Source organism: Mesorhizobium sp. KR9-304 (genome assembly GCF_040049215.1).
In the GTDB taxonomy this organism is placed as follows: Bacteria; Pseudomonadota; Alphaproteobacteria; order Rhizobiales; family Rhizobiaceae; genus Mesorhizobium_K.
Window position 1 is genome coordinate 2,217,963 of record NZ_JBDZDN010000001.1, and the last position, 57,671, is coordinate 2,275,633.

Annotated in this window: 40 protein-coding genes and 1 pseudogene; 27 read left to right on the plus strand and 14 right to left on the minus strand. The window is 60.7% G+C overall.

The features are described 5' to 3' along the window. The 7 genes and pseudogenes from ABLE71_RS10695 to ABLE71_RS10725 form a co-directional block, all read left to right on the plus strand. Positions 1-2,470: calcium-binding protein (locus ABLE71_RS10695; protein WP_348783318.1), on the plus strand; the 2,470-nt coding region annotated here is incomplete at its 5' end. 82 nt (positions 2,471-2,552) lie between these two features. Beyond that, positions 2,553-2,897 (plus strand): hypothetical protein, encoded by a 345-nt coding sequence (locus tag ABLE71_RS10700; protein WP_348783319.1) that lies wholly within the window; start codon positions 2,553-2,555, stop codon positions 2,895-2,897. A gap of 67 nt (positions 2,898-2,964) precedes the next feature. After that, positions 2,965-3,339 (plus strand): hypothetical protein, encoded by a 375-nt coding sequence (locus ABLE71_RS10705; protein WP_348783320.1) that lies wholly within the window; start codon positions 2,965-2,967, stop codon positions 3,337-3,339. A gap of 50 nt (positions 3,340-3,389) precedes the next feature. Beyond that, positions 3,390-3,798 (plus strand): annotated as a pseudogene (locus ABLE71_RS10710) (recombinase family protein); the annotation flags it as partial. Between the two features lie 455 nt (positions 3,799-4,253). After that, positions 4,254-4,484 (plus strand): hypothetical protein, encoded by a 231-nt coding sequence (locus tag ABLE71_RS10715; RefSeq protein ID WP_348783321.1) that lies wholly within the window; start codon positions 4,254-4,256, stop codon positions 4,482-4,484. Positions 4,485-5,097: 613 nt separating this feature from the next. Next, positions 5,098-6,402 carry a DNA methyltransferase gene (locus tag ABLE71_RS10720; RefSeq protein WP_348783322.1) on the plus strand — a complete coding sequence of 435 codons (1,305 nt, stop codon included), beginning with the start codon at positions 5,098-5,100 and terminating at the stop codon, positions 6,400-6,402. Then, positions 6,402-7,166, plus strand: a complete 765-nt coding sequence (locus ABLE71_RS10725) for a DUF5681 domain-containing protein (protein ID WP_348783323.1) — start codon at positions 6,402-6,404, stop codon at positions 7,164-7,166. The genes ABLE71_RS10720 and ABLE71_RS10725 overlap by 1 nt, the downstream gene beginning before the upstream one ends. A gap of 625 nt (positions 7,167-7,791) precedes the next feature. Here the strand turns inward: ABLE71_RS10725 and ABLE71_RS10730 are convergent. Then, positions 7,792-8,256: a histidine kinase gene (locus tag ABLE71_RS10730; protein ID WP_348783324.1), complete on the minus strand. Its 465-nt coding sequence runs from the start codon at positions 8,254-8,256 to the stop codon at positions 7,792-7,794. A 186-nt stretch (positions 8,257-8,442) separates the two neighbouring features. Between ABLE71_RS10730 and ABLE71_RS10735 the strand changes: the two genes are divergently transcribed. Genes ABLE71_RS10735 through fabI form a run of 4 tightly spaced genes read left to right on the plus strand, consistent with a single transcriptional unit; the run spans position 8,443 to position 13,696 of the window. Continuing rightward, positions 8,443-10,707: a DUF3141 domain-containing protein gene (locus ABLE71_RS10735; RefSeq protein WP_348783325.1), complete on the plus strand. Its 2,265-nt coding sequence runs from the start codon at positions 8,443-8,445 to the stop codon at positions 10,705-10,707. 37 nt (positions 10,708-10,744) lie between these two features. After that, positions 10,745-11,731: a phosphate acetyltransferase gene (locus tag ABLE71_RS10740; protein WP_348783326.1), complete on the plus strand. Its 987-nt coding sequence runs from the start codon at positions 10,745-10,747 to the stop codon at positions 11,729-11,731. 1 nt (position 11,732) lies between these two features. Next, positions 11,733-12,914, plus strand: coding sequence for an acetate/propionate family kinase (locus tag ABLE71_RS10745; RefSeq protein ID WP_348783327.1), 1,182 nt, complete (start codon positions 11,733-11,735; stop codon positions 12,912-12,914). Next, positions 12,911-13,696: an enoyl-ACP reductase FabI gene (gene fabI, locus ABLE71_RS10750; RefSeq protein ID WP_348783328.1), complete on the plus strand. Its 786-nt coding sequence runs from the start codon at positions 12,911-12,913 to the stop codon at positions 13,694-13,696. The genes ABLE71_RS10745 and fabI overlap by 4 nt, the downstream gene beginning before the upstream one ends. Before the next feature lie 116 nt (positions 13,697-13,812). Here the strand turns inward: fabI and ABLE71_RS10755 are convergent, their stop codons facing one another. The 6 genes from ABLE71_RS10755 to ABLE71_RS10780 form a co-directional block, all read right to left on the minus strand. Beyond that, positions 13,813-14,253: a hypothetical protein gene (locus tag ABLE71_RS10755; RefSeq protein WP_348783329.1), complete on the minus strand. Its 441-nt coding sequence runs from the start codon at positions 14,251-14,253 to the stop codon at positions 13,813-13,815. Positions 14,254-14,292: 39 nt separating this feature from the next. Then, the gene (locus ABLE71_RS10760; RefSeq protein WP_348783330.1) at positions 14,293-15,312 is read right to left on the minus strand and encodes an alcohol dehydrogenase catalytic domain-containing protein; all 1,020 of its coding nucleotides are present in this window, start codon (positions 15,310-15,312) and stop codon (positions 14,293-14,295) included. Continuing rightward, positions 15,309-17,312: an acyl-CoA synthetase gene (locus ABLE71_RS10765; RefSeq protein WP_348783331.1), complete on the minus strand. Its 2,004-nt coding sequence runs from the start codon at positions 17,310-17,312 to the stop codon at positions 15,309-15,311. Before ABLE71_RS10765 ends, ABLE71_RS10760 begins: the two co-directional genes overlap by 4 nt. Positions 17,313-17,773: 461 nt before the next feature. After that, a complete protein-coding gene (locus ABLE71_RS10770) occupies positions 17,774-18,475 on the minus strand; it encodes a TetR/AcrR family transcriptional regulator (RefSeq protein WP_348783332.1) in 702 nt (233 codons plus the stop codon). A 99-nt stretch (positions 18,476-18,574) separates the two neighbouring features. Then, positions 18,575-19,741: an alpha/beta hydrolase gene (locus tag ABLE71_RS10775; RefSeq protein ID WP_348783333.1), complete on the minus strand. Its 1,167-nt coding sequence runs from the start codon at positions 19,739-19,741 to the stop codon at positions 18,575-18,577. A 194-nt stretch (positions 19,742-19,935) separates the two neighbouring features. Next, complete coding sequence (locus ABLE71_RS10780; protein WP_348783334.1) at positions 19,936-20,640, minus strand: TetR family transcriptional regulator; 705 nt, start codon at positions 20,638-20,640, stop codon at positions 19,936-19,938. 140 nt (positions 20,641-20,780) lie between these two features. Here ABLE71_RS10780 and ABLE71_RS10785 point away from each other — a divergent pair, with 140 nt between their 5' ends. Continuing rightward, positions 20,781-21,851: an efflux RND transporter periplasmic adaptor subunit gene (locus tag ABLE71_RS10785; RefSeq protein ID WP_348783335.1), complete on the plus strand. Its 1,071-nt coding sequence runs from the start codon at positions 20,781-20,783 to the stop codon at positions 21,849-21,851. Then, positions 21,848-24,940 carry an efflux RND transporter permease subunit gene (locus tag ABLE71_RS10790; protein ID WP_348783336.1) on the plus strand — a complete coding sequence of 1,031 codons (3,093 nt, stop codon included), beginning with the start codon at positions 21,848-21,850 and terminating at the stop codon, positions 24,938-24,940. The genes ABLE71_RS10785 and ABLE71_RS10790 overlap by 4 nt, the downstream gene beginning before the upstream one ends. 393 nt (positions 24,941-25,333) lie before the next feature. Here the strand turns inward: ABLE71_RS10790 and ABLE71_RS10795 are convergent, their stop codons facing one another. Together ABLE71_RS10795 and ABLE71_RS10800 are read right to left on the minus strand one after the other, a co-directional pair. After that, positions 25,334-25,843: a hypothetical protein gene (locus ABLE71_RS10795; protein WP_348783337.1), complete on the minus strand. Its 510-nt coding sequence runs from the start codon at positions 25,841-25,843 to the stop codon at positions 25,334-25,336. Continuing rightward, positions 25,812-26,402, minus strand: a complete 591-nt coding sequence (locus ABLE71_RS10800; RefSeq protein WP_348783338.1) for a DUF3644 domain-containing protein — start codon at positions 26,400-26,402, stop codon at positions 25,812-25,814. Before ABLE71_RS10800 ends, ABLE71_RS10795 begins: the two co-directional genes overlap by 32 nt. 588 nt (positions 26,403-26,990) lie before the next feature. On the opposite strand from ABLE71_RS10800, the gene ABLE71_RS10805 reads away from it, so the two are divergent. Next, entirely contained in the window at positions 26,991-27,629 is a 639-nt protein-coding gene (locus ABLE71_RS10805) for a glutathione S-transferase family protein (protein WP_348783339.1), read from the plus strand. A gap of 329 nt (positions 27,630-27,958) precedes the next feature. Here ABLE71_RS10805 and ABLE71_RS10810 read toward each other — a convergent pair whose 3' ends face one another. After that, a complete protein-coding gene (locus ABLE71_RS10810) occupies positions 27,959-30,472 on the minus strand; it encodes a CoA transferase (RefSeq protein ID WP_348783340.1) in 2,514 nt (837 codons plus the stop codon). A gap of 15 nt (positions 30,473-30,487) precedes the next feature. Continuing rightward, positions 30,488-32,191 carry a GMC family oxidoreductase gene (locus ABLE71_RS10815; protein WP_348783341.1) on the minus strand — a complete coding sequence of 568 codons (1,704 nt, stop codon included), beginning with the start codon at positions 32,189-32,191 and terminating at the stop codon, positions 30,488-30,490. 167 nt (positions 32,192-32,358) lie between these two features. Here ABLE71_RS10815 and ABLE71_RS10820 point away from each other — a divergent pair, with 167 nt between their 5' ends. The 13 genes from ABLE71_RS10820 to ABLE71_RS10880 all read left to right on the plus strand — a co-directional run bounded on the left by ABLE71_RS10820 (position 32,359) and on the right by ABLE71_RS10880 (position 41,693). Next, positions 32,359-33,273 carry a LysR family transcriptional regulator gene (locus tag ABLE71_RS10820; RefSeq protein WP_348783342.1) on the plus strand — a complete coding sequence of 305 codons (915 nt, stop codon included), beginning with the start codon at positions 32,359-32,361 and terminating at the stop codon, positions 33,271-33,273. A 143-nt stretch (positions 33,274-33,416) separates the two neighbouring features. After that, positions 33,417-33,983, plus strand: a complete 567-nt coding sequence (locus tag ABLE71_RS10825) for a DUF3489 domain-containing protein (protein WP_348783343.1) — start codon at positions 33,417-33,419, stop codon at positions 33,981-33,983. 13 nt (positions 33,984-33,996) lie between these two features. Further along, positions 33,997-34,473: a DUF2924 domain-containing protein gene (locus tag ABLE71_RS10830; protein ID WP_348783344.1), complete on the plus strand. Its 477-nt coding sequence runs from the start codon at positions 33,997-33,999 to the stop codon at positions 34,471-34,473. Then, the gene (locus ABLE71_RS10835) at positions 34,470-36,149 is read left to right on the plus strand and encodes a recombinase family protein (RefSeq protein WP_348783345.1); all 1,680 of its coding nucleotides are present in this window, start codon (positions 34,470-34,472) and stop codon (positions 36,147-36,149) included. Before ABLE71_RS10830 ends, ABLE71_RS10835 begins: the two co-directional genes overlap by 4 nt. An 809-nt stretch (positions 36,150-36,958) precedes the next feature. Beyond that, positions 36,959-37,435 carry a thermonuclease family protein gene (locus ABLE71_RS10840; protein ID WP_348783346.1) on the plus strand — a complete coding sequence of 159 codons (477 nt, stop codon included), beginning with the start codon at positions 36,959-36,961 and terminating at the stop codon, positions 37,433-37,435. Then, complete coding sequence (locus ABLE71_RS10845) at positions 37,428-37,697, plus strand: excalibur calcium-binding domain-containing protein (protein ID WP_348783347.1); 270 nt, start codon at positions 37,428-37,430, stop codon at positions 37,695-37,697. Before ABLE71_RS10840 ends, ABLE71_RS10845 begins: the two co-directional genes overlap by 8 nt. 36 nt (positions 37,698-37,733) lie before the next feature. Further along, on the plus strand, positions 37,734-38,078 hold the full coding sequence (locus ABLE71_RS10850; protein ID WP_348783348.1) for a hypothetical protein: 345 nt from the start codon (positions 37,734-37,736) through the stop codon (positions 38,076-38,078). A 151-nt stretch (positions 38,079-38,229) separates the two neighbouring features. Then, entirely contained in the window at positions 38,230-38,418 is a 189-nt protein-coding gene (locus ABLE71_RS10855) for a hypothetical protein (protein ID WP_348783349.1), read from the plus strand. A 67-nt stretch (positions 38,419-38,485) separates the two neighbouring features. After that, the gene (locus ABLE71_RS10860) at positions 38,486-38,941 is read left to right on the plus strand and encodes a MucR family transcriptional regulator (protein ID WP_348783350.1); all 456 of its coding nucleotides are present in this window, start codon (positions 38,486-38,488) and stop codon (positions 38,939-38,941) included. A 366-nt stretch (positions 38,942-39,307) separates the two neighbouring features. Beyond that, positions 39,308-39,898, plus strand: coding sequence for a ParB/Srx family N-terminal domain-containing protein (locus ABLE71_RS10865; protein WP_348783351.1), 591 nt, complete (start codon positions 39,308-39,310; stop codon positions 39,896-39,898). After that, positions 39,874-40,692, plus strand: a complete 819-nt coding sequence (locus ABLE71_RS10870) for a site-specific DNA-methyltransferase (RefSeq protein WP_348783352.1) — start codon at positions 39,874-39,876, stop codon at positions 40,690-40,692. The genes ABLE71_RS10865 and ABLE71_RS10870 overlap by 25 nt, the downstream gene beginning before the upstream one ends. Further along, positions 40,682-41,191, plus strand: a complete 510-nt coding sequence (locus ABLE71_RS10875; RefSeq protein ID WP_348783353.1) for a DUF5681 domain-containing protein — start codon at positions 40,682-40,684, stop codon at positions 41,189-41,191. Before ABLE71_RS10870 ends, ABLE71_RS10875 begins: the two co-directional genes overlap by 11 nt. A 229-nt stretch (positions 41,192-41,420) precedes the next feature. Next, complete coding sequence (locus ABLE71_RS10880; protein ID WP_348783354.1) at positions 41,421-41,693, plus strand: hypothetical protein; 273 nt, start codon at positions 41,421-41,423, stop codon at positions 41,691-41,693. A gap of 637 nt (positions 41,694-42,330) precedes the next feature. On the opposite strand, the gene ABLE71_RS10885 is transcribed toward ABLE71_RS10880, so the two are convergent. The 3 genes from ABLE71_RS10885 to ABLE71_RS10895 form a co-directional block, all read right to left on the minus strand. Continuing rightward, positions 42,331-43,200 carry a hypothetical protein gene (locus tag ABLE71_RS10885; RefSeq protein WP_348783355.1) on the minus strand — a complete coding sequence of 290 codons (870 nt, stop codon included), beginning with the start codon at positions 43,198-43,200 and terminating at the stop codon, positions 42,331-42,333. A gap of 278 nt (positions 43,201-43,478) precedes the next feature. Next, positions 43,479-49,937, minus strand: a complete 6,459-nt coding sequence (locus tag ABLE71_RS10890) for a hypothetical protein (RefSeq protein WP_348783356.1) — start codon at positions 49,935-49,937, stop codon at positions 43,479-43,481. Positions 49,938-49,939: 2 nt separating this feature from the next. Next, positions 49,940-57,454, minus strand: a complete 7,515-nt coding sequence (locus tag ABLE71_RS10895) for a hypothetical protein (RefSeq protein WP_348783357.1) — start codon at positions 57,452-57,454, stop codon at positions 49,940-49,942. Positions 57,455-57,671 lie beyond the last annotated feature (217 nt).

Sequence of the window (57,671 nt, forward strand, 5' to 3'; positions counted from 1 at the left end):
CGGCGAGTGGCATTTCGTGTCCGCCGCCAACATCGACCAGGATCTCGACACCGACTTCAGCTTCACCCTCAAGGTGACCGACTCGGAAGGCGATTTCGTCGAGGACAGCTTCACCGTCAACGTAGCGGATGCCCCTGTATGGGAACTCACAGCTGCCGGTTCCGGAGATCCGACCCGCAACACCGTTTTGGAAGGGGCGCTGGCATCCTATACTCTCGACCTGACGAGTGCGACGCCACTGCCCGGCGTCACCTATACTGTCCAGCTTTCCGTCAATTTCGCCTGGGTGGATCCGGCTGGCGACAAGGACAACGCGAGTGCCGCCGACATCACTGCCACGGGCACCCAGAACTCGGTGCTCCAGGCACTTGCGGACTCAATCAACGCCGCCGGAGTGTCTGGGATCACGGCATCCTTCACCCCAGGCAACACCTATGTGACTGTCAGCGCCTTGAATCCGGCAGCGAGCAGCGTGACGTTCAACCTGCCTGCATTGGACGACACGATCTTCGAAAACACCGAGGATCTCGGCGTGGTCATAACCTCGCCGTCGGCCAACTCGACGATCAACGCTGCGGCGAATGAGGTGACGACGAACATCGTCAATACGGATGCTCCTCCGAACGTGAGCCTGCTGGGGGTGCTCGTTATCAATGAAGTCGGGCTGAATGCATCAGTTGCGCAGTCGTTCAAGGTTGGCGGAACAGACTACGTGATACCAGCCGGACTTAGCTATATCGAGATCAAGAATCTGTCGACAAACGCATCCGACACCAGCGGTAGCAAGGTTCCGACGCTCAGGCTCGAGATCACCGATGGCACGGATACCGTCTATGTCAGCCTGAGCACGCTGAGCGCCATGGATGCCAACAACTATCTCGTGCTCTATGAAAACGGCACATGGGTCGAATACGAGGCGGATGGGGATCCCAAGCAGACCGGCACCTATACTTATTTCAATCCGGTGACACAGGCGGAGACTTCCGCGGCCGGCCTCAACTGGGATTCGGTGATACCCGCCGGAACCACCACTTCCGATCCGATCGGTGTCAGCCTGTACCAGAAGGTCGATACGAATCTATTTACGGTGGACGGGTTCCTCGCGAACGGCGTCAACATTGGATCCGACAACGGTACCCTCGGGGATCCGGACAACAAACTGACGCTTGGCAATGTCATCTGGAATGGAGCGAGCGGAAATCTCGCGCCGGCAAGCGCTACGACCCTGCTCGGCTCCGCGCTTACGCAGAACAGCCAATATAACGGAACGCTTGGCGATCAGTACCAGATGGCTCTCACTCTCGGCCTGTCCTCCCTGCTTCCGATTCAATTCATCGACGACAGCGCGGCGCAGGGCGTCCAGAATTCGGATTCGACGTCGTTGATCTATGCCCGCGAATTCAATCCAACCAACATCAATAGCATCGGCCAACCTGGCGACGACAACCGCGCCGACCAGCCGATTCAGACGGACTCCAACAAGGAATCGGACTGGACGGTCACCTACGGCAACACGCAGGGCAGGACCAACCAGGTCGGAACCGGCGTCAATGATGGTGGTGTTGACTCCGCGAATCCGCAGGACTCCGCCGACGAGACCGACCCTGATCAGGCCTTCAAGGACGGAAACCTGGACAATTCCGGGGTCGATGCCCAGTTCGCCGGGCAATCCGTGCTGATCGCCGGCGGGAACGATAGTGCTTTGACCGGGTTCCGCGGCGGCGACGGCCAGGACTATCTCTATGGCACCACGGGCAACGACAGCATGTTCGGCGGGACCAACAACGACCTGCTGTTCGGGAATTCCGGTAACGACACGCTAAGCGGCGACGCAGGTGCCGACCTGCTGGTCGACATCCTCGGGCAAGATACGCTGCAGGGCGGAACCGGCGACGACACCCTTATCTCGGGTTCCGAGTTCAAGCTTTGGAGCGGCGGAGGTTTCGTCGACACCAAGACACTCCCTGGATGGGACGTCGCAGGCTCCCAGACCGCTCTGGTGCTTGACGGAATTGCGCTGACCGGCTTCGAGGATATTCTGGACGGCGGCGCAGGCAATGACATCCTCATCGGTGGCCTTGGAGACGATCAGTTGATCGGCGGCCTCGGAGCGGATTTGCTGTCGGGTGGCGGAGGCGCCAATCTTCTCGACGTCTCGGAGGCGAACCAGTCGAGGGACATCGTCCAGTTTACGGGGGAGGCGCTCGATGCGCTCGATGCCGACGATCTCATAGTCGGCTTCAACACCGCCAACGATGTGATCGACCTCTCGGAGCTCTTCGACGTCGCCGCAGGCAAGACCATCGCCGACTATGCCGACATTGACGGCACCGCGCTGAAGATTGACATGACCGGCTCAGGAGGAGCTGGCGGCTGGAATACGATTGCGACTTTCCAGAGCGCGCCGGTTGGCGTTGTCACGGTGCTGTACAATAACAATGGTGCCGATGACACAACTGGCATAATTTAGCACGTGTGGCCGACACTTGACGAATAAATGGTCCATCCAAACAAGTGTAGGTAGCGCGGGCTACAAGTTAAGGTTGCAGACCATGGCAGAGTCGGAGAGCATACTTCCCGAACAGGCTGGCGGCGATTTCTTACCCGAGCTTGTTCCCGTGTTTGGGACCAGCGTTGAGCAGCAACACTTGGAAGCGCAGCAGCCTATTGTCGCGGCTGAAGATATTCTGTTTGGCGAAATTATCGACATTTCCGACCTGATACCGCGCTTATCGCCGGAGGCGGCGGCGCCGGGGATTTCGTTGATGGAAATGACGTATGCAGTCAAGCCCAGTGCGGCCGACGGCAGCGACGCACTGGCCGCGTCCGGGCATGCGGGGGCGCTGACCATTCTCTACGACGACGACATACTGGCTTCGGGTGGCGCGATCCTGTAAAGTTGGTACAAGGTGGGTAAGTTTTCGGCAGCCATTCTTCTGCGGAGACGGACAAAGGGGGGAAGTGATGGTTTCTCGCACAATCAGATATGCGCTCTTGGCGGGCTCCTGCGCTTTCGGCTTCGTCGGCCAGGCTGTCGCCGCTGACCTTTCCACGGGGCTCGACGCCGACTATTGCGCGGCGGCCGGAACTTCCAACCTCGTTCTGACTGAAAACATGACCGATCTGAAGGGCGAAGTCGTGCGGCTGATGGACGAATCCGTCGCGGTAGCCTCTTCCAGCGAATGGATCAACTCGTCGCGCCCTGTCTTCGTCTGGGCATCAGAAGCCAAGGTCGCTTGCGGCAAGGCTTATGGTTATCTCCGCACCAACTACAGGGACGATGATACCATCAACAAATGCGAGTGCTTCTACAGCCGCATGGTCGAATACATGAACTGAGTCTTCGGCGCATTGCTGCAGGCGGCGTCGTGCTTTACATAAGCGATGTTGTGCGGCCGCGGCAGGGAGCTTCCGGTGGATTAGCGGAGAAGCTGCGCTGCGCAGTCTACACCCGCAAGTCGACAGAGGAGGGGCTCGACCGGGAGTTCAACTCGCTGGACGCGCAGCGCGAGGCCTGTGCCGCCTTCATCATATCACAGGTCGGGTTGGGCTGACGCCTGATAGCCGATCACTATGATGATCGCGGAATCTCGGGCGGAACAATGGAGCGGCCGGCCCTAAAACGCCTGCTGCAGGATATCTGCGACCGGAAGGTCGATGTGGTCGTCGTCTACAAAGATCGACCGGCTGACCCGCTCGCTGATGGACTTTTCCAAAATCGTCGAGGTGTTCGACGCCAACGACATCTCCTTCCTCTCGGTTACACAACAGTTCAATACGACCACCTCGATGGGGCAGGCTGACGTTGGCTGGCGGCTGCCGGCCGACGAACTGGAGCGCACAATCCTGCATCAACTGGACGTGATGCTTCGAGACCACGTCAAACTGTCTGAATGGGCTGGCATGCTGGTGCCCGCAATCCCGGTTCAAGCAGCAATCACCAGGGGAGGGGCGATCCGCGGTGCACTCCAGACCTCATCGCCACAGCGGATACATTCGTTACGGCGTCTGGTTCGCGCCATCCACATCAAGCCAGGCGAAATGGTCTTGGTGATCGATGCGCATTCGTTTATTGGCGAGACGGGCAGCACGAGCTCCGATCGGGCCGCGCAACGCGAACACTACTCAGTCGTCATCTCAGTACCGATGACTCTGAGGCGCAGGGCGCCGAGGCCGGGCTCGTTCTTGAGGGACATTCACTGGGCAGGAAACCTGATGATGGCCTCGTTGAAGCGGTGGCAAAGGCCCATGTCATGCTTGGCATGCTGACCGACGGCTCGGGACGGACTATCGCAGACGCGGCGAGCGACGCTGGCGTCCACGTTGCAGACGCAAGCCGCATCCTTCCGCTCGCCTTCCTGGCACCGAAGATTGCCGACGCGATCCTGCGCGGCCGCCAGCCGGTCGAACTCACAGCCCGCGCGCTGATGCGCGACGACCTGCCCCACCTCTGGACCGATCAGCTTCAGCAGTTCGGCATTTAAAGCGCGCTTGAACGGTCGTTCCACGGCCCTTCACGACCATCGGCGCCGAAATCTATTGGACACGCTCCCCCGCCAAGAGAGACGATCCAGCGAATAGGCAGAGATCCCGGCGTCTCACCGCGTCTCTCTCCCAACAGTTTGCCGAAGAACGGTGCGCAACCGATTGAAATCGCTACGCTTTTCCAGCACCAGGAGTGAGACGGGAAAAATGCGGGCTGAGTGGTGAACCGAGCAGTCCACCGATAACAAGTCTCAGGTTCAAAATCCCTGAAATACAGGGAAAAAACAGGGAATTCGCGCCTTTTTTGCGTTCCTGGGGCTGATTGCACGCCCAAATTGCGACGCGAACATAATGGCTTAGGGAGAAATTCCCTGCATCCAGAAACAGGGAAAATAATCTCAGCGATCTGGGAATTTTGTCAACCGATCAGGGAACGAGTTTAGCCAAAACAGGCAGGCGGCTTTTCTTCGTTATGGCGCTGCCAAATTGCCGAAACGGAACAAATACGGTACAAAGTGTCTCAACTGAGTCTGTTCACCGCCACGGCTCGGACACGCAACGTAGTAGATTGGGCGAATCAAAAGGAGGGAGACAACTGGATATGGAAAACAAATGGGCGACCTGCACTGCGAGTACCTTCCGCTTCATACACTGAAGCCTTATTCCAAGAACGCGCGCACACATTCGCGCAAGCAGGTGAAGCAGATTGCGGAATCAATCCGCGGCTTTGGCTTCACCAATCCCATCCTGATCGATAGCGCTGACACCATCCTCGCCGGCCACGGGCGGGTGGAGGCGGCAAAGCTTCTCGGTATGTCAGAAGTTCCTTGTGTTCGCCTGGAGCATATGACGACCGAACAAAAGCGGGCCTATGTGCTTGCCGACAACAAGCTAGCGCTTAATGCCGGTTGGGACGACGAGATTCTGGCCGAGGAATTGAGAGGCCTTCTAGAGGTCGACTTCAACGTCGAAGTCACCGGCTTCTCGATCTCCGAGATCGACAGCCTGGTCGAAGGGTTGATCCCGGAAGAACCCGGAGATCCCGATGACGATGTACTTCCCGGGATCGATGACGCTTCACCGCGTTGCCGGCCAGGCGACATCTGGCAGTTGGGGCAGCACCGACTGATCTGCGGATCGGCCCTCGAAGCCGATGTCGTATCCGCCCTGATGGGCGGTGAGCGGGCGCAAATGGTCTTTACCGACCCACCCTACAACGTGCCGATCGATGGCCATGTCGGGAACTCAGGCTCAGTTAAGCATCGCGAGTTCGCCATGGCGTCGGGGGAGATGTCGGTCTCCGAGTTCACCAGTTTCCTCCGGACTGGCTTCCAAAACCTTGTCCGCTTCAGCGTCGATGGCTCCATCCATTTTGTCTGCATGGACTGGCGCCATATGGCCGAGATGCTCGCCGCCGGCGAAGACATCTATTCGGAACTGAAGAACCTGATTGTCTGGGCCAAGGACAATGGCGGCATGGGAACCTTCTACCGGTCCCGGCATGAGTTAATCTTTGCGTTCAAGAGCGGGACGGCGCCGCACATCAACACGTTCGAGCTCGGCCAGCACGGCCGCTATCGCACCAATGTCTGGCAGTACCGCGGCGTGAACACGCTGAAGACCGGCCGGATGGATGAACTGTCTCTGCACCCGACTGTAAAGCCGGTGCAGATGATTGCTGATGCCATCAAGGATGTGTCGGCCCGCGGTGGCATTGTGCTCGATCTCTTCGGCGGTTCCGGCTCGACCCTCATTGCCGCGCACAAGACCGGTCGTCGTGGATTTCTATGCGAGCTCGATCCGATCTACTGCGATCGTATTATCCGGCGATGGGAAGCCTACGCGAAGGACGAGGCCGAACTCATCGCCTGTGGCATCGAGACCAGCCGACCGCCCGAGCTTCGCGAGGCGGCCTGATGACGTCCGACGAAGAGAAGCGGCATAAGGCGCTCGCGGTCCGTCCGGCCAATACGGTCTACGAAGTTGGCTACGGCAAGCCGCCGGCAACGACCCGGTTCAAGCCTGGACAATCCGGCAACCCTCGTGGGCGCCCGAAGGGTAGTGCCAACAAGACGAAGCGGCCGGCCCTCAATGAGGAGCGGATGAAGTCGATCCTTCTCGACGAGGCCTATCGGACCATCAAGGTCAACGAGGGCGCCGGCCAGATCAGCGTGCCAATGGCCCAGGCGGTCATACGCTCACTCGCAGTTAACGCCGTCAAGGGCAACCAGCGCGCACAGCGCCTGTTCACCGAGCTTCTTTTCACCACCGAGCGCGAGAACAAGAGGCTGAATGACGAGTGGCTGAACGCCGCGATTTCCTACAAGGTCGAATGGGAGCGTGAACTCGCGCGCCGTGAAAGACTAGGCATCACTGCTCCCGATCCCCTGCCGCACCCCGATCATGTCGTCATCGACATGCGCAGTGGACAGGTCGCCATCAAAGGACCAATGAGCAAGGAAGAGAAGGTGCAGTGGGACATTTGGCACGACTACCAGGCTCTCTTTCGCACCGAATTGGAGGAATACAAAGCCGCGGCTGCCCGAACAAAAAGTTCTGCACGGCTTGCGGAACTTCAGGCGGAAATAGCCCAGACTGAGCATGTGCTGTCGATCATGGACCTCGTCTTCGAGACCGGTCGCATTCCGGCTCCGTTTCCGAAGCTCGAGCCGCTGAAGTGACTTTGGCTTGGCACCGAGCCTCAGATCATTAGATCGGATAACTATCCCCAAACGCCGTGCGAAGGGATGCTGTTCCCGAAGCGACTCTTATCGGACTGGAGGGAGCTAAGATCGCACTGCCAGTCAAGCCAGCCTGCAAGACTGGGAGAAACGGCGCCGCGCTTGCCAGCTTTCTGCACACCGAACGTCAATAACAAAGCTTATGCGACGTTGAAAAATCCCTTTGCACCGGAAGCAGCCGGCGTAGAGCGGTTCTAGACTAGCGATGTCGCCTTTGGGGCCGGAACCGGACGGTCCGCTTCTGAATTTTAGGTTGGACAAGCCGCCGTACTTCCTGCGAAGCGGGGCTGTGTTTCCACATAAACCAAATTTGCTGCAGCCAGACCTGATTAACACTGACTTTCGAAGGTGGCACCTTGCTGCAGAGGCCGGCTTTGCAGCCAAGGTGTGATCAGAAGCAATGGAAAATTCCATACGCGATGCCGCGCACGTCGCTTTCAACACGTACGTTGTCGCGCTTTCGTTCCTTCGAAGAGCCAAACATGCACCGCAATTCTAGCAAGTGCGGTCGTTGTGCGCTTAGCCCGCCCCGGAGAGTCTACCGGTCTCGTTAGCCGACCGCGTTTCAGACGGCTGGAGGGGCCCAGTTCAGAAAGAACCCTATGTCGCCGGGGATGCCGTCCGGGAAGTTGATAACCATCGCCGTCAGCTTGTAGCCCCGCGGTTTCCCGAGTTCTTCGTAACTCGCGTAGAGTTCTTTTGCCTTGCCTTGCAGCGTCTCTGGCCAGCGTGGGTCGCTATTGTTGATCGCGCGTCCGCTGTCCGTGCAGAGACGTGAGGGGAAGCTATATATCATCGCCTCGAACTTGCCGTCCTTTACCGCGTTCATAACCAGACGCCGCACCATGGCCATCTCTTTTTCGCCAACGTGATTATGCAAGAAGTCCCGGGCGAACTCAGAGAGTCTCCTTTCTTCGGCCTCCCGTTCCTTTCTGGCCGCGTCCACCTTTTCCATCTCCTTTTGGAGAACCGTCATCCGGAGAGCCTCCGCCGACGGCGGTACCTCGTCCACATCAATCGTCTGATTCATCGCTAGAGCCTTTGAGCTTTTTGTAATTGACGAATATATCATAGTGACGATATAGTCAATACGAAATGACGGCGACGCGACATTGGCGATATCCGTCGAACCTGCGTCGGCCGCTGGATACCTCTCACCAAAACAAAGCGGCCAACGCACAGGCTGCGTGCCTTCAACGGAAGGGGACTCACAATTATGACCCAGAGAGAGGCCCAGCGGCTGCCGAGCCACCCGGCGGCCGTAGACTACTCGGTTGAATACGCGGTCGACGCTTGGCAGCGCTCGATTCTCTTCCTTGATGTCCTGCGCCGGCGCGCTGTCCAGTTCGAAGAGCGCGCCTCGCAAACCGCCCCTCATGTGCTCGACTACGAGGCCGAACTGGTGCTGGACGGCCGCGGTCTGCAGCGCCCGGTCAACTACGCACTCGTCCGGATCATCCCGAACGGCAGTTTCAAGATTGATCCCTTGAAGCGGCCCTTCGTCGTGGTAGATCCGCGCGCCGGCCATGGTCCTGGCATCGGGGGCTTCAAGGCCGACAGCGAGATCGGCGTGGCGATGAAGGCTGGCCACCCAACCTACCTGATCGGCTTTCTACCCGATCCGGTGCCCGGCCAGACCATCGAGGACATCGGCCGCGCGGAGGCGACATTCCTGGAGACCGTTATCGCCCGCCATCCGGACGCTGAGGGAAAGCCGTGCGTCATTGGCAACTGCCAGGCCGGCTGGGCGATGATGATGGTGAACGCGCTCCGCCCGGAGCTCTTCGGACCTATCATTGTCGCGGGATCACCGCTCTCCTACTGGGCTGGCGTGCGCGGCAAGAACCCTATGCGCTATTCGGGGGGGCTGCTCGGTGGCTCGTGGCTGACCGCACTGACCGGCGATCTCGGCGGCGGCATTTTCGACGGCGCCTGGCTGGTGCAGAATTTCGAGAACCAGAACCCGGCCAACACTCTCTGGACCAAGCAGTACAACGTCTGGTCGAAAATCGACACCGAGGCCGAGCGCTACCTCGGTTTCGAGAAATACTGGGGCGGCCTCGTTCTGCTCAATGCCGATGAGATGCAATGGATCGTTGACCAACTCTTCGTCGGCAACCACCTTGCCGCCGGTAACATTCGCACCTCCGATGGTGCCGCCATCGACCTGCGCACGATCCGTTCCCCGATCGTCGTCTTCTGCTCGCATGGCGACAACATCACCCCGCCGCAGCAGGCGCTCGACTGGATCCTCGATCTCTACGACAGCGTCGACGATATACGCGCCTGGGGCCAGACCATCGTCTATACCATCCACGACAATATCGGCCATCTGGGCATTTTCGTCTCAGGGGGCGTTGCGCGGAAGCAGCACGATGAGTTCGCCTCCAACATCGACCTGATCGACGTCCTCCCTCCGGGACTCTACGAAGCGGTTCTGACCCCGAAAGGTGAGGCAGTCGACAATCCCGAGCTCGTTACCGGCGAATGGGTGATGCGCTGCGAGGCGCGCACGCTCGACGACATCCGCGCCCTCGGCGCCAACGACCTCGCCGACGAGCGCAAGTTCGAGGCCGCGGCGCGGGTCTCCGAGGTCAACCTGTCGCTCTACCGCGCCAACGTCCAGCCTTTCGTGCGCGCGGTCACGACGCCGCAGATGGCCGAGGCGATGCGAGCCCTGCACCCGATGCGCCTGTCCTACGCGATCTTCGGCGCGCGGAACCCGTTTCTCGCCTGGGTGGACGATGCCGCCGACTGGGTTCGCGAAAACCGTCGCCCGGCGAAGTCGGACAATCCGATGCTGGGATTTCAGGAACTGGCGTCACGGCAGATCGTCGATGGGCTGGATTTCTGGCGAAAGGGCGTGGAACGCATCGCCGAGGAAACCTTTCATGCGCTCTACGGCGCGCCGGTCCTGCAGGCGGCGCTCGGCATCGACACCGACTCCTCCCGCCCACCGCGCAGGGCGGCTCGCAGCAAGCTGCATCAAGCCCTGGTCGAGCGCCGGATCGACGAGCTCAATAACGAGATGAACCACGGCGGCCTCGTCGAAGCCGCGGTCAGGGCGCTGATCTACGTTGGATACGCCCACGGCGCCGTGGACGAGCGCGGGTTCGCAGCTATTCGCGGCATTCGTGACGCGCTCGCGCCCGCCAACCAGAGGACGCTTGCCGAGTTCAAGACACTCGTCCGAGACCAGTTCCTCATGCTCGTCATAGACGAGGAAGCCGCAGTGCTAGCCATTCCGCACCTACTGCCCGAATCGATCAAAGAGCGCTGCGAGGCGTTCGACATGCTGCGGCAAGTGCTCGAGGCGCCGGGTGCTCTTGGTGACGAGGCGAGTGTCCGGCTGCGGCGGGTTGCGACGCTCTTCGGCCTCGGGTCGGAGTTGGCCACGACTTCGCCAGCGAGGCCGGGCAAGCGCGCCGCCGCGCAGATCCTTTCGCCCGTCAGGGCGGCAAGGATACAGGAGAGATCATGATGCGGACAGGTAATTTTAACCGACCCGGAGCGGTTTTATGAATAAGGCAATCAAAGCGGAGGCAGCCGCCGGCATAGTCGGAGAGGCGCCCGAAGCTCTCTCGAAGTACGATCAACTGATCGCTGCGGCCCAGGCGGTTGAGGCGCCGCGTACCCTCGTCGTTCATCCCTGCGACGAAACCTCGTTGCGCGGCGCCGTCGAAGCGACTGAGGCTGGCCTCATCGAGCCGGTGCTGGTTGGTCCGGCCGCAAAGATCCGCGCTGTGGCTGCTCAGCATCGAATTGATCTCGCTGGTTACGAGATCATCGACGCCGCTCACAGCCACGACGCCGCAGCGAGTGCAGTGGCGCTGGTGCGCGAGGGCCATGGTGAACTCCTAATGAAGGGGAGCATTCACACTGACGAGCTGATGAAGGAGGTGACCTCGTCCGCCACCGGCTTGCGCACTGCCCGGCGCATCAGCCACGTCTTCATCATGGACGTGCCCGGGCATCCGGAGACGCTGTTCATCACCGACGCCGCGATCAACATATTCCCGGACCTCGACACCAAGCGCGACATCGTCCAGAACGCCATCGACCTCTGGGTCGGCGTCGGCTTGGGCACGCCCAGGGTCGCGATCCTCTCGGCGGTCGAGACGGTGACGACCAAGATCCCCTCGACGATCGAGGCCGCGGCGCTCTGCAAGATGGCCGAGCGCGGCCAGATCACCGGCGGGCTGCTGGACGGCCCGCTCGCGTTCGACAACGCGATCGACTCCGAGGCGGCGCTGATCAAGGGCATCGGCGGCCCGGTCGCCGGCCACGCGCAGATCCTCGTCGTTCCCGACCTCGAGGCCGGGAACATGCTTGCGAAGAACCTAACCTTCCTCGCGCATGCCGACGCCGCAGGAATTGTGCTCGGCGCTCGCGTGCCGATCGTCCTCACCTCGCGCGCCGACAGCGTCCGTACACGTCTCGCCTCCAGCGCGGTCGCGGCGATCTACGCAGACGCCCGCCGCAAGACCACCGCCGTCGCCGCCTGATATGGACGCGATACTCGTCGTCAACGCCGGCTCGTCGAGCCTGAAGTTCCAGATATTCGCTGTCTCCGGCGGCGATCTCGAACGGCGTATTCGCGGCCAGTTGGACGGCATCGGTGTCCGGCCCCGCCTGCGTGCCGCCGACCGCTCCGGCATCGCGCTCGTCGACCGCGGCTATGCGCCGGCGGAGATCCCCGATCTGCCCGCGGCGATCACCGAGACCCGCGCTTGGCTCGCCACGCTCGAGGGTTTCGCGCTCCGCGCTATCGGCCACCGCGTCGTCCACGGCGGGCCCGAGTTCGACCGCCCGATGCTGATCGACGAGGCCATCCTCGGCCGGCTCGCCCGCTACCAGTCGCTGGCGCCGCTGCACCAGCCGAACAACCTCGCGCCGATCCGCCTCGCCATGGCGATCGACCCCGAGGTGCCGCAGGTCGCCTGCTTCGACACCGCTTTCCACCGCGGGCATGCCGCGCACACCGACTGCTACGCCCTGCCGCGCGCGCTCTGCGACGAGGGCATCCGCCGCTACGGCTTCCACGGCCTCAGTTACGAGTATGTCGCCCACCGGCTGCCGGAGGTTGCGCCGGAGATCGCCGGCGGCCGCGTCATCGTCGCCCACCTCGGCAGCGGCGCTTCGATGTGCGCGCTGCTCGGCGGCCGAAGCATCGAGTCGACAATGGGCTTCACCGCCCTCGACGGCCTGCCGATGGGCACGCGGCCAGGCCAGCTCGACCCCGGCGTGGTCCTGCACCTGATCGAGGAGAAGGGAATGACCCCGGCGGAGGTAACCCGCCTCCTCTATAACGGCTCGGGCCTCAAGGGGCTTTCCGGCATCTCCAGCGACATGCGCGATCTGCTGGCCAGCGACGCCCCCGCGGCGGCATTCGCGATCGACCACTTCATCCACCGCTGCGCGCTGAACGTCGGCCAGCTCGCCGCCGCGCTCGGCGGGCTCGACGCGTTCGTCTTCACCGCCGGCATAGGCGAGCGCGCGCCCGCGATCCGCGCCCGCATCGCCGATCGCCTCGCCTGGCTAGGCGCCGCGCTCGACCCAGTCGCAAACGAGGCCGGCGCCACCTGCGTTTCGTCTCCGGACAGCCGTGTCGCGCTCATCGTCGTACCGACAGACGAGGAGCTGATGATCGCCCGCCACACCCTAGCGCTGACAGGAGGTGCAACATGACCCTACCCCCCGTGAAGGCAAAACTCCTCGACGGCAAGCGAGGCCTGATCGTCGGCATCGCCAACGACCGCTCGATCGCCTGGGGCTGCGCCCGCGCCTTTCGCGCCCTCGGCGCCGAACTCGCGATCACCTACCTCAACGAAAAGGCGAAGCCGCATGTCGATCCGCTGGCCCGCGAGGTCGAGGCGCCGATCTTCATGCCCATGGACGTGATGGCCGACGGCCAGCTCGAGTCCGTCTTCGACCGCATCGCCGCCGACTGGGGTAAGCTCGACTTCCTGGTTCACTCGATCGCTTTCTCGACGAAGGACGCCCTCGGCGGCCGTGTGGTCGACGTGCCTCTACAGGGTTTCCAGGCGACGATGAACGTCTCGGTGTGGTCGTTCCTGCGGATGGCCCACCTCGCCGAGCCTCTGATGAAGGATGGAGGCACGCTCTTCACCATGACCTACTACGGCTCCGAGAAAGTGGTTGAGAACTACAACATTATGGGTGTCGCCAAGGCCGCGCTTGAATGCGCCGTCCGCTACGTCGCCGCGGAGCTCGGACCGAAAGGCATCCGCGTTCACGCGATCTCCCCCGGTCCGCTCGCCACCCGCGCCGCCTCGGGGATCCCCGAGTTCGACGAGTTGCTCGCGAAGGCCAAGGTCAAGTCTCCGGCGCGTGCACTCATTGACATCGACGATGTCGGCGCCGCCTGCGCCTTCCTTTCCCACGACGCGGCCCGCCTGATGACCGGCCAGGTGCTATACGTTGACGGAGGATACAACATCATCGACTGAAAGCTCGCCAAGGGAAGTCAGGATCGGCCGCGGGCGCTGGTGCGTCCGAACGGTCGGAGCGGAACTTCTTGGCTCTTTCAAGCGGAGGAATATCGGTGATGAACCTGCTGGTTATGTCACATAAGGTCGGCGAGCTCTGCCCGGCAGGACTTGGCGAAGGTGTGCAGAATGTCATGGGCCGCGATACGCGCGTGCTTAGCCTCTAGAGCAGTCGAGGGCGTCTCGTAGGTTTCGACGATGCGCTCAAGAACCGCCTCAGCAGCGCCGATTGTACCGGGGGACGCGAATAGCCGAAGCTTGTTGATGGTCGCATAAATCGGCACAAGCTTGGCTGGCTCCTCCAGGGATTGCTGAACGATACCGTCCGCATAGGTCCGTGACGCCTGGTCGATGAACTCCATGAAAAGCTGCTCGCGATGCGAGCCTTCCTGCGTCAGTCGCCGCATGCGATCCTGATGATGCTGCGTGAGCCACGTGGTCGCGACGGACGCCAAGGCACCAATCGCGGAGCCCATCAGCGCAGATAATGCCGACAGTGTGGCGGGTTCGAGGGTCACGGGGTTCCTTTATCGCTCAGCCGCGTTCCGGGGACTGCGTCACGGCAGAAGAAGCGCACGCCCCGGCTGACCTTGCCTGACGTGGTTGAAGGCTTCTGCTGCTTCGGCAAGGGGCTTTCGGAGCCCGATGGGGAGGCTGACGGTGTTCTGTCTGACAAACCGGCCCAGATCGAAAAGCGCCGCGGCATCCGGCTTGAAAACAGTCCATGCGTACTTGGCGCCGTTCGGCGACGCGCTCCGGTGCCTCCTCTTTTCCGAGATTGTCTTCAGGGCTCCTCGCAGCCACCCTAGCCGGTCAAGATTGCTCAGCATTGGGTGCACGGTGGTAGCGTGTCCGAGCGCACCCTCCCGCAGGCAGCCGAGCAGCGCGAGATCATCGTCCCAAGTCGCGAAATTGAGGGTCGCATCGAAAGATCGCGACAGTGACTCGAACGGCTTAGCCGTGCAGTCGACCAGTTCGGCGGCACCGGCTTCCCGGCACGCCTCAAAGCTCGACGGCCAGGCGATCGCCGTGACGTTCGCACCCCATTCCGACAGCATCCGGGTCGCCAAGGTGCCGAGGCCGCCTGCGGCGCCATGCACCAGCACTTTCTTTCCGGCCGCGTTCTGTCGGGTAAGCCCCGCTCCACGAACAGCGAGCCACATCGTCACGAAGCCGTAGGGTAACGGGGCAAGGGATTCGATGTCCCGATCTGTGGGCGCGTGCAGCAAATGGGCGGTCTTGACCAATACATGGCGGGCGTGAGTTCCATCTGCTGAAGCAGGCTTTACGCCGTAAACTCGATCGCCGACCTTGAAGGTCCGCGCGGCTGAGCCTGTGGCTGTAACCGTGCCGGCTAGGTCGTTGCCAAGCACGAGCGGAAACCTGCCTGCGCCGAGCAGCGACAACAACTTGCGGCCATAGCCGTCGGCGCGACGCACGTCGATCGGATTCACAGAAGCCGCGGCCACTGCAACCTCGACTTCATCGGCCGCCGGCTTGCATCTCGGAAATTGCCTTAGCTCAAACTCGCCGGAGCCGTCGGGTCCGAGGCAAAAGGCTGCCGTGCTTGACGTCATTGCCCATCTCCTACCGAAATGTGGCGGTCGTCACACTCCAACACCTCCGATTTGAACGCGTACCGATCGAGAGCAGCCTGCAATGCCGCTGCGTTGCCCCGAGTCCGTATCCGGAGCATGCTTATGCCTTTCTCGTCGCGATCATGCGCGAGACTCGAAATCGCCGCGCCGGTTCGCGCTGCCTCGCCCCGGACGACACCTTCGATTTCGAGTTGCTGCAGAGCTGGCTTGAAAATCTTGCCGACCCCCGTGACTGGCAAGGACGGTGCAATGGTCACGCGCTTGGGTATCGCCGCGCGCTCGGGTATGCTCGCCGCGGCAAACGCGAGCAGTTCCTGCTCGGTTGGCGAGGCGGCCGGTTTCGGTTGCACGTAAGCGACGGGCACCTCGCCCACATAAGCGTCGGGACTGCCGACCGCCGCAGCCAACGCCACTGCCGGATGCCCGAGCAATGCGCCCTCGATCATCTTCGGATCGATATTGTGCCCACCCCGGATGATAAGTTCCTTGCGGCGGCCGGCGAGCCACCAGCACCCACGGCTGTCCTGTCGAGCAAGGTCGCCCGTGTTCAGCCAGCGCTCTCCGTCGATATCGACCCAGATCCCGCTGTCATGTCGCGCATCCAGATAGCCGGGAAAGACATTGGGACCCTCGATAACCAGCGTTCCCACCTCATCGATCTCGGCCATACGCGAAAATCGTCCGGCATCGTCGAGGATCACGGCTCGCATCTGTTGATAGGGAATTCTCAAGCCGATCGAGCCGGCCTGCCGTTCACCGCCCGGCGGGTTCACTGCGGAAACGCAAGTGCCTTCCGTCAAGCCATAACCTTCGAGGATTTTGATGCCGGTCTTGGCCTCGAAGTTCTCGATCAGCTTGGCCGGCATCGGCGCCGCGCCGCATAAGGCGAACTCCACGCTCGAAATATCGCTCGCCCCGACCGGTACTTCGACAAGACCCGCATAAAGGGTAGGAACGCCGGAAAACATCGAGATGCGGTAGTGCGACGCGATTTCCCAGAAGCGCGCAATCAGGTTCTTGCCCCGGTAGCCTTCGGGCGTGCCGAGTACGACGTGGTCGCCGTGCATCCACGGCAACAGCCCGGTGACGATCTGCGCGTTGACGTGAAACAGCGGCAAGCCGCAGAAGAAGGTACGTGGGTGCGGGGCTGGGCCGATGACCTGGGCGACGGCCCAAGCATCGAAAACCTCGTTGCCGTGGGTCCGGGTCGCGATCTTGGGTGAGCCCGTCGTGCCGCCGGTGCACACATAGGATGAGATCGAGGATTGCGAGAGGTCTCGTCGCGCGACGAGCCGATCCGACGGTTGCGCCTGCATAGCCAGTCGGAAATCGACGATCTCAAGTCCGCCTAGCTTCGCTTCGGCGTCGCCGGGGGGAGGGGCACCCGCTCCGTCGATGTACGCGGCGAGATCGACCCGGGCGACGACTTGAAGGTCTTCCAGTGCCGGAAGATGCGGCGCGAGCTTGGTCCAAAGGTCGATACCGGGCGCGGGCGCCAAGGTCACCAGAACCCGTACCCGCGCGAGGCGTAAAAGCTCCGCGATCTGGCGGGCTTCCAGCAGGGGGTTGATCGCGAATGCGACACCGGCTGCCTCGCCTCCCCAGAGCGCAAAATGCGTTTCGGGCAGGTTCGGTAGGACGAAAGCGACAGGATGTTCCGAATCGACGCCGAAACGATGAAAGACGTTGGCGACTCGCGTGATATCGGCGAGCAACTCTGTGTAGGTCCAAGTATAGGCATCCTTGTAGCTTTCAGTATTTAGGAAGAAAGACAGTGCCTTGGCGTGGGGTGTTCGCCTCACGGATGCGGCGATTGCCTCGTAAGTCGACAAAGGCAAGGCCCGGTCGGCGAGCGGGTGCGCCTCGAAGGTCTCGATATCGGCGATGTTTTTGATGGGCATAGGGACACGTTCCTTCCACGGAGCGAAAACCGGGTCACCTTCGAGTGATGGCATAGGCCGACTAGGGCGTTTGTTCATTACACGGCGATCGCTGGATCCAGCTCAATCGACGGGTGCCTGCGCCCCACTCTCTCCTGTCATGGTGTGCCGCCCATGCGACGGTGTCGGCAGCTTTTGGGCGGTTATCACTAATATACGAAAGAGTCAATATGAACATTCGGTCATAGTTGATTCGCGACTGATCCTGTCTGTGATACTCCCGGGCCATGAGGCTAGTCGGGAACGATGTCGGAGCGGCGATCCAGCGACCAAATCTCGTATGTCTTCGAGTTTAGGAACTGCATCGCTGCAACGCGCGCCGTTAAACTGACGAGGGGTCGCGCGTGCCCGTTCGTCTCCACCAGTTGTTTGCGCTCGTGTTCGCAGGTCGCTTTGTCTGGTTATTACGATACTGGATGACCGGATCGACCCGCGGACTCGCTACTGGGCGCTCGACGTCGGCGGACGGAAATCATTACCGGAAGGAGAGTGGCAAAAATTCAGGTGGCGCTCTTCGGGCGGCCTTCGCGCCGGAACTTCTGTGACTGAGCCCCATCCGTCCCAGAGCCATCAGAATTTGTCGGCAGGTCTGCAAGTACTGATTTGGTTTGCCGATCACTGAGGCCGATTCCGCGCAGGATCGCGCCGACGGCTTGGTCACAATCGAGCGATGACAGGCGTCCTTCGCCGATCGCGCGCATGAGTTGGATCATAATCCCTAGCGCGACCTCGAATTTCAGCTCCGCCGATATTCCCAGATCCGGCAGTCCCTTCGAGAGCTGTCGCAGGTCTTCGAACAGTCTTTGGCGGGCAAGCTCGCCACCCTTCGGGGATGCTGCCGCCATCCTGGCGACAAGGCTGGCCCATCGTGGGTCTTTGAGAGCCTTGTCGATGAATGATCTGCACCCGAAAGCGATCCGAAGCGCAGGATCTGATAAGGTAAGCCGGCGGGCCTGCAGGAGTTCATCGAAAGTTATTACCAGTTCGTCTGCGACCGCCGCCGTCAGCGTCTCCAAACTATCGAAATGAACGTAGAAGGTGCCTTTCGCGACGCCGGCCTCCCGGACAATGTCGTCCACGATGACGGACTCTACGGCCTGCCTGGCAAACAATGCGTTGGCCGCGGACAGGAGTTGCGCCCGCGTTCGCGCGCGCTTTTCGTGCCCGATTTGCGCTCGACGGATAGGATTGATTTTCGCCATCTGTTCGGTCCGACCTCTCAATAATGCACGTTAGGTCATTTTGACCACGTGGTCTATGTCTTACCGCTGTTGAGATTGTCTCCACGGGCAGCCCCCGACTTAGTACGGGACACGTCCATCGGCGATCTCTCCGGTGGTCGAGGGGGTCAGTTGACGCTTCAGTTCCTCGCGCGTCACAGCAATTGCGACTGCCGCCGAAGTCTTTGGTGCTACGCGCGCAGCGACCTGGGCAACTCCCGCCGACCCTCCAACCCGCGCGGCAAGCGCCGTCTCGTCGCCGGCCGGCGGTTGTCCGGCCAGGCGCCGTCCCAGCAGCCGGACGATCTCCGGGCTGTCGGCAAACGCGTTGTGGCCGAGCGGATCTCGCGACCCGATAGCGCTTGTGTCGATTACCGTGACTCCAAGTTCTTCGAGCACATCCGCATATGGTGTGAGATCGGTGCCCCCGACGCGGGCAACCCCTCCCGAGATCCACCGCGACAGACCCAAGGCCTTGTCCCGCCGTGATGTCAGGATGGTAAAATGCGGACGCTTCGGCCCCATCTCGATGAACTGACGGCGAAACACGTCGATGTCGATATCCGGAGACGCGAGGATGACGTTCTTGATCTTCGCCGGGATGGATTTTTCCCGCATCGCGACGCCGCGAAGCGCCTCGGTCGCAAGCCAAGTTCCCATCGAATGGGAGAGGATGGTCACGTCGTCGACGTCGGAACTCCGAGCGGCCTGAAGGATCAGGTCTTCAAGAGCCCGGCGCGAATAGTTGGCGCTATCCTTGTCATAGGCGTAGTCGAAAAACCTGGCACGTGAGGGCCAGGCGAAGAGAATGGGCGCTGCGTCGGCCCCCCCGTCGTGAACGATCTGGGCGAAGCGGAAGACGGCGTCGGCATAGGTATTGTTGTAGCCGTGCACGAAGATAAGCGCCTGCCGCTTGGCGTTCCGGTTCTTACGATACCAGGCAAGGGCCTGGCTTTCTGATGCAACCTTGTCGACATCGACGAGGGCAAACTCTTTCTCGGGATTGGGCGGGGCGCGTTTCGACCGCTGAACCTTGCCGACAATACGGTTTCGATCCGGAGGTATGGAAACGGTGATGCTGTTCAGAGAGATCTCCCGGCCGCGCTCGCCTGAATAGAGTTGGCCGGGCTTGTCCGACGGCCTTCGCGTCGTCGCCACGAGCATTGGCACGTGGGTGGCGCCGCTCGCCGCGATTGTGGGAGGTACAATCACATTCTCGGCCTGCGTCGCGCAGCCGGATACGAGCACGCAAAGGGTCAATAGGATCGCAAGGGCCCATTGAATCCGTCGTCGGCTTCTCGGCCGCCGAAAAAAAGAATGTTCCCTGAGAGCGGCACTTGGCATGATCGGATTGCTCATTTCCGGAGAGGGCCGCAGCTTGCCAGGGGAGGGCCATGGCCTGGACGGGTTGTCGAAGCCGGCCGGCGAACTGCCGAACGTCATCACCGGCTCCGTTGGTGGTGCCGGATGGATGATCTCGAATTTGCCTTCAATCGAGCGTTTGGCCGTTCGGGGGACTTGGCGCCCACGCTGATGGTATCGAGAAAGGCGGCGACCAATTGCATGGTGCCGGCCGTGAGGTCGAACTTCCCGGGCTGGCGCAGCCAGTCCAGAACCGAACCGTTGATCAACAGCAGAAGCGCGCGTGCGCCTGTTTCCGGGGACCACCCCGGTGCAAGGCCGCCTCGTTCCTCGGCCATGTCGATTACGGTCTCGAACAGCCGCTGCAGTGCGATGTCCGCCTCTCTCTGGCGAGCCAGGGCAGGGAGCAATTCCTCGGAATAGTCGCAGCGCAGCCACAGGATCGTGAGGATGCGGGAACGCTCCGGGTTGCTCTCGAAAGCCAGCAGCCCCTCTTGGATCGCGTCCTTGAGTTCGGCCAGGGGATCAAGTTCGGGTTCGACGGCCAGGCGAGTCTTGAGTCGCACACCCAACTCGTCGTTGGGCAGATTGGCCCGCCGCTCCAGCGCGATGAAAATCTCCTGCTTGTCCCTAAAATGCCAGTAGACGGCGCCGCGGGTTACGCCGGCTGCGCTGGCGATCTGCTCCAGGGTGGCACGCGTCACGCCTCGCTCGAGGAAAACATCGATCGCTCCGGCCAGAACTGCTTCGCGGGTCTGTTCGGCCTCGGCTTTGGTGCGTCTCATCATCTAGCTCCTGGCTATTTTTTGCTGGCACTGCGTTTCTCCTCTTTACATACATACATACATGCACGTATATATGCAAGCGAAATTGGTAGTCCCCGGCCATTGAGGTGGCCGGTTGGCCATAACCCTGAGGGTGTCCCATGAAAACCATTGCCACTGTTGCCTCCCTTTGCGCGGCCTTGGTGCTTTGCGTCGGAGCCTCGGCGCCGCCCGAGCCGAGTATTCGTGGCGTCCGCACCGTCGTCGCTGTCGTCCGAGCAGAAGGGGAACCCGTTTCGCTCACCGGCCATATCCGCGCCTTGACCGAAGAAAGCGTCGCCTTCCGCATCGACGGCAGGATCGTTACCCGCCCGGCCAGCGTGGGGCAGGTGGTGCGGCCAGGCGACATCATAGCGGAACTGGATCCCCAGCCACAGGAACATGCGCTGGGCGCCGCGCAGGCGCAGAACCGTGCAGCCCATGCTGCCTTCACGGAGGCTGCAAACAACCTCGAGCGCCAGCAGAAGCTGTTTGCTCAGGGCTGGGTGACCCGGGCCCAGCTCGATGCAGCCGAAAGAGCGCATCTCAGCGCGAAAGCCCAGGTGGATGCCTCGGAGGCTCAACTGCGCTCCGCCGAAGACCAGCTTGCCTATACGAGATTGCTCGCCAGCTCGTCGGGCTCGGTTATCGCGACCGGTGCGGAGGCCGGCGAGGTCGTCCGGGCCGGGCAGATGATTGTTACCGTGGCCCATGATGGCGGCGCCGACGCGGTGTTCGATGTGCCCGCTACCCTCTTGAGGCAAGTGCCTCCCGACTCATCGATCGATGTCGCCCTGACCGACGACCCGTCCGTTCGCACCGTTGGAAAAGTGCGCGAAGTGGCGCCGCAGGCCGATCCCGTGACGCGCAGCTACCGCGTAAAGATCGGGCTGACAGAACGGCCGGAGGCAATGCGACTGGGCTCCACGGTCACGGGGCAGACGCGCATGGCGGCGGCTGGCGGATTTGAATTGCCTGGAACGGCGCTGACGACCGCCAACGGCGGACCCGCCATCTGGATCGTCGACCCTGCCTCTCTGGAAGTCTCGCTGCGGCCGGTCGAGCTCGAACGCCAGGATTCCACGATGATCGTCGTAAAAGGCGGGATCGAGGCAGGCGAGACCGTGGTCACCGCTGGCGTTCACGCTCTCCGCCCCGGCCAGAAGGTCCGCCTGCTGGGAGACTCGAAATGACCGGCTTCAATCTCTCCGCGTGGGCGATCGCCAATCGCTCCGTCGTCCTCTTCCTGATCATGGTGCTCGTCGCGCTCGGTCTCGGCTCCTACACGCAGTTGGGACGCAACGAGGATCCCACATTCACCATCAAGACCATGGTGGTTCAGGCACGGTGGCCGGGCGCAACGCTCGATGACACGCTGAACCAGCTCACCGAGCGCCTTGAGCGCAAGCTGCAGGAAACGCCTTACCTCGACTATCTCAAGAGCTATACCAAGGCTGGCGAGTCGACTGTTTTCGTGTACCTCAAGGGCTCCGCCGGCCCGGAGGCCGTCAAGGACACCTGGTATCAGGTGCGCAAGAAGGTCACCGATATCAAGCTCACCCTGCCGCAGGGGGTGATCGGGCCGGTGGCGGACGACGAGTTCGGAGACACCTACGGCATCATCTACGGCTTCACCGCCGACGGCTTCACCAATCGCGAACTTCGCGACTATGTCGAGAACGTCCGCTCGCAGCTGCTGCAGGTACCCGACGTCGCCAAGGTCAATCTGATCGGCGCCCAGCCCGAACGCATCTACATTGAGTTCTCGCCGGAGAAGCTCGCCGGCTACGGACTCACCCCTGAGGCCGTGGCGCTGGTCCTCCACGCGCAGAACGTCGTTGCTCCTACCGGCGAGATCACCACCGGCGAGGAGGGCATCAAGCTGCAGGTGAGCGGCGCGCTGCGGTCGGAACATGATATCCTCGCAATCAGCTTCCCCGTCGGCGACCGCATTCTGCGCCTCGCCGACATCGCCGAGGTGCGCCGCGGCGACGCCGAGCCCCCGGACCCGATCTTTCGCGTCAACGGCAAGCCGGGCCTCGGCCTGGCGGTATCCATGCGCGACGGTGGTGACGTGCTGGCGCTCGGCGAGCACATCCACGAAGCCATGGAAGAACTGAAGGCCGACCTGCCGATCGGCATCGAGCCGGCAATGGTCGCCAACCAGCCTGAGACGGTCGAGGAGTCGATCGGCGAGTTTATGAAAGCTCTGATGGAGGCGATCGTCATCGTGCTCGCGGTCGGCATCGTGAGCCTGGGCCTGCGCGCCGGCACCGTTATCGTCGTGTCAATCCCGCTCGTGCTCGCCGTCGTCTTTGCGTCGATGCAGGCCCTCGGCATCGATCTGCAGCGCATCTCTCTTGGCGCCCTCATCATCGCCCTCGGCCTGCTGGTTGACGATGCGATGATCTTCATCGAAACCATGGTTAGCCGTCTCGAGAGGGGCGACGACAAGCGGACCGCGGCGGAGTTCGCCTATTCCTCGACCGCCATGCCGCGGCTCACCGGGACGCTCGTCATCATCGCCGGTTTCGTGCCGGTCGGCTTCGCGCGAAGCGACGCCGGCGAATACACCTTCTCGCTCTTCGCGGTGGTGGCGATTGCTTTGCTCGCCTCCTGGGTGGTCTCCGGCCTCTTCGCGCCGGTTGTCGGCGTCGCTGTCATGAAGCCGCCCAAGCACCCACACGGCGAGACGCTCGGCGCACCGATGCGTCTGTTCAAGCGTTTCCTGCTGGCCGCGATGCGGGCGAGGTGGATCACCATCCTGACGACGCTCGCGCTGTTTGCTGTGGCGCTGGTCGGCACGCGCTACGTGCCGGAACAGTTCTTCCCGGCTTCCGATCGATCCGAATTGCTGGTCGACCTGAAGCTGCAGGACAACGCATCCATACTGGCCACTCGGGACATGGTCAGCCGGTTCGACGAAATCCTTGCCGCCGATCCGGACATCGAGCGCTTCTCGACCTATGTCGGCCAGGGCGCAATCCGCTTTTATCTGCCGCTCGACGTCGCATTGCCCAATCCCTTCTTCGCCCAGTCCGTCATCGTGACGAAGGGCTTGGAAGAGCGCGAGCATGTCCGTGCACGGCTTGAGGAAGCGCTGGCGACGCGCTTTCCCGAGGTCGTCGCGCGTGTTTACCCTCTGGAGCTCGGACCTCCTGTCGGCTGGCCGGTGAAATACCGCGTGAGCGGACCGGATCCCGAAGAGGTGCGTTCGATCGCTCTGCAGGTCGCCGATCTGGTGGGCGGCGCAGCTACCGTGCGAAACGTCAACTTCGACTGGGTTGAACCGGCGCGGGTCATGCGCATTCGTGTCGATCAGGACCAGGCGAGGCAATTGGGCCTCAGCTCCGCCTCGGTCGCCACCGCGCTCAACGCCGTCGTATCTGGCGCGACGGTGACGCAGGTGCGCGACAGCATCTATCTCGTCGACGTGGTCGCGCGGGCCGAGCAGTCGCAACGCACCTCGGTCGAAACGCTCCGATCGCTGCAGATCCCCTTGCCCGGCGGGCGAGTCGTTCCGCTCAGGCAAATCGTGCACTTCGAATACACGCAGGAATATCCTATCGTCTGGCGCCGCAATCGCGTCCCGACGCTCACCGTGCAAGCCGATGTAATGCCCGGCGTGCTGCCGGCGACCGCGATCAAGGAAATTCAGCCTCGGGTCGACGAACTGGCGGCGACCCTGCCCGCAGGCTACCACGTCGCCACCGGCGGCTCGGTCGAGGAGAGCGCCAAGGCGAAGGACTCGGTCATGGCCGTCGTCCCGGCAATGGTCCTCCTGGTGCTGACCATCCTGATGTTCCAGCTCAGAAGCTTCCAGCGGGTATTCCTGGTCCTGAGCGTCGCGCCGCTCGGAATCATCGGCGTCGTAACCGCGCTGCTCCTCGCGCAGGCTCCGCTCGGTTTTGTCGCTATCCTCGGCGTGCTGGCGCTGGGCGGCATGATCGCCCGCAACTCGGTCATCCTGATCGATCAGGTCGAGCACGAGCGGAGCGCGGGCATGCACCCATGGGATGCGGTCGTCACCGCCACGATCCACCGCACGCGTCCGATCCTGCTCACCGCGTCCGCCGCCTCGCTGGGAATGATCCCGATCGCGCCGACCGTCTTCTGGGGACCGATGGCCTATGCGATCATCGGCGGCCTCACCGGGGCAACCATCCTAACGCTGATCTTCCTGCCCGCGCTCTACGTCGCCTGGTTCCGGATCAGCGAACCCCAGTCGGCCGAAACCATGGAAAAGATCGCTGATGTGGAGAGCTTGGTGCCGCAGCCATAAGGAGACCACGCGTGTTCGATTCTTTCAGCTCGCCAACTCTAGTTCGGTAGTTTCCCAATTGGGCAGACGGGCTGAACCAATCGGGCGACGCGACGCCGAATCTTGGCGGATGGAGCAGGTAGATTGGTAACCTCAACATGCAGCCCCGGCCGCTCAGCGGTCTCACGCAATGTCCGCTTTCGGGCAAAGGAAAAGTTTGACTGAATGTCTGCGATGTCGCGCTAAGCAGTCATTCATGGAGCGCGATCAAGGTCGGCGTTGTGGGCCCAGAAGCCGACTTTCGCTATCATCCGCTTTCCGAGGGGCCTACCGTTCCACAAGCGATGTTATGCGATTCCGATGGCTGCTTGCTGTCGTTGAAGTCAGTAGCACTGTTTCCTAAAATGCGGGCACTCAGACAGCAGCCACGTATTTGCTGGCATTCTCTTGGCAATGCGCGCGCACACGGGCGAGCCAACTGTCAAACCAGACCCAAGTGTTCTTATAGTCGCCAGCCTTGCCGAACCCCTTTGTCGGGTCCTTGGCAACAAGTTCCTTCCATAGCGCAGTGTGCGCCGCTTGGTTGAACTTCGGAAATCCTTCGGCGCGAATCGCATCGATTACCTGCCCGGCGGTATAGCGCGCCTTGTCGACCTCCTTGAGCAGCACCGCATTGATCGCCCGCGCTTCTTCTGAATTCGGCTTGATGAATTCGACGGCGGTGTCTGACCTGCTCGCCTTGCTGCCGAGCTTCGGCACGAACGCGACGCGGTAGGTGAAAGCGGGATCCTTGAGCTCGTCGTCGCTCATTTTCGCGTGGAAGGCGTCCATCATCGACGCGATCGCTGGAGGAAGGGAAGGTGCCTTCTTAAGACCCGCTGCCTGTGCCGCATCAAACGTCACGAATTGCAGTGCGATCGGCAAGCGGCGCTCGAGCCCGAACTGCGCGCCGAACTGCCTTGGCGACGGGTAGCTTGTCGATGCGCAAGCATTTGCCCAGTTCCCAATAGGCCTCCGCACCGCTTGCTAAAAGCTTGGGTGCACCATTGATTTTGTAGCGATAGTCGATCCCTTCGCGCTTGAACCAAGCATGGCAAAGGTAGGTCCATACGATCACGGCTGTGGTGATGAAGATCTCAGCGCGGAAATGGAGGCCCGCTGAGTTGAAGTTGTGGACGGCGGCTATCATCGCCTCGCGGGCCTTCACGAGCAGCTCGTCGCCCCTTAGGCTGAGGCCCGTCTCGTCATCCACATTCGGCCAGCAGTTCAGGAATTCGGCAAGTTGATCCGAATTGGCTGGCTTGATCGCTTTGTGCTTCTTTTCAGATCGTATTTCTGAGATCAGCCGGTGATTGATCGAACGGGTTGGGCGAGTGAAATAGGCGAGGACATCTTGGTCGTTATATTTCTCGGTCGCTAACATGGCTTTGACCAATGCGACTTCCCAGCGTTCGAGATGATGGCCCTTTTTCCGGTTTGGCATACTTAGATGATCTTGCCCTCAGACATGCCCATTAACTTCCATTTGTCGAACAGTGTAAATGGCAGGAATGCGCCCTCATATCGGCCATTCAGGGATGCGTTGGCTCGGCCCAAAAGCGGACGGACACCCCAGTGTCTGGTAAGACCGCTTTGCGCCCTATGCCGATAGCGCAGGCTTTTTCGCTAGTCTAACAAGCGGGCTCACGCCGAACGGCGCGTGATCGCTCGGGTATCTACCTGTCAATCCCCAGACTCAGCACGGGTGTTCATCGGCACTGACCGGACTGAACCTGAGCCTTCAGACTGCAACCCGGCATAACCATTCAGACGTCCGAAAGCAGACAGCGCCATCGGCCTGCCTCATCCCGATTGTCTGCGCTCAACAATTGGCAGGCTTTCGGTAACAACATCAGGGCTCGAAACGACCGTGACGGGGTCGGAACCGGCCGACGGGCTCCTGAGGCAACTGGTGCTGGCCCAATCCGATTTGGACTTCTGCAAAAAATGCGAGAGTTCCCGAATTCTTTTGTCGGAAGCCCCACCGTCATTCGTCCTATGGAAGTGCGGCAAAGGAGGGCACCGGATAACCATGAAGCTGTATTTTAGTCGTAACCCGAACCCACGGTTAGCAGTGGCAGTTGCCAAATATCTTGGGGTGGACGTGGAACTTGAGTTTGCCGCGCCCCAGATTCCAAACCGGTCAAAAGACTATCTTCACCTCAACCCAAACCTGCTTCTGCCCATTCTCGACGGCCCGCCGAGGCCGCTCTGGGAAGCCGATGCGATTGCCTGCTACCTCTCGCGGCATGTCGGATCACAGTTCTGGCGCACCGATGCGGACGAACCTGAGATGATCCGCTGGATAAGCTGGGGGAAAGAGAACTTCGTCAAGGCGTGTGACACGGTTCATTGGGAGCGTGTTACCAAGCTTCGCTATGGTATCGGCGCGTACGACGAAGAAGCGGCTCAAGAGGGGCTGAAGCAGTTCCACATCGCCGCGCACCTTCTTGAGGCAGAGCTGAAAGATCGCCATTGGCTGGTTGGGGATGCAGTGTCCTACGCGGACTTCCGCATGTGCACGTTCTTGCCGTTCAATGACGTCGCACGACTGCCAATTGACGACTATCCGGCATTGAGTCGGTGGTATGGGCAGATCGAAGACCTTGACGGATGGCGCGATCCCTTTGTCGGAACCTCCGCCCCGCACCTTCCTCCAGTGCCAAACTGAATATCCAGAAAGAGGGGATAGGCGTCCTGGATGGACGGCCGCTTCCAGGACTAGCCGTTGTGGCGTTGAACGTCCGACTCGGGGCCGTTTGCCGAACGTCGGCTTTCTCAGCTTCCCGGCCAAAAGCGGACAGCCAGCAGTCGGCCCCAAAACTGCCGGTCAGCTTTGCGCCCCAGTTAGTGCCATTCCAGCGGTCGCACTCGGAATCAAGAAGCAAACATTGCTGATGCTACGACGCGTTTGGCATGAGCAGTCCGCAAGCCCTTCGAGGATCGGCCGGTCGCCTAGGAAGATGCGTTCCTCCAGATCGCAAGTCAGGATCACTAAGGTCAGCTTGGCAGATACTCCGCGCTCCATGTTTCGGATGCTGTTTCAGAGGCAATCATCCGATCTATCTCGGCATCGGTGTAGTTTAGGGCCTTGAGCACCGAACGTGTCGAAGCGCCGTATTTTTCCGCCGGAGCGACTGCGATCACTTTCCCCACCGACGGCCGGATCGCGAAGGGATCAAGCTGGGTAACAGTGTGACCGCTCGGATGGTCAGGGAAGACCGAAAAGGAATAGCTGCCACGGTCGATACCGGGAGTTCCGTCCGCCACCCGCGAATTGCCGGCCCTGATCGTTTCGATGTTTTGGCAAAGCGATACGCCGACGTCGGCAAGTAACAATCGGTTCTGCCACGTTTCGGCCGACGTGGACATGAAGGCGCGGGCGATGAAGCCTTCGCGATCAGCTGCCGCGACCGAACCTATCCCCTGCAGACCCTCCACGCTGGCAAGCCGCGGCAGATCCGCCTCGGCGGCGCACAGAAGAAGATAGTCACCGGATCCAGTCTCATAGAGCCGTGACAGGGCGTCATACCCTTTGATCTCGCGGCCAGAGGGTTCGTCGAAAGGCCCGCGGCCTTCGTAGTCATAGCAGAACGGAATTTGCGCAAGTCCGGTCAGGGCCGAGAGGGAAGTCCTCGGCCGGCCGACGACGCCGGTCCTCAATTTCTGATAAAGGGCAGCCGCCACACCCAAAGCAGCTCCAAAGCCGCACATGACATCAATCGTGCCGACATGCGCGTGTTCCTCCGGCGTCTGCATCGATCCGCCAAAACGCAGCATGATGCCCGTTGCCGACTGGACCAGATCGTCATAGCCAAGATAGTCGGTGCGCGGCCCCTTACGCACGCCGCCGAAGCAGTCGAGCTGGCAGAATATCGCATTCGGATTGTGTGCCTTCAGGCTCTCGGCATCGAGTCCCATCCGCTTCACCTGCCGGTCCGTGGCGTTCCAGACAACCACATCGACCGATTTCACCAATTGCTCGAAGACCACCCGGCCGTCGGGCGATTTGATATCGAGGAGAACGGACTGCTTGCCGCGCATATGCGACATGCCGAAAATCACGGTGTTCCAGCAATCGTAAAACGGCTTGGCAGGGTCGATCTTGATGACCTCCGCTCCGAAGCGGGCGAGATAGGCGACGGAATGGGGGCCGGCTATGACATTGCAGAGGTCGAGCACCTTTACGCCGTCGAGCCAGCCTCCGGAATTGTTTGCGGTCGCGGCAGGCGCCGGCGAAGAGTCCGTGTGGGAAAGCAATTCCAACGCTTCTTCGACAGATCCCCAACGTCGCGGTAGCGGCTCAAGCATGGCTTCCGCGCTTTCCTGGAGCCAAACCATAGGCCCCGGCTGCGTCATTCGACCGTAGACTGGATCGTCGACCTCAATCATCAGCCCTGCGGCGGAAGCGTGATCATCGTTTATCCACTCCGTCAGCCAGCGCTGTGGCGCGCCCGGGAAAAGACCCTCCCCAAAGATGCGTTCCCACTCTTCCGACGTCTTCGTCAGGAAAACGTCCTTCATCCGAGCCGCAATCTTGTCGGCCCAATGTTTCGGCAGGGGGTACACGCCAAGCGAGACATCCGAAGACCACTGCGAAAGGGGCAGGTACGTGTCTTCCTGTTCGTGAAGACCCTGAGCGGAAAGCTCATCGTAGAGGCCCAGCGCCTCTAGGCAGCGCTTTGCATGATTCCTGTGACTGGGGCAGACGACGTAGAACATACGCCCGTCGCTGCACATGTAGCTTCGATAGAAGGGATCCAGGAACTCCTGAAGGTCCTCGTAGGACATGTCCATCGGAAGGCCTTCACGCTGCCGCCGCTCGATCTCGCGTTCGCGTTGGGTTTTGTACCGCAGTGGATAGTCGTCGATCTTGATGGAGTTATAGGAGAGCCCCTCCATGACCGCGCTTGCCAGCGGAACCTCGATGTGGTCGCCTTGGCCGGTGCGTTCCCGTGCTTGGAGCGCGAGCACGGCAGCTGAGGCCGCCAACATTGTCCCATAGGCAGAGGCCAACGGCAGCGGCGAGAAGGACGGGTTGATCCCCATCAGCACGCGGTTCAGCCCCATATCGGTGAAGACACCGGAGGACGCCGCAATCACGGTTTCGAAAGCCCGCCAGTCACCGCGAAGCTCGTCGTTGGAGGCAAACCCAGGGATTGACAGGGTAATCAACCCTGGGCGCGCCAAACGCAATGCTCCGAAATCGAGGCCAAGCCGAGCCATGACACCCGGGCGGAAATTCTCGATGACGATATCGGCGTCGGCAACGAGCGCCTTCGCCTCTCCGACCCCCTCCGCAGTCTTGAGATCGATGGTGACGATCAGCTTATTGCGATTGAGGACCGCGTTGGCGGGATTGTCCCACATGGGACCTCCGGGTGGATCAACGTGGACTACCGTCGCGCCGAGATCGCCCAGGATCATCGCCACCGCCGGCCCAGCGATGTACTGGCCGAAGTCGACCACCCGAACCCCGACAAGCGGAAGCGCCGAACGCGAAATCGCTGTCATTGGATGCCCTCCAAACTAATGTCTCGCACGCTGCCGGGCTTCGTCGACGATCCAGCGTGCGGCCTTTTCCGCAATCATCAGCGTGGGCGCATTCGTGTTTCCGCTGGTGATCTTTGGCATGATGCCCGCGTCAACGACGCGGAGCCCGGCGATGCCAAGCACCCGCAGGCGACTGTCGACCACCGCCTCCGGATCGTCATTGCGACCCATCTTTGTCGTCCCGACAGGATGGAAGATCGTATTGGCGATGTCCCCGGCGAGCTTGGTCAGTTCTTCATCGCTCTGGAACTGTGGGCCAGGCTTCCACTCCTCCGGCCGGTATTTCGAAAGGGCCGGCTGCGTCACGATCCTGCGAATCTGGCGGATGCTGTCTGCAGCGATCCGCCGGTCGTCTTCCGTGCTGAGATAGTTCGGCGCGATCTTCGGTGCGTCGCTCGCCTTGCCAGAGCGCAGCCGAACGGTCCCTACACTTGTCGGATTGAGGTTACAGACGCTGGCGGTAAAGGCGGGAATGCGATGCAGCGGCTCGCCGAAGGCGTCGAGGCTGAGCGGCTGGACGTGAAATTCCAGATTGGCGTGCGACTGGGCTGAATCAGATCGGGTAAAGGCGCCAAGCTGGGAGGGCGCCATGCTCATCGGTCCACTGCGTCGCAACGCATATTCAAGCCCGATCATCGCCTTGCCCATCAGGCTATTGGCAAGCGTGTTCAGCGTTTTTGCGTTGCCGACCTTGTAGACGGCGCGAATCTGCAGGTGATCCTGCAGATTTTCGCCCACGCCAGTTATATCTTGCACCACTTCTATGCCGTGCTGCTTCAAGTGGTGGGCCGGCCCGATCCCCGACAGTTGGAGGATATGCGGAGAGCCTATCGCGCCTGCGGAAAGGATGACCTCCTGTGTGGCGCGAACCTCCATTCTATCGTTGAGACGGCACAGGGTGACACCGACGCAGCGCTTCTGCCCGGAGGCGTCCGTTTCCACCATGAGCTTCTCGACATGCGACTGCGTCCAGACTTCGAGGTTTGGCCGAGTTTTGGCAGGACGCAGAAAAGCCTTCGACGTATTCCAGCGCCAGCCAGATCTTTGGTTTACTTCGAAATACCCGACGCCTTCATTGTCGCCGCTGTTAAAATCATCCGAACGCGGGATGCCGGCCTGGACGGCTGCCTCCGCAAAGGACTCGAGGATGTCCCACTTCAGTCTTTGCTTCTCGACCCGCCATTCACCGCCGTGACCGTGCATGTCGGAGAATTGACCGTTGCCGCCCGTCTTGGGATCCAGACCGCCGTCCAGCCGATAGTGATCCTCATGAGCCTTGAAGTCGGGAAGTGAATTTTCCCACGACCAGGCTTCGTCACTAGTAACTGCGGCCCAGCCGTCAAAGTCGCGAGCCTGCCCGCGCATATAGATCATGCCGTTGATGGAGGAGCAGCCGCCTAGCGTCTTGCCGCGGGGATAGCGTAGCGACCGGCCATTCAGCCCAGCGTCCGGCTCGGTCTTGAAAAGCCAATCGGTGCGCGGATTGCCGATGCAATAGAGGTAACCGACAGGGATATGGATCCAGGGATAGTTGTCCTTCCCCCCCGCTTCCAGCAAGAGCACGCGAGTCGCGCGATCGCGGCTGAGGCGGTTTGCCAGCAGGCAGCCGGCGGTGCCTCCACCAACGATGATGTAGTCGAAGTCACGGTTGGTGGCGTACTCGGCGAACTGATTTTTCACCGGCCCTCCGCTCCCGAGCAGAGATACTCTGGCTTATAACCCTGCATTGGCAACAGGCGCATTTCGCAATGCCTCCCTCGGCAATCTTCAAATACAACCTTGTTCCGGTGGAAATCCAATTAGAAGTGTGACACAAAATTATAAGCAGGACTAATGTGCTTTTCCCCATGGACCTGAAGGCCCTCAGAGCATTCGTTGCTGTCGCGCGAGAAGGAAACGTGACGCGGGCTGCCGAGCGGTTGCACCTCACTCAGCCTGCCGTCAGTCAGCACCTGAAAAGGCTGGCCTACGATACTGGCGTCACCCTTTTTCGGCGCACGTCGAAGGGATTGGAACTGACCCAGGAGGGTACGCTGCTGGCCGCGAAGGCCGAGCGAGTGTTCGCCGCATTTCAGGATTTCGGGCAGACCGCCCGACATCTGGGCACAGGGCCTCGCGGAAAGCTCAGGATCGGCACCATCATTGATCCCGAGTTCACGCGGCTTGGCGGATTTCTCAAGGCACTCGTCGATGGCGGACCCGGGATCGAAACGGAGCTTCGCCATGGCATGAGCGGCGATGTGCCGGAGGGTCTGCGGCGAAACGAACTGGATGTCGGCTTCTTTCTTGGCGACATCAGAGACGTCGATCCAGTGTCAGGCGCCAATTCGGACGGAAGCGACAGCCTTTTTCACGTTCGCGAATTGGCTCGACTGACCTACCGCGTCGTGGCGCCTCCATCGCTGGCGGCTTTTGTACGTGGACAGGACTGGGCTGCCCTTTCGGCTTTACCGTGGATAGGCACGCCACAAGCGTCAGCCCATAATCGCCTTCTACGCAAGGTGTTTGGAAAGCTGGGGATCCGCCAAAACGTCGTCGCATCGGTCGATCAGGAGCCGTCGATGCTTGCGATGGTTCGCACCGGACTTGGGTTGAGCCTCTGCCGGGAATCGATCGCACTGCATGAGCAGCAAGCGCACGGACTTGTCATTGCCGACCGCGTCGCAATCGAAACTGCTTTGAGTTTCATCTGCCTGGGGGCGCGCATCGACGATCCGTCAATCAAGATTGCACTTGATGCTGTCGACCGCGTGTGGAGCTGAGCTGAGCTCCACACGCGACCGCCGCGCAATCACTGGGCCAGTGAATCGTATGGGGAACGCTCAACGTCGGCTTGTCGCATATGTCGCACGTAAGCCGACTGTCTCCTTACGGCCCCGTTTCGGTCATTCGTGCAGGACCGATTGTGGCGCATCTTTCTTGTATTCGCGACTGGACTTCCACTCTGAAGGAAGCATTGGTTGGTCGCGTCCCGGCGATGAGTCTGCCGGCCCCGCATGCCAGCCCGCCAGAGCGCGGGCTCGTCCTAGTACAGGCGCCGGATTGGCCGGACCTGAACGGGAGACGAACAATGGCAAAAAAACTCAACAGCACCGCGGCGCCGGGCATGGAAGAGCCCGCGCTGGACCAAGGCGTCCAACGGAAAGTTCCTGCCAAGATCCACGTCGCCAGCACTTCCGCAGGGCAAAAGCCGAAGTCGAACACGCGGAAGAAGGTCGCAAATGCAGTCCAGCACCCAAAGCCCGTCTCAAAATCTGCGACGCCAAAGAACACCAAGGCAGAGCTGATCCTCAAGAAGCTGCACACGGCAAAAGGCGCCAGCATCGAGATGTTGATGGCCGAGACCGGCTGGCAAGCACATTCGGTTCGCGGCTTCCTGTCGGCGGTTGTGAAGAAGAAGCTGGCGCTCAATCTAGCGAGCGAAGCCGGTAAGGACGGTGATCGCCGATACCGCATCATCAACGACGCATAGTCGGCGTGACGCCATGTCGAACAGGATGTTGGTGGATCAGGAGGTCGCCGCGCTCGGCGACCTCTCTCGCGAAGAACTCGCAGAGCGATGGACAAAGGCTTATGGCCACCCGCCGCCGAAGGGCGCGCGGCGTGACTTTCTCCTGCGCGCTGCCGCCTGGTATCTCCAGGCGAGCAGGCTGGGTGGCTTGTCTCCTGATACGCACAGGATGCTTCGCGCGGCGACGGCTCAGGTGAAGAAGCAGTTCGCTGCAACGCAATCCGGCCCAAGCATTGCGAAACTAGATGTCATCTCAATCCCGATGGCCACACCTCGTAGGCAGCTATCGCCCGGCACACGCCTTGTCCGCGAGTGGAATGGACGCAGCCATGTGGTCGATGTGCTTGAGGAGGGGTTTGCTTTTGAGGGCAGGCTGCACAAGTCGCTGACGGCAATAGCCAGGCAGATCACCGGTGCCCACTGGTCCGGCCCGAGGTTCTTCGGGCTATGAGCGCTCATCAGAAGAAGCTGCGGTGCGCGGTCTACACCCGCAAGTCGACCGAAGAGGGTCTCGACCAGGAGTTCAACTCTCTGGATGCCCAGCGGGAGGCGTGTGCAGCCTTCATAACATCACAGGCTGGTTTGGGCTGGCGTTTGATTGCCGATCACTACGACGATGGAGGAATCTCGGGCGGCACGATGGAGCGGCCGGCTCTAAAACGCTTGCTGCAGGATATCCGCGACCGGAAGGTCGACGTGGTCGTCGTCTACAAGATCGACCGCTTGACCCGGTCGCTGATGGACTTTTCCAGGATCGTCGAGGTGTTCGACGCCAACAACGTCTCCTTCGTATCGGTCACGCAGCAGTTCAACACCACGACCTCGATGGGGAGGCTGACGCTGAATGTCCTCCTGTCATTTGCCCAATTCGAACGCGAGGTCACGGCGGAGCGCATCCGCGACAAGATTGCTGCCTCCCGCAAGAAGGGCATCTGGATGGGCGGTACGGTACCGCTAGGCTACAAGGCGGTGGAAAAGAAGCTGGTGATCGACCCTGAAGCTGCAAGCAAAGTCCGCCGAATCTTCTGCCGCTACTTTGAACTGAAGTCGGTCCCCGTCCTGGCCGACGAACTGAATGGCGAGAGCGGTATAGCCAGTGATTCGTCACCATCGCGGCAAAGTCGACTGTCGTTCACACGCGGCAAGCTTTATCACCTGCTTTCCAACGTCGTTTACATCGGCAAGGCCAGGCACAAGGATCGCATCTACGGCGGCGAGCACGAAGCCATCATCGACCAAGAAACGTTCGCTGCAGTGCAGGCTCTTATGAAGGGCCAGGCACCAAACCGCATGAATGGCCCCAACGTCCGAAACCGTCATCTGCTCACCGGCCTGCTGTTCGACGAAACCGGCGATCGTCTGAGCCCTGTGTTCACCGTCAAGGATGGCAAGCGTTACCGCTACTACATCTCCAACCGGCTCGAGACTACGACTCGAAACGATCCTTCCGGTTGGCGCTTGCCGGCAGACGAGCTGGAGCGGACTGTGCTGCATCAACTCGAGACGACGCTTCGGGATGAGGTCAGGCTGTCCGACTGGGCCGGTATGATGGTGCCTGCAACACCGGTGCATACCGCCATCGCCAGGGCAGGGGCGTTCCGCGGTGCACTCCAGACCTCATCCCCTGAGCAAGCGAAGTCATTGAGGCGTCTCGTCCGCGCCATCCACGTGAAGCCCGGCGAAATGGTCTTGGAGATCGATCCGCGCGCCGCGATTGGCGAGGCAGGCAATGCGGGGTCTGATGATGCCGGACAGCCCGAAGTCGACCCAGTCACCATCTCAGTGCCGATGACGCTGAGGCGGAGGGGCGCCGAGGCAAGGCTTGTTCTGGAGGGCCATTCGCTGGGCAGGAAACCTGATGATGGCCTCGTCGAAGCGATCGGAAAGGCACATATCATGCTCGGCATGTTAACCGACGGCTCGGGTAGAACCTTCGCCGACGTCGCGAACGAAACCCGCGTCCATGTTGCAGACGCAAGCCGCATCCTTCCGCTCGCCTTCCTGGCCCCGAAGATCACCGAAGCTATCCTGCGTGGCAGGCAGCCGTTCGAACTCACAGCCCACATGCTGATGCGTGACGACCTGCCCCACCTCTGGACGGATCAGCTCCAGCAGTTCGGCATTTGAAGCGCGCTTCAACAGCCCAAAAATGGCACTTCACGACCATCGCCTCCGAAATCTATTGGACACTATCCGCGGCCAAGAGAGACGATCCGGCGAAAAGGCCGAAAACCTGGCGTCTTGACGCGTCTCTGTCCCAATAGTTCACCGAAGTAGGGCGCTAAGCCACGGAAAACGCGACGTCTTTCCAGCTCCCAGCGAGAGATCACGAAATTGGCGGACTGGGTGGTGAACCGAGCAGTCCTGCGATAACCCGTCTCTGGTCGGGCTTCCCTGAAATACAGGGAAAAAACAGGGAAATTGCTCAATTTGACGCCGCCGGACGGTGTTTCTGCCTCAAAATAGGCAGTGTTTTCTGTAGGTTAGGTCAAAATTCCCTGCTGCCGGGAACAGGGAATTTTGTCTCTTGAGCAGGGATATCTGTCGGCGGAACAGGGAAAATTGGCCGCGAAAAATTGCCGTTAGCTGGGATCGGATTGTCGTTAGGTGGGATCGGATTGTCATTATCCGGGATTGATTGCCGAACCGTGGGATAGGAATGCGCGTCGCCGGTTGCCCAGTGTCGCAAGGCGGAAGTGAATTGGCTTAGGCTGGGATCCGATTGCTCGGGAGCGGGACGACATTGTCGTATGGTGGTCGCGGCAGGAACTTCTAAGTGCCCTGCGCCCATATAGCTGTTAACCTGAGATGACTGGGGCGTGAGGGGCATGCACCTGAGGATTGTCGATAAGCCGCGGCGCCAGCAGGACGACCGCTGGCGCCGGAACCTGGCACGCAAGGCCGAGTGGAAGCCGAGGCGGCGCCGGCGCGGGTCGTTGTTCGGCCGCATCTACGGTATTCTGGCCTTGCTTCTCGTTGCCGGCGCCGCGGGTATTCACTTCTACCAGCCAGACTTCACCACCTTGTCGCAGCTCGGATCGATCTTCGGGCAGGGCGAGACAGTCTCGCGGCATTTTCCGCTCTGTGGCAACGGACCACGTGTGAACTGCGTGGTCGACGGCGACACGTTCTGGCTCGCCGGCGTGAAAATTCGGGTCGCCGACGTCAACACGCCGGAGGTCTCAGACCCGGCATGCGCTGCGGAGGCCGCGCTTGGCGCTCGCGCGACGCGCCGCCTTCTGTCGCTGCTTAATGCCGGCCCGTTCGAAGTCCGCAGGGGCTGGCGGGACGAAGACGTCTACGGCCGCAAGCTGCGTACGCTCTATCGCAACGGAGAGTCGATTGGCGAAATTCTCGTCGCCGAAGGCCTCGCGCACGAATGGCGCGGCTACAAGCAGGATTGGTGTGGCTAAGGTCGCCAATAGACGTTGGCTGCACGGCGCGGCGATGCGAACCGGCGCCGGCCTTGTTGTCCTCGCCGTCATGCTGGTGAACCGTCCGGCACTGTCACAAGACTGCGACCCAAACTACGATCCCTGCGTGCCGATCGCGAGCGACGTGGACTGCGCCGGCGGCAAGGGCAACGGCCCTGAATATGTCTCCGGCCCAATCACGGTCATAGGCACCGACATCTATGATCTTGACCGGGATGGTGACGGTATCGCGTGCGAGTAAGTGATCAGCGTTTGTTGTTGGGCAGGGGAGGACGAAATGCCTGAGTTGGTCAGAGCGTTCATTTCCGAACTCATAAGAGCGGCAAACGAGATCGAACGGTTGACCAAGGCGGAACGCGCGCGGCTTCTCGAGCGGGCAGCAACCACAATCCGCGACTTCCGGGAGCAGCTGGACGCAGAGCCCCCGGCCGAAGCTGACCTCGTCGAGGATCTGCGATCGATGGTCGAGACGATCGACCTGCACGGTGCCAAGGAAGTGGCTGCAATGATCCTTGAGGCAGTCGCGGCTATAAAGGCAGGACGATCTGACGTCGAGCATCTCCTGGATGCCGAGTACGAAGATCTGGTCGAGGAGATGAACAACCCCGAGGGAACGACATAGCGGCCTTATGGACGCCGGTGCGTGGATAAATCTTCCCGCCTCAGGACTTCGGAAGGGCCGTTTGACGGGCCTCTTCACGTCGGTATGCCTATGTTTACTCACGCCCATTCTGGATGCCCGATAATCCTCCGATCTCAGATTGGAGGTCAGCATGCCCAGTTTTCAGATCGTCTTCATCGTTACGGTTTGCCTCACCGTTGCTAGCGGCCTGGCTGCCACATCGATCGTCATTTTCGGTGACACACGACACAACCACGGCCAGCGTGTGGTGGCCGAGAAGCTTGCTCAGATCGCGCTGCTCGGTACTGCGGCGATCGTATCGCTTTTGACATTGCCCTGACTTGCTTGCGAACGGCTTGTTCCACCTCTCGGGAAAAGCTAAGCCGGCGCGTGTCGTGGAGGACGAGATGCCAGATACGGATCAACAAATGCCAACTGTACTCTTTACAGAACTCACCGCAGGGATCGTATCGGCCTACGTCGCCAACAATTCAGTCCCCGTCGCCAAACTCGCCGAACTCATTGCGACGGTGCACACGGCCGTGTCTGGCCTGTCGCTGCCAGCGACACTAACAGTGGACGTGCCTACGCCAGCGGTAAACCCGAAACGCTCGCTACATGCTGACTACATTGTCTGCCTGGAAGACGGAAAGCGATTCAAGTCGCTGAAGCGCCATCTGTCGACGCACTTCAATCTGACTCCGGAAGAGTATCGGTCGAAGTGGGGCCTGCCGCACGACTATCCGATGGTGGCTCCGAACTATGCGGCGGCTCGATCTGAACTCGCAAAGCAGACAGGCCTCGGACGCAAGCCCGCTCCGAAGGTGAAGGCAAAGCGCAGCCGCGGCAGGAAATCAACCTAGGCCAACTCACGAAGTCTGGACCTCGAAGAGGCCAATTGCTCCGGTTCCCGTGCGCACTGTCACGCGCGAATCATTGCCGGTGTTGGGCGCCGTTTGCCAGATTTTGTTGCCCGGCGGCGTCCCAGCCTCCGCATTTCACACGCCTTTGGTCTTCGGTTGCACAGAAAGTTTGCACAACTTCACGTAGGCGGATTCTTTAAAACACCTTTTCAACGGGTCTTAAACGGGTTTTGAACGGTTGGCGTTCAAAACCCGACGTAGCCAACGATCTGCGCCAAAATTGGCGCTTGATTTCCGCAAATGCGTTCGCAGTCTGTTCTTCAGAAGGAGCCGCCATCCTGGTCGGCCCGCTGAGGAAGATTGCAGATGCAAAGCTACTCCCCTGCGCTGGAAATGGTGCCTGTTGCCAGGCTGAAACCATACTCCGGCAATGCGCGTACCCACTCCCGCAAACAAGTCCGACAGATCGCTGACAGCATCCAGCGTTTTGGCTTCACCAATCCCGTGCTGATCGGCGACGATCACGAGATCATCGCCGGCCACGGCCGGGTGATGGCGGCGAAAGAACTTGGCCTCGCTGCGGTGCCGACCGTGAAGCTGGCGCACCTCAGTCCCGAAGAACGACGTGCGTATGTGCTCGCGGACAACAAGCTCGCTCTCAATGCCGGCTGGGATACCGAGATCCTGGCGATCGAACTGCAGGCCTTGATCGATATCGACTTCGACGTGACCTTGACTGGCTTTTCGCTCGCCGAGATCGACCTGACGCTCGATCACGCGCGGCGGCGTCCGGAACGATTGAAGACGATGCTGGAGACCTCATTCCCGAGCTGCCGACGCAGGTCGTCTCGAAACTCGGCGACGTGTGGCTGCTCGGCCGGCATCGGCTGCTGTGCGGTGACGCCAGATCGAAGGACGATGTCGGACGCCTTATGGCCGGCGAGGTGGCCGACCTGATCTTCACCGACCCGCCCTACAACGTCGCCATCGACGGCAATGTCGGTGGGCTGGGCTCGGTCAGGCATCGCGAGTTCGCCTTCGCCTCGGGCGAAATGACCGAAGACGAGTTCACTAGCTTTCTGACGACCACTCTCGGCAATGCGGCACGCTTCGCCAGGGATGGCGCCATTGCCTATGTGTGTATGGACTGGCGCCACATGCGCGAGATTCTGGACGCCGGCAAAGTCGCCTTCACCGAGCTTAAAAACCTCTGCGTCTGGAACAAAACCAATGGCGGCATGGGGAGCTTCTATCGCTCCAAGCATGAGCTAGTCTTTGTCTTCAAGATAGGAACAGCACCGCACACCAATGCCTTCGGCCTCGGCGAGACCGGCCGTTATCGTACCAACGTCTGGGATTATGCCGGCATCAGCAGTCTTGGCGCCAACCGGATGGACCAGCTTGCCATGCATCCGACGGTGAAGCCGGTGGCGTTGGTAGCTGATGCCATCAAGGACTGCTCGCGGCGCAGCGAGGTCGTGCTCGACATGTTTGGAGGCTCCGGCTCGACCCTGATTGCCGCTGAAAGCTGCGGCCGGCGAGCCAGGCTCATCGAATACGACCCGCTCTACTGCGATGTCATCGTCACGCGCTGGCAGCGCTACACCGGCAAGGTGGCAACACTCGAAGGGAACGGTCGTACCTTCGAAGACGTCGCCGAGGATCGCACAGAAAATCGTCAGCCGGCGCCGGCGCGCATTGCGCAGCCCAAATTCGCCAAGCGCAGCGCAGGGGGTCGCCGTGGCCGATAAGCCAGTGCCCGAGACGTCGAAACAAACGCTCAGCGAAGAAATCGTCCAGAGGGTGAGGGCCGAAATCGTTCACGGCGGCGCCGGGTACGGACAACCGCCGAAGCAACACCAGTTCAAGAAGGGCCAGTGCGGCAACCCTCGTGGCAGGCCCCGCGGCTCGCCGCTCGATCTTTCGTTGTCCGAACAGCCTACCCTTGGCGCCGCCAGACGAATCGCAAAAAAGAAGATCAAAATCCGCGAAGGCGACACCGTCAACGAAGTACCGGCATACGAGGCATTGGTGGACGCTATCTTCACTTATGGCATGAAGGGGAACGCTCGATACGGTGGGATGGCCCTCGATATAATCCGCACCGCCGAGCAGGCCCATGCGCGCCAGGCTCGAGCGCAGAACGAATATTGGCGCGATTACCAATCCGTAGCTCGAGACGCCATCGCTGAACTGAGGGCGAAAGGCGAGGCGGAGCCCGAGATTCTGCCGCCCCCGACGACATCGTGATCGATTGGGACAACGGACCTCGTTTCCTTGGGCCGGTCGATCAAGATGAGCTGAAAAAGTTCCTGGAAACGCAACGCCTCTGCGATGTGCTCTTGATGCAAGATGTTCTCGATCAGCGATCGGTCCCGCGGCTTGATCGCTCACCACTAAACGAGGCGGGAGGCGCACTCTGTTTGCCATGGCTCTCGACAATACCCTCCCACCAAGACTTCGGTTGAGCAATGCGGACATGTTTTCCAAGCACCGGCACTTCGACAGGATGACAAAGCGCGAGCTTCTGAAATCCCCCTATCGCGAATGGAGCAAGCTCGGCTGCAATGTGGCGCGCGGGTCTGTGTTCTGCGATCTGAGCAAAGCCAAAAAACACCTGGAATTCCTGGCGGACTTTGTCGGGCACGCTTCATCAGGCGCCCTCGACGTGGAGGCTATTGCGCAAGGCGGGTTCAATGCAGCCGCGCGTTCTTTCTTCGGACAGCACGGCATTCCGATCGGTGGGTTCTAAGTCATGGCAGGCGCAAACAGCCGCTTGGCTTCATCTCTCGCTCAACTGCAACGCGTATCATTGAACGACCGAGATGAGGCCGAAGAACGAACCCGCTGCGCGGAAGGGCGCCTGCAATTGAGGTAGAGGATACAGGCCGGGCGTCGCGCTTGCGTTGAGCGTCGTCCGGCAGGGGCAGAGCATGACGGGCTTCTTCAACAAGGAGCCTGACCATGCAGTGCCGGAGATCAGCGGGCCTTCGCCGAACCAGGCATCTGCCCAGCAGCCGAGTCTGTTAGGATCTTTCGTCTTATCCGCGCCTGTTAACATCCCGCCGGAAACGCATGTGGCTCGATATTCTTATGTTCACGCCCCATGTCCCCACGGGCAGACTGTTAGTCAGAGTGCCGAGTTTTGAAATTACTGGGTTATGTATATGGATGCAAAAGTTGAATTTACTATCTTCCTTGGCGGGCGAGCTTTACATCTATGACCCCGAGCGTCAAAGTAGTGGCCTGCCAGCGAATCCTTGACTACAAAAGTCTCGATTTTGGCCTGGCCAACCCGGTATATCATTTAGTCTAGATCGCGGTACTCGCTGTCAACCGGGGGAGATGCGAACATTGGATGGCCGCTTCATTGGAAGGCGGCAGGTTCGCTATATGCTCCTACCTTCTACCGGCAGTTTCCTTCGGTTAAACCGAACACTTCTTAAAAGTGAAAAAATAGCTTCAAAGAACAAACTCAATCCCAAACCGAACATGGTCGTCCATATAATTAAAAGAAAATCTCGATCGGTGCGAGACGCAGAATTCAAATCGAATCCAACCACGTAGTTTAGATTATTCTGTGAGTCAAAGCTGTATTCTAGGCCGTCGTCACTTGGATCAAAACTAAACACATCATTTAATTCTGTAACAACCTCTGAGTAGAATAATACAGTTTGAATATCTGTCACTGAGACGCCGGTAGCCGTCGGAACGATGCTCGAAACCGTATGATGTGCGTCGACCCACAGCGATGGCCAGAATGTCGTGGGCCCTGCAGTTCCTCGACCAGGTCCTACCTGGATTGCCGAACCATTCCCGTACAGTCGTATTGACTTGCTTCCCGGCGACCGTCCAAACGGTTGTTTGTAACCCAAGACAAGTGATAACTCCTTACTCAGAACATCAAAAGTTTCGACTTTCGCTGTCCACCCGTTCGTTGATTCGTCGATTTCAAGATCTCCATCATGATCATTTACTGCGGCGTGATAGTTCGGATTTTGCGTCGAGAAAATCGCGGCCTCGGCGCAATTGGAGAATGAAATATAGAGGAATAGATCGTTGTTTTGGGAAACAACCCATCGCGGGTAGAAGTTCGTTGCACCGTGGCAATCGCTGATTTGAAAATTAACCCTCAGGTCGGACGCTCCGCTAAGCAGCACAGCCATTTGGAACAACGACACTGCGAAAAGTATCAATCCGGCCACAGTGGCGGCAGACTCTATGGGATAACGCCTAACATGTGAGAGCGGATTTCTCATAGATGTTGCCGGAATTGTTGCTTTCTAGGTTGCTGCCGCCCCACAATCTGGTGGATTTCGATCGAGCTTCGGTCGGCGGCCAACACTCGATGTATAAGACGCTAAGCTTCTCGCGGTCCATCCATCGTCTGTGTACTACCAAAACCCATTCCGTCGCGCTTCCTGCCGAATTGTCAGTCACCCACGGGAATGGCTGGCGAGGTTGTAACCTCAGTGTCTGGAAAATAGAGGCCAGAGCGCATAGCGTGATCCAATCACTTTGGGTTGCGTCTTGCAGGCTAGATAAGCCGAATTGGCGGCGAGACCGATATGATGCGCGCCTGAGCTTCCACCATCGCGTTGAGACCGCTGGGACTGACGCTTTCGAGCGGCAACGAGGCGTTGGCCGGCGAGAAAAGCCAGTCGAAGTCAAATGGCTCTCCGCTGGTGTTGCTCGTCGAATGCAGAAGCGACACATCGGTCCACAATTCGGCCCCGGGCTCGCCTTCGATCTCGACATACATACCCGGTCGGAAAGGGATCGGATCGTCGAGTGGAATTGCGCCATTCCCGGCTATGGACTTCGGTTTCACTCTCTGGCCGGTCGCCATGAGGAATTCGAAGGTCGGCCTGCCGTCCCTTTTTGCGATGCTGACAAATAGGCCGACGATCGCCCCCTGTTCATCTGGCCGCGTCAGGACGAACCGATCGAGCTTAGTTGCGTTTGTCCCGAGCCGAACCGTCAAAGATTTCAGGGAATCCTTGTGCGTAAACGGTGCGACGATGCGGAAGAACAGCCGAAGCCGGGCGTCTCCGGTGCTCGGTCTGAAGCCCGTCGCCAACAGGTCGAAATATGCAGTCTTGTAGATGGCTGGGACAGTGTCGAGCTTGTGGTTGCATAAAATTGCCGCGGGTGTCTCGTATTCGATCAGACGGCACGCATGCTCCAAGGTAGTATCGCTGGTTGGATGGGCGCCTAGCTGCGGTTGCCGCAGGCCGGACGCAGCGCTGCGTGCATAGACCTCGACGGGCCTGCCAAGTTCGCTAAGCAGCCGCGACGTGATGACGGCGACGTGCCGATGGACGTAGAGCGGAAATTCGCTGGTGAAGGTCGAGGAACACGGCCAAACCCCATTCTCCGGCCGCCCCCGCCCGATGCTCAAGGTTGTGTTGCTGACCGACGCAGCGAGCCGGCTGACTGGCTCGACCTTGCTGATCCATCCCTTGTCGCCCTGCGCGGCGACATGGATGAAGTCGAAGTCGCGCCCGGTGCGCGTCCATCTCAGGAAGGTCTGGGAGCTGGCGATCGTTTCCGTCGCCCTCGGCTTCAGCGATTTGTCGATAGTCAGAGTGGCGGTATGACTTTTCGAGGAAGCCTCGGTGTTGCCGCTCATATCCTTCGGCAACGACCACTCAAAGCTGGCGAGCACGACCGGCAGGTTGCTGCTCCCCTCCCTGAGGGTCGCGGATCGGGGCGAGACCAGCACCGCCGAGCAATACCTGCCTGCCGCCACCGGCTGGTGCAGCAGGAAAAGCTCGATGCCGCCGGACGCGCCCACGTCGCCGCGCTCAGCCGCATGGCGGCGTTCAAAGCGCGCGATCTCGATGGACCGTTTCGTGGTGTCGACGAGGTCGACCAGCGTCTTCCAAAGGCGGACCCTGACGAGTCCGTCAAGATCGATGAGCTGCAGCAAGAAGACTGGCCCGCCCCCGCCTTCCCCCGTCTCAACGATTATGTTGGCCTTATCCACGTCGGCACCCGACTCCGGATGAAGATCGATGCTGATCAGCCAGGAACGGTCCGGGTTGAGTGTCAGCGGCTGGCCTTTGTCCGGCACGACGGCCTCTGCGATCGTCCAGGAGGGGTCGAGATAGCGCCGCATCGCGACGCCCATCATCAATTCCTCAAGCGAGCCCTCGACGCCGTTCCAATTCACTGGACGCAAGGTGAACATCGCGTTGGGGTACGCGGGAGCCGGAGCGTTTACCGAATCGAAGGTCATCCCCATCGGTCCCTCGGGGATCACCGTAAGGCCCAGCGCCCGGTTCGCATCGAACGGCCGGTACGTCGTGTAGGGGATCGGCCCCGCTTCTTTGCGGGAGTCAAGGATCTCGACCGGAACGATCTCCTGTGGCTCGCCTTCCTTCGGCTGGTCGCGATTGAATCCGTAACCGAACCCCGTCTTAATCTCCGCGGCGATGCGGTCGGCGAGACCACCATGCGCGAACGGCGGCTCCTGCAGGAACGCCGCGACCGGCGGCGCCGGTTTCCGACGGGCGTCGCCGTCGGGCGCAGTGGTCAGCGGAACCAGCGCGCGCAATTGCGGCCGCGTAACCTGCACGCGCGACGTATCCGCCAGCATGACGACCCGTCTGGTCCATGGCTTCGCCCATTCGGACGAAATCGGCTCCTTAGTCTTCTTGCTTTCCCCCCAAGCGGGACACTCCCGTTTCCCGTGCTCACGCAACGCTCCGGCATAGCGCGAGCGCAGCACGAAGCGGTGCCGGAAGTAGGTCGCCGATGGAGCTTCCCACGTAAACTGCTGAAGGATGGTGCGGGAGGGCAGCGGCTGGAGTCGCTGCGTCACGGTATGTGCGTCGATATGCAGGCGATCGAAAAAGGCCTCGTGCTCAAAACGCGCGAGGCTTTCATCGACCGCAAGCTGCCGCGCGAAATAGACGCCCTTGTGCTCTTTGCGCCACTTCTCGTCGACGCAATCCTTTGGCCGGATATAGCTGTAGATCGGTCGGCCGGATGGCCGCCAGCGCTGCGTCGTGATGTCGATCTCCGACAGCACACGCCAGTTGGAACGGTCCAAATCCGTGGCAACGGAGTTGCGAGTGACCAGATCGTAGCGGCGCACGCGCTCGACCGGCTCGGTCACGATCATCTGCTCGGCAAGCCGGATAGCCTCCGGCGCCACCAACTTCTCGATGCGGTCGACCATGACCTCCATCCGCAGTGACTGGCCGGCAAAAGATACGGCCGTGCCCTTGTCGATGATGTTGGCATATGGCAGCAGCCGCCGGTCCAACATCGCCGGGTGGCTGCCGTTCCGCTGGAAATACTTGAGCGGGACATGCGCGTGCAGGGCAAGGTGCGTCACCGATCCGTCGGGGGCTGTCGCAAGGTTTGGCCCGTCTTTGGAAAGGGCGAGTGCAGCACCAGCCTTGAGCTCGATCTTTAAACGGAATTTCTCGTCCAGCTTTTTCAGGACCTCAACCAGCGCCTCGACGTCCCAAGGCGTGTCCTCTGTGTCGTGGATTACATTCCTGGCTGCACGGAACGCCAGCTCAGACTGCTTGAACTCCTGGTCCTCGAACTCCTTCAGCCACGTGTCCAACATGATGGACTTGGACTTCGGGTCTGGATTGTCCGCCGAATATGTATCGATCATGGCAAAATCGATCCGGACCGCCTGGACGGCCGGATCGGGAAGGCAGTCGATCAACGCCGCGAGGTCCTTGTTGGTATGCCGCAGCATGTAGGCCAGCGAAAGCGGGAGACGCAGCTTTTCGGGGAGATCCGGTCGCCGATCGAGATTGGCGTACCAGCGTTCGAAGTCCAGATAGGTTACGCGCGGCGTGGACACCGTGACCGTGCGACCTGTGGGCAGGCTCTGTGTCCAAACATCCTTGACGTCCGGGCGCACAATCAGCAGCGGGCCGCCGGCCAAGGCACTGCCGCCAACTTCAGCGAACGAAACACACAGGTGCGAGTCGGGCTGCGGTTGCGCTTCGACGACGAAACGGACCCAGCACTCCTCGGCCAATTCAGTGGGCAGCGAGTGGCTCTGGCCGTTGATGATAATGAACCGCGCGGTGCGTACGCCTGAATCCAAAGGGGGAACGATGGTTCGGAGCGTGATCGCAAAAGCCGGACTTTGGGTGACCAGAACATCAAGTCGCGGCGGCGCCCAGAGGCGATCCATGACCTGAATGCGAATCGACTTCGGCGTCCCACCCCAGCGAATGTCGGACAAGGCGAAGTCGAATGACGTCGATTTCTTGGGATTTGCCGGCGCTTGAATCTCGCCGAAGCCGCCTTTCGATCGGAACAGGTCGCAATGCGCGGTGTTGCCCGCCGTGGCGAACACGGCCGTGCGTGGATAGTCGTGCGCCAGAGGATGGACCTTGTCGATCGCCTTGCCAAACAAGGCGGGTTCGCCGTCTGGTTCGGCTATCTTCATGTCTGAGATGGCGGTCGTGCGCCTGTAGGGAACCCGAAGGACCGGCGCTCCGGCAGGCGGGACGTCTCCGAGCGGGCGCGGCCTCCAGGGCTCTTCTGGCAGTTTCTGCTGTAACTCGAGCGGCAGGGTGCCGGCGTTGCTGGTGACCCATGCGAAGGTTTCGTAGCGCCGACCGTAAGCGAGCTGAGGCAATTTCGCGAATGCCCAGTTGTCGCCCTCTTCGAAATGGGGCTCAGGCACGTAGTATGGTTTTGTCCGGTCGACCTCGCTGCCGTTATGGATGACGCGCTCGGCGGCCGCGCTTTCCGCGAAGGAATAGCCTTCATATTCGATGAACATTGGCGCACGGCCATCGCTGACCGCTGGAAGCATCGTGTGCAGCGCGGCGCTGACTTTCAACTGTGGATCGGTTCCCGGCTTGGACGGCCACGCCCAGAACAGTTCGGCCAGGTGGGCATACGCGAAGTCGGAGCCGCCGCCGTCCAAACGGCGAATTGCGACGCCGATGCCGTTCAGGGCCGTTGCAAAGTGATCGACTTTGGAGCCGTCTATGCTGGCGCCGATCTGTATGGGCAGTGGCCGGGGGAACCGGTCGGGCACGAAACGTCGCGGCTTGGTTACCTCCTTGATCTGATCGATCGTGTCGGCGAAGCTCAGGACCAGGTGCCTTCGCAGCGTCTCTTCGGCCACTTTGCCACGCCAGGCCGCGTCGACCTTGACCAGCACCGCCAGTAGATCGTCGAAGCACCCTCCGGTAGGGCCGAGGAAGCGGCCGGCGAAGTAGGCGGATCGCTCGATCTTATCTGCGATGTCCGCCGCTTTCATTCCTTCCACCTTGCCAGAACCCGCAAGAAGGGCGCGAGTGAAGCAGGTGCCGGACGCTCGTCGTACCGCTTCCGCCCCGTTGTAGGGCCCTTCGAGCAGGCCACGATATTCGATCCATCCGCGTTCGAAGGCGAGCTGGACGTCGACCGAACCTGTTAGGTATTCGTCTGCGAATTGGCGATGCGCCTTCGGCGAAGTGGAGGTCTCGACGGTTTCCAGCAGGCGCAGGATGGCGGCCTCCGCGCCGCTGTCCTCGTTGAGGCGCTGCTCGAATTCGGTCACCGCACGGGTGACTGCATCGCCGGGGTTGATCGGGTTAAGTTCGTAGAACGTTTTTTCGGCATAGGCTTGGAGCCGCTTGCCAACATATTCGCCCGGCTTGGTCTGGAAGTGTTTCAGAAGTTCGGCCACTAGGTCGGAATCTTCGACGATCTCGTTCGCTTCGCCAGCTGGCTGCGGTATCGCGTGGACGGATCGCAGCGCCTCTGCAACGGCTTTGGCCGGGGCCGGCGCCAGCCTCGTCAATGCAGATTTGTCCTTGAAGACCTTCCGGATCGCCGCGAGGACGTTTTTCGCTTGGAGCTGCTCGTTCGACAGCGGTGGCTCGATTTTCCCGAGATGGTCTAGAATGAGCGTCACCAGAGGCGCAAGGAGATCGCCCTCGCGTGAACCTTTGAGAACTTCGGGGTTGGCGCTTGAACCTTCGGGCGGTTGGATGATCGCGATGACCAGGTTGTCCAACGCCGCGATCAGGCGGGAAATTCCGTACCAGACGGCGCCATCCCAATGGTAACCTAGAATAACTTTCGTGCCGTTTGGTTTAGTCTCATAAATGCGATCGAAGGCGCAAAGCCTCTCGACACGCGCAAGTTCTGTTTTGGTGGCGTCGCGGGGCCCGAGCGCGTTTGCGGTAACGAGCATCGAGGCGGCGTGCTCCTCGAACCATCGTGTGATACGATGCACTCCGGCGGCATGCGGGTTGACGCGCAGATAGCCTTCAGGCGTCAGATCCGCGCCCGGAAACAAGTCGAGTTCGAATGGCTTGACTTGCAATTTGACCGGCGTCGTCCGCAACAGCACCGGCTTGCCAGTACCGTAGAGATCATAGCGAAGGTCCCCATACCACTCATCCGTGCCGACATTTTCCTCCGTGAGCGGTGGCAACATCAACGGAGGATTGACGCCCTTAGCAAAGGGAAGCGCGACGAAGCCATAATCTTCGATAAATTTCCTCGAGATGCGGATGATCCGCGTCAGACCGAGACCGTGACCGACCGGGGCATTCCAGGATTGTATGGCACGTAGACGGTCGCCAGCTCCGGCGGAGGTCGACGCAACGCCGTCATCCTTAGTCGTATCGTCCCGCGCCGGCGCCCAGAAGCGTTGCTGGCCCGGCATCACTGCGAGCTTCTGCTCGTCAAGCCATTGCATCAGCTCGGCGGGCGAGCCGACATGGCTCGTCTCGCCGATTTCCTGCATCGGGAAACTCGACCGTTTGAGATACTCGCCCTTGCCCCGATATTCATACACGACCATGACCATGCTTGGCGCCGCTCCGAGGAACCTTGCCATGCGTCGCCTGGCGATCTCCTCGTCGCCCGGCATGGCGTCCATCGATCCCGATGCAAGGCTGTCGATGCTGAGATTAACCGCGAAGGACATGATCTTGTTGTCGATGTCGCCTTTGCAGAACTTCTGTGGCTCCTGGTCGACCCGGCAGTGGATAATCGTCTTGACAGCCATAGTCAGCTCCTCGCCTGCTCGAGCTTCTTCGCAGCCTGGCGGAGCTTCTCCGGCTTGACGCTGGTCGAAATCTGCGTCTCGGACTTGCCGCCGCGCAGCTTATATTTGACGTTTGCTCGGGCGGTGATCTTGAAGAACCTCGAGATGCGGATCGTGACGGTCAATGTGCCGTCGCCGTCGATCTGGCCGCTGTCGCGATAGGTCATGCGCAGCATCAGCGTGATGCCGACCGTCACGATGCCGGCGACATTCACGTGTCCGGCGATGACCAGCACCACCGAGATGGCTAGCCCGCCGCCGGGCTTTCCAATCAGCTTGCGATAGGACAACGTGCCGGACAGCGTGATGAACACCTGGCCCGAGAACGGTCCGAACGCGAAGGCCAGCGACGCTGACCCGCCCGCGCCTGCCTCAACCAGCACCATCAGCTCGTTGTCGAACGGACGGTACTGGGCTTCAAGCTGGATGTAGCCGGTGCCGCCGATGATGAAGATCGCGAAGATGAACGGCCGGTCTATCGTCGACAGGTTGAAGCGATCCGCCAGCATGAAGTCCGGATAGGCGACAAGCTTGAACCGGTTCTCGATCGAGACGTTCTGGACGCCGCTTGTGCCGAAGTTCAGCGATATCGGTGGGATGGCGAACTGGTGCTCGACGCCAACGGGCATGCCGTTTTCAGTGATGGTGTTCAGGCCGCCCGGATCGCCGCCGAACAGGGTGGAGAGAAAGTCCTGGATGAACTTGAACTGCGGATTCAGCCTGATGTTCTTAGGGTCGAACTCGACGTCGAGGCCCTTCTCCTTCGTGAAGTTCAGTCCGAACTTGTTGAAGCTGACCATCGACTGTCCGCCGGCCACCATGTCGATGGTGGTCTGGATGCGGCCGAAACCGGTCTGGGTAACCTTGTCTTGATCCTTGGAAGCTTCCAGGCGAACCTGGCCGACAAGCTGCATGTCGACGAAGTCGGCCTTGAAGACGCCGACCGAAAACAGGCTCCGGCGTCCGGGCATTGGCGCATTGATGTCGACCTGGACCCAGGCCCGCGCCTGTTTCTTGTCGAAATCATGCGTGATCTTGACCGCGTCGCGGACACCGGCCGGGATCTTGTAGCCTCGGAACAGCCGATCGAGTTTTGCTCCGCCGAAGTTGCGGAACACCTTACCGATGTCGAGACTGCCCAGGTCGGCGGGCAAGAGACGGTCGCCGATCTTGTCAAACGGTAAAGATAATCCGAGGCCCTTCAGCTCGTCGCCAAGACGGTTGAACAGCGCGTTCGCCTTGGTCGTTTCGATGATGTCCGAGAGTTCGTCGAAGCCGGACCGAATGCGGTCGATGTCTGCCTTCAATGCCGCAATTTCCGGCGCCGAGGTGACCGCCGAATAGAGCTTCAAGATGTTAGACGGGGCCGCCATCAGACCGCCGTCGTCCAGCTTGCCGGCAAGGTCGAACAGCCGGTCGGCATAAGTACCGGCCGTCTCGAAGCTGCGCGACAGATCGTTCTGAAGGCGGCGCACCGAATAGTCGAACGACTTCAGTGCACCCAGAAGCTTCTCGGCATCTTTGATTGTGTCAGGGATAGGTCCAAGTGCGGCGATGAAGTTGTTATAGGCCTTGTCGAGTTCCTCCTCTACAAACGCTTGCAGCTCATTTCCCATCGCACCCAGGCGGCGAGCAGCTTCGTCGACGCCTTCATAGATGGCGGCGCATGCGGCGGACAGCTCCGCCATCGTTCCCAACGCGGCGGCCGAGAGGTCGCGAACGACTTCGCCGATGACCTCCTCGAACTGCAGGAGGCGCGCTCGCACAAGCTCCCTGTCCTGCAGGTCGATCTCGTCAGGCAGCGGCCGCAGCAGCAGATCGACGGCCGGCGCGACGACCGAATTTGCGAGGAGGGTGTCGACAAGCGCATCGGGCGACAGAGCGTGCTGCGCGGAGGCCAGCGCGGCGCGAACATCGTCGATGATCGGCACAGCAGCTGCGGGGATTGCCCGAATTTCAACTTGCAGGTCGGCACGGAGCTGATCGACCGCCGTGGTCGCGGGAATGACCACTGCATAGATCTCGCTGTCGATATTCTTGACGGGACCGTCGATGAACGAAGCGATGCGCAGCAACTCGCCGCCGATACGCTCGACGAGTAGAGTGTTGAAGTCGCCTGCGATCTCCGAGCCGAGTTCGGCGGCAATGTCATTTAGAGCGCCGGCGATCGCGTCGACATGCTCCTGCAAGATCTTCCCGATCTCCGAAAGCGCCGCTAGCATTCTGTCCATGGCCAGGCTGATGTTGCCAAGCGATTGGTCAGTGGCGGTGTCAACCGCGTTTGCGAGTACTTGAGCCTCACCTATCTTTTTCAGAGCCGCCTCGCGAAGGTCCCTTATCTTCTCCGCAGCTTTGACGACCTTGTCCTGAAGCGCTTGACTCTTGATGGTCTTCGCCTTGGCGATCAGCTCCTCGATCTTTGAACGGGGAGGTGTTCCGATCTGCGTATCCAGGTCACGCAGAGCCGCGTCGATCTTCTTCACGGCCTTGCTGACCCCGTCGGCGACGTGTGCCGTGAGGGCGTTTGCGCTCAGGCTCGCCTGCGCGACTTCAGACAGAATCCGGGCGATGTGGCCGCCGACGGCCTGCGAGACGTTATTCAGTTCGACACCGAGCCGCTGTCGGCATTCGTCGATGGCGGCGCCGATATCGTCCGCCACACTGCTGAGCGTGGCGATCAAGCCATTGCGGAACGCCTTCCTGCGATCTTCAGACCACGGCTTGGCATGGTCATAGCCTGCTACGAACTGCTCAATGCGCCGGTGGGCGCGCTCGAATACCGCGTCGACCTCTGTCTCGAGGTCGACAAGGATCGACCTTGCCTTTTCGACCCCTTCATCGAGATTGCCGATATCGGAGCTAGCATCGGCAAAAATCGGTTGAAGCTGCTTCAGCGCTGTCTTTGTGAGTGTGTCCCGAAGCATATCCTTGGTGACGGGAAGCTTGTCGAGCAGAGCAGCTCCATCGCCGACTAGATCGTGGATGGCGGTGCGCAGCAGCATCTCCTTGCGCTGCACCATGCCGATCGTGTCCTGTTTCAGCTTGTCGCAGAACGCGCCGCCGCTTTTGAGCGTCGCCTTAAAGTCTCTGAATTTGTCGAGATCACCAGGATTTACCAGGCCGACCAAGTGGCCCTTCAGTTCTTTCTTGAGAGTTTCCCAACCAGCAGGCAACCGCAGATCGGCGAGCAGCTTCCTTACTTGCTCGGGATTTTTGTCCCTTATAGCTTTCGCCAGCGGGCGATTCTGACCCTGACCCGCGATGTCGTCGAATTTGTCCTTCCCGACAAAAGTGAAATCGGGATCCTCGGTCTTCCAATACGCGATTTTGGCCACGTTGTCGGCGGCCGCGTCGCGCTTCAGTTTGGCCGACGCGTCAAGCGCCATTCCAAGCTCGTCATGCAGGCCGTAGCCGGCCGCATGGCTCGCTCGCATGAAGGTCACGGACTCCAGATCGACAAAGACCGGCTTGCCGGCACGGCCGGCGTTGATCATGGTCTTGCGAGCCGCTGGCGCCAGCCGCCATGTGAATTGGCGCAGCCCGGGCAGGATGCGGCCTACCGACCGGCGGCGACCCTCAACATATTCGTCCGTCGGACCGGTCAGTTTCTGCGATGCACTATCGGATTTTTCCGATATCAGTTTCGATGCCGGCATGTTGGCGAAGTCGAGCCCCAATCTCGACTGCCACAGATCGGTGTCGCTGGTGGTCGCCCTGAAGTCGGCGAAGAAAAAACAATAGTCCGGGTCGGTACACTCGTGACGGGCGGGTTCCTCGTCATCTTCGCCCGTGGTAAGGGCAACGATATCGGGCATCGCATATACTTGCGGCCGCTGCCGCGCGCTCAATCGGTTCCAAAGCGGAATCTTCCAGCCGAAATCACCGACATCGGTGCTCCACGCGCTGTCGACATTGATGATGCGTGAGTTGAAGCGTACCCGCTCGAAGAATGCGGAGGTCCGCTGGTCCGCGTTGGCAAAGTCGGGATAGCGGCGCTCCGGCTGGATCAACTCAATATACTCACGCACCTTACGCAGTACCGGTCGGCGCGTCCGGGTCCTGTGCGGATCTTGCTCTTTCAGCGGCGCAAACTGTGCCGAGGCGTTCACCGTTCGCTCGTAGACGACGACGTGCTTGGCGCGATGCCATGACGCGCAGATGCGGCCCAGCACTTCGACCTGCTGGCGCTGGACCTGTCCGTTATAGGTCTCGGAGATGATCGTGACTTTGCCGTCGAGAAATTCGGCTTTCTGCGTTGCGTCACCACCAATGGGGGAGAAGGCAATGCGCTCGATGACGCCGCCCTTGGACGCGGGGAACTCCACAAGGGCCTTGAACAGATTGTTCGACTCGACCGGCCAGATCGCGCCGCCCGACAGCCCGTGCGGATGATGTCTCGGCTTGTCGGCGATTTCTTGCTTCTCGTCCTTCGGTGTCTCGTTGCCGACCATCGGGGTCGACTTGACGGAGGCATCCGGACCAAGCGGGTGTCGGTGCAGGGCTGTGCCGCGCAGTGAGAAGGAGACACCATCGCTGAAGCGAGCGGGCGTGAAATCGACTGCGGAATCGAGGTCGCGCGCCCAGACTTCCAGCCGCTCCGGTCGCCGTGCCACGGCGGAGAGAACAGCGCTCCAGCGACTGCGCTGGTCGGTCGGCGCTGTGTCGCCGCCGCGGCCGGGCAGCCGACCGGTCAGCGCCTCGATTTCGGCGATGCGAGCGCCACGCGAGACACCGGTCTCCTTCGACACGTCGATGCCTACCGGCAGGCCGTACAGGAACTCAGCCCGCAGATAAGAGAGCTGGGCGCCGAGGCCGTATTCGCCGCGCTGGCGGAAGATTTCGTAGCTGGTCGATTCCGGCACGAAATAGCCGCGCTCGACGTCGCTCGGGCGGATCCAGAATTCCGCCGACGGCGTCAGCCGGAACTGGACCGCCCGATGTCGGAGCGGGGGTCGGTCCATCGATTCCGCCGGATCGGGAACGTAGGGCAGCGGCGTGTTCGCATTGGAGCCCGGTTCTAAGTCGTGGATCTCCAGGCGCCGCGGCTTGTCGGCGCTTTCGCCGATCGCCTGCGGCGGCAGGACGTAATGATAATAGGGGGTGACGACCTTGTATTGCCAAAGGCGCGTATCGCCGGAATAGGCGGCGACGGAGGCGCTGGCCGCATCGCCACGCGATCCGAGCGGGCTGTGCGTGAATTTCAAGACCGAGAATGGCTCCTGGGACAGCACCACGAAAGACCTTGGCTCACCATTCGCAGTGGCTTTGGTAAGGTCGAAGACGTCGGCCTCGAGACGACGGTCATCGCGTGGCGTCAGCCGTTCGGTAACGCGGAGCCAATAGGAGGACACACCCGGGCTGCCTCTAGCCGGCGAGCTTTTGCCGACTGGGACGAGCAGAGGTCCGGGCCGAGCGGTCCGGTCGAAGCGTGAAATATCGACTGTGATCTGGTCTACCTGTTCCGCCGGAATCCAGATCCTAAACTCGACCGCCGCATTGCCGCGAGGATAGATCAAGGCGGGCAGGCCGGCCGCACTGACTTCTCCCTCCCTTCCGATGCGCAGGTGCTGGTCCTGGTTCTTGCGCAGCTCGTCAGGAACCTGGACGCGGCCTTTGCTGCCTTTGAACCGGAGCGCGCTCAATCGTCCTGACCATTCGTCAGCGCCTCTGGGGCCGAAAATCTCTATCAGTGTCAGGTTGTAGGAGGCGAAATAGCCATCGCCGGCACGGATATCCGTCGCGCTTGACGGCGGCCACGTGTCGTCGTGTGAGAGCTTTGCTGCCAGCCCCACGCTGCCCGTCTGGAAGAAGCTGATGTCGTGCAGCTCAACGGAAAGCGTCGTTGTCCCTTCAAATCCTGGAATAAGCGTCGTTTCGCCGGCCAGCGTGAGCCGCATCGGCGGGCGCGACCAGCCGACCGAATCCGTGCTCTTGCCCCAGGCGACCAGACCGACCGGATTAAAGAGTGCGTCGACCGGAGCGCCGTAGAGGCAGAAAGTCATCTCCCGTTTGTCAGCGGCGGTTGCGTTGAGAATGTCCGGGAGGAAGGAGTGCGGCAACCCCGCCTCGCCCGCGATCATAGCATCTCGTGTCGCGGCGAGGCTGCTGTTGGCCAGCGGCAGCAAGCCGGCCCGTACCGGCTCCTTGGGATTCGCCGCGACGCCCGTCAGGTCGTTGACGGCCTCCTTCCAGAGCAGCCGGAGCTTGACCTTGCCCCCCCAGTCGCGGCCGTCGTCGCTGGCGTCGCGTGGCATCTCCGGCGGCCAGATATTGCCAGGCTTGATGTCCCAGGCCAGTTCGCAGTCGACAAACAAGGTTTTGCCCAAAGCCAATAGCGAAACGACCGGGCCCGGCGACTTATATTGCACCGAGTTCACCACAGGCCCGCCGAGCTCTTGAGCAAGCCGGATCTGAAAAGCCTTTTTGACTATCGTCACATCGCTCGCCGCGTCCGGGTAGGCGGTTTTAATCGCGATGCGGTAGATCAGCCGGTTATCGTCAAAGCGAAGGCTGAGGGATGTCGGGGCCAGCACTTTGGCGACCTCGTCCTCGTGCTTCCCGTCGTCATCGTCGCGTCCGAGCGCGAATCCGTAGTTTTCGAGGATGCGTCTGACCGGAACCTTCAGTGTGGCCGGCCATAGCAGTTCGATGGGAATGTGGTTTTTTCTTCCCTCTCCCTTGCCGTCCAAATTGACGAAATAGCCCATTCGATCCGGCTTCGTGGCGAAGCCGAACTTGCCAAGGTGCCGATCGGCCACGGCGTCGAAGGCGTTGACCAGGTAGGACTGCGGATCTTCCAATTCCTTGGAAGCATCGCCCTCGACCCAACCCCCCACCAGCGTATGGGGGACAAGCGGATCCGCGCCGCGTTTCGAGACGGTGTTATAGACCACGCCGAAAGAAAAGCCCGGTACATCGAGCGACTTGTCGTCCTTCAGGCTGCGTATCACCGGAAGCGGCAGGTTGAGATTGAAGCGAAACAGATTGTCCACGTAATGATAGAGCGCGAGCGAGGAATGCGTCATGCTGTCGGCGTGATACTTGACCTGCTCTACCAGCGGCCACGTCAGCGTGACTTTGTCCGAGACGGGCTGCTGCGAGCTGGCTTGCTCTTGAACGATCTGCTGCAGCAGGAAAGCACCGCGGAACAGGATTTTTGGGTAGTCAGGGTCCGCCCGCTTGCCGGCGAGCCAGATGACGCCGCCGGTTTTCCGCTGATCCTTGAACCATGTCAGCGCCTCGCCCTGCGTCAAGGCAAACAGCAACTTCGTGTCTCGCGCGGGATCGGGTATGCTGTTGTCCGGCTCGATGCGGCCGGGACGCCATTTCAGCAGTCCTGTGTGCGTCCCATCGGATTCCTTGTGAAAGAATATCTCGATCAGGCCGGCCTGCTTGTCCTTATCCGAAGGATTTTCGAGTGGACGGTTCGGCACCGGCGGCCAGTGAAAATTTCCGAACAGCCTGAATGCCAGAAACATGCTGTCCTTTCCGCGGCATCGTTTGCCTGGACGCCAGACATTCGGCTCCGCTATGCGCTCTGCGCAACTTCCCCACCTCCACGAACATCAATTCGTGAAGTCGATCAGGCCTCGCGGTAAGTCTACAGCCCCACTCGCAAAACGAGTTCACCTCGACCACAATTGTCTTGCGATGCGACAGTCAATCGAAGCGAGCTTTTGCTCTATTTGATCTCCC

Bases quoted from the DNA above. Each gene is read 5' to 3' on its own strand.
- ABLE71_RS10700 (WP_348783319.1), top strand. From the start codon at position 2,553: ATGGCAGAGTCGGAGAGCATACTTCCCGAACAGGCTGGCGGCGATTTC.
- ABLE71_RS10705 (WP_348783320.1), top strand. From the start codon at position 2,965: ATGGTTTCTCGCACAATCAGATATGCGCTCTTGGCGGGCTCCTGCGCT.
- ABLE71_RS10715 (WP_348783321.1), top strand. From the start codon at position 4,254: ATGCTTGGCATGCTGACCGACGGCTCGGGACGGACTATCGCAGACGCG.
- ABLE71_RS10720 (WP_348783322.1), top strand. From the start codon at position 5,098: ATGGGCGACCTGCACTGCGAGTACCTTCCGCTTCATACACTGAAGCCT.
- ABLE71_RS10725 (WP_348783323.1), top strand. From the start codon at position 6,402: ATGACGTCCGACGAAGAGAAGCGGCATAAGGCGCTCGCGGTCCGTCCG.
- ABLE71_RS10730 (WP_348783324.1), bottom strand. From the start codon at position 8,256: ATGAATCAGACGATTGATGTGGACGAGGTACCGCCGTCGGCGGAGGCT.
- ABLE71_RS10735 (WP_348783325.1), top strand. From the start codon at position 8,443: ATGACCCAGAGAGAGGCCCAGCGGCTGCCGAGCCACCCGGCGGCCGTA.
- ABLE71_RS10740 (WP_348783326.1), top strand. From the start codon at position 10,745: ATGAATAAGGCAATCAAAGCGGAGGCAGCCGCCGGCATAGTCGGAGAG.
- ABLE71_RS10745 (WP_348783327.1), top strand. From the start codon at position 11,733: ATGGACGCGATACTCGTCGTCAACGCCGGCTCGTCGAGCCTGAAGTTC.
- fabI (WP_348783328.1), top strand. From the start codon at position 12,911: ATGACCCTACCCCCCGTGAAGGCAAAACTCCTCGACGGCAAGCGAGGC.
- ABLE71_RS10760 (WP_348783330.1), bottom strand. From the start codon at position 15,312: ATGACGTCAAGCACGGCAGCCTTTTGCCTCGGACCCGACGGCTCCGGC.
- ABLE71_RS10765 (WP_348783331.1), bottom strand. From the start codon at position 17,312: ATGAACAAACGCCCTAGTCGGCCTATGCCATCACTCGAAGGTGACCCG.
- ABLE71_RS10770 (WP_348783332.1), bottom strand. From the start codon at position 18,475: ATGGCGAAAATCAATCCTATCCGTCGAGCGCAAATCGGGCACGAAAAG.
- ABLE71_RS10780 (WP_348783334.1), bottom strand. From the start codon at position 20,640: ATGAGACGCACCAAAGCCGAGGCCGAACAGACCCGCGAAGCAGTTCTG.
- ABLE71_RS10785 (WP_348783335.1), top strand. From the start codon at position 20,781: ATGAAAACCATTGCCACTGTTGCCTCCCTTTGCGCGGCCTTGGTGCTT.
- ABLE71_RS10790 (WP_348783336.1), top strand. From the start codon at position 21,848: ATGACCGGCTTCAATCTCTCCGCGTGGGCGATCGCCAATCGCTCCGTC.
- ABLE71_RS10800 (WP_348783338.1), bottom strand. From the start codon at position 26,402: ATGCCAAACCGGAAAAAGGGCCATCATCTCGAACGCTGGGAAGTCGCA.
- ABLE71_RS10805 (WP_348783339.1), top strand. From the start codon at position 26,991: ATGAAGCTGTATTTTAGTCGTAACCCGAACCCACGGTTAGCAGTGGCA.
- ABLE71_RS10810 (WP_348783340.1), bottom strand. From the start codon at position 30,472: ATGACAGCGATTTCGCGTTCGGCGCTTCCGCTTGTCGGGGTTCGGGTG.
- ABLE71_RS10820 (WP_348783342.1), top strand. From the start codon at position 32,359: ATGGACCTGAAGGCCCTCAGAGCATTCGTTGCTGTCGCGCGAGAAGGA.
- ABLE71_RS10830 (WP_348783344.1), top strand. From the start codon at position 33,997: ATGTCGAACAGGATGTTGGTGGATCAGGAGGTCGCCGCGCTCGGCGAC.
- ABLE71_RS10835 (WP_348783345.1), top strand. From the start codon at position 34,470: ATGAGCGCTCATCAGAAGAAGCTGCGGTGCGCGGTCTACACCCGCAAG.
- ABLE71_RS10850 (WP_348783348.1), top strand. From the start codon at position 37,734: ATGCCTGAGTTGGTCAGAGCGTTCATTTCCGAACTCATAAGAGCGGCA.
- ABLE71_RS10855 (WP_348783349.1), top strand. From the start codon at position 38,230: ATGCCCAGTTTTCAGATCGTCTTCATCGTTACGGTTTGCCTCACCGTT.
- ABLE71_RS10860 (WP_348783350.1), top strand. From the start codon at position 38,486: ATGCCAGATACGGATCAACAAATGCCAACTGTACTCTTTACAGAACTC.
- ABLE71_RS10865 (WP_348783351.1), top strand. From the start codon at position 39,308: ATGCAAAGCTACTCCCCTGCGCTGGAAATGGTGCCTGTTGCCAGGCTG.
- ABLE71_RS10870 (WP_348783352.1), top strand. From the start codon at position 39,874: ATGGCCGGCGAGGTGGCCGACCTGATCTTCACCGACCCGCCCTACAAC.
- ABLE71_RS10880 (WP_348783354.1), top strand. From the start codon at position 41,421: ATGTTTTCCAAGCACCGGCACTTCGACAGGATGACAAAGCGCGAGCTT.
- ABLE71_RS10885 (WP_348783355.1), bottom strand. From the start codon at position 43,200: ATGAGAAATCCGCTCTCACATGTTAGGCGTTATCCCATAGAGTCTGCC.
- ABLE71_RS10890 (WP_348783356.1), bottom strand. From the start codon at position 49,937: ATGGCTGTCAAGACGATTATCCACTGCCGGGTCGACCAGGAGCCACAG.
- ABLE71_RS10895 (WP_348783357.1), bottom strand. From the start codon at position 57,454: ATGTTTCTGGCATTCAGGCTGTTCGGAAATTTTCACTGGCCGCCGGTG.